50 protein-coding genes, 1 tRNA gene and 6 pseudogenes (1 of these 57 running past the window's edge) are annotated in these 57,671 nt (G+C 54.4%); 36 read left to right on the top strand and 21 right to left on the bottom strand.

Annotated features, from left to right (window positions below; genetic code table 11):
* Window positions 1–83, bottom strand: the start of a protein-coding gene (locus tag AC13QE_RS16070) for a hypothetical protein (protein WP_488484403.1). 208 nt of this gene lie to the left of the window's left edge; 83 of the gene's 291 nt are visible here — the first part of the coding sequence; its start codon is at window positions 81–83; the stop codon falls past the left edge of the window.
* 404 nt (window positions 84–487) lie between these two features.
* Here AC13QE_RS16070 and AC13QE_RS16065 point away from each other — a divergent pair, with 404 nt between their 5' ends.
* The 4 genes from AC13QE_RS16065 to traG all read left to right on the top strand — a co-directional run bounded on the left by AC13QE_RS16065 (window position 488) and on the right by traG (window position 5,461).
* Window positions 488–1,210 (top strand): winged helix-turn-helix transcriptional regulator, encoded by a 723-nt coding sequence (locus AC13QE_RS16065; protein ID WP_488484402.1) that lies wholly within the window; start codon window positions 488–490, stop codon window positions 1,208–1,210.
* 250 nt (window positions 1,211–1,460) lie between these two features.
* A complete protein-coding gene (locus tag AC13QE_RS16060) occupies window positions 1,461–2,720 on the top strand; it encodes an 8-amino-7-oxononanoate synthase family protein (RefSeq protein ID WP_488484568.1) in 1,260 nt (419 codons plus the stop codon).
* Window positions 2,717–3,250 carry an SMa0974 family conjugal transfer regulator gene (gene rctB, locus AC13QE_RS16055; RefSeq protein ID WP_488484401.1) on the top strand — a complete coding sequence of 178 codons (534 nt, stop codon included), beginning with the start codon at window positions 2,717–2,719 and terminating at the stop codon, window positions 3,248–3,250. Before AC13QE_RS16060 ends, rctB begins: the two co-directional genes overlap by 4 nt.
* A gap of 297 nt (window positions 3,251–3,547) precedes the next feature.
* Window positions 3,548–5,461, top strand: coding sequence for a Ti-type conjugative transfer system protein TraG (gene traG, locus AC13QE_RS16050; RefSeq protein WP_488484400.1), 1,914 nt, complete (start codon window positions 3,548–3,550; stop codon window positions 5,459–5,461).
* Between the two features lie 342 nt (window positions 5,462–5,803).
* Here traG and AC13QE_RS16045 read toward each other — a convergent pair whose 3' ends face one another.
* On the bottom strand, window positions 5,804–6,940 hold the full coding sequence (locus AC13QE_RS16045) for a glycosyltransferase (RefSeq protein WP_488484399.1): 1,137 nt from the start codon (window positions 6,938–6,940) through the stop codon (window positions 5,804–5,806).
* A 62-nt stretch (window positions 6,941–7,002) separates the two neighbouring features.
* Here AC13QE_RS16045 and AC13QE_RS16040 point away from each other — a divergent pair.
* A pseudogene (locus AC13QE_RS16040) lies at window positions 7,003–7,080 on the top strand (DUF6429 family protein); the annotation flags it as partial.
* Here AC13QE_RS16040 and AC13QE_RS16035 read toward each other — a convergent pair.
* Window positions 7,080–7,543: pseudogene (locus AC13QE_RS16035) on the bottom strand (IS630 family transposase); the annotation flags it as partial. The pseudogenes AC13QE_RS16040 and AC13QE_RS16035 overlap by 1 nt on opposite strands.
* Window positions 7,544–7,661: 118 nt before the next feature.
* On the opposite strand from AC13QE_RS16035, the gene AC13QE_RS16030 reads away from it, so the two are divergent.
* Window positions 7,662–9,572, top strand: coding sequence for a glycosyltransferase (locus tag AC13QE_RS16030; RefSeq protein ID WP_488484398.1), 1,911 nt, complete (start codon window positions 7,662–7,664; stop codon window positions 9,570–9,572).
* Between the two features lie 152 nt (window positions 9,573–9,724).
* On the opposite strand, the gene AC13QE_RS16025 is transcribed toward AC13QE_RS16030, so the two are convergent.
* Window positions 9,725–10,426, bottom strand: coding sequence for a class I SAM-dependent methyltransferase (locus tag AC13QE_RS16025; protein ID WP_168844089.1), 702 nt, complete (start codon window positions 10,424–10,426; stop codon window positions 9,725–9,727).
* 97 nt (window positions 10,427–10,523) lie between these two features.
* Complete coding sequence (locus AC13QE_RS16020) at window positions 10,524–11,357, bottom strand: glycosyltransferase family A protein (RefSeq protein WP_162700951.1); 834 nt, start codon at window positions 11,355–11,357, stop codon at window positions 10,524–10,526.
* 112 nt (window positions 11,358–11,469) lie between these two features.
* On the opposite strand from AC13QE_RS16020, the gene AC13QE_RS16015 reads away from it, so the two are divergent.
* Window positions 11,470–12,057: a histidine phosphatase family protein gene (locus AC13QE_RS16015; protein WP_488484397.1), complete on the top strand. Its 588-nt coding sequence runs from the start codon at window positions 11,470–11,472 to the stop codon at window positions 12,055–12,057.
* 14 nt (window positions 12,058–12,071) lie between these two features.
* On the opposite strand, the gene AC13QE_RS16010 is transcribed toward AC13QE_RS16015, so the two are convergent.
* Window positions 12,072–13,010: a glycosyltransferase family protein gene (locus AC13QE_RS16010; protein WP_488484396.1), complete on the bottom strand. Its 939-nt coding sequence runs from the start codon at window positions 13,008–13,010 to the stop codon at window positions 12,072–12,074.
* 329 nt (window positions 13,011–13,339) lie between these two features.
* Here AC13QE_RS16010 and rfbA point away from each other — a divergent pair, with 329 nt between their 5' ends.
* Window positions 13,340–14,224 carry a glucose-1-phosphate thymidylyltransferase RfbA gene (gene rfbA, locus AC13QE_RS16005; protein ID WP_112414021.1) on the top strand — a complete coding sequence of 295 codons (885 nt, stop codon included), beginning with the start codon at window positions 13,340–13,342 and terminating at the stop codon, window positions 14,222–14,224.
* 32 nt (window positions 14,225–14,256) lie between these two features.
* Here rfbA and rfbC read toward each other — a convergent pair whose 3' ends face one another.
* Window positions 14,257–14,808: a dTDP-4-dehydrorhamnose 3,5-epimerase gene (gene rfbC, locus AC13QE_RS16000; protein ID WP_112414022.1), complete on the bottom strand. Its 552-nt coding sequence runs from the start codon at window positions 14,806–14,808 to the stop codon at window positions 14,257–14,259.
* A 104-nt stretch (window positions 14,809–14,912) separates the two neighbouring features.
* On the opposite strand from rfbC, the gene rfbB reads away from it, so the two are divergent.
* From rfbB to AC13QE_RS15925, 15 genes are all read left to right on the top strand, one after another.
* Complete coding sequence (rfbB, locus tag AC13QE_RS15995; protein WP_168844084.1) at window positions 14,913–15,971, top strand: dTDP-glucose 4,6-dehydratase; 1,059 nt, start codon at window positions 14,913–14,915, stop codon at window positions 15,969–15,971.
* Window positions 15,968–16,855 carry a dTDP-4-dehydrorhamnose reductase gene (gene rfbD / locus AC13QE_RS15990; protein WP_488484395.1) on the top strand — a complete coding sequence of 296 codons (888 nt, stop codon included), beginning with the start codon at window positions 15,968–15,970 and terminating at the stop codon, window positions 16,853–16,855. Before rfbB ends, rfbD begins: the two co-directional genes overlap by 4 nt.
* 117 nt (window positions 16,856–16,972) lie before the next feature.
* A complete protein-coding gene (locus tag AC13QE_RS15985) occupies window positions 16,973–17,809 on the top strand; it encodes an ABC transporter permease (RefSeq protein ID WP_112420631.1) in 837 nt (278 codons plus the stop codon).
* Between the two features lie 3 nt (window positions 17,810–17,812).
* A complete protein-coding gene (locus AC13QE_RS15980) occupies window positions 17,813–18,559 on the top strand; it encodes an ABC transporter ATP-binding protein (protein ID WP_168844082.1) in 747 nt (248 codons plus the stop codon).
* A 32-nt stretch (window positions 18,560–18,591) separates the two neighbouring features.
* Window positions 18,592–19,668, top strand: coding sequence for a glycosyltransferase (locus tag AC13QE_RS15975; protein ID WP_488484394.1), 1,077 nt, complete (start codon window positions 18,592–18,594; stop codon window positions 19,666–19,668).
* A complete protein-coding gene (locus tag AC13QE_RS15970) occupies window positions 19,668–20,645 on the top strand; it encodes a glycosyltransferase (RefSeq protein WP_488484393.1) in 978 nt (325 codons plus the stop codon). Before AC13QE_RS15975 ends, AC13QE_RS15970 begins: the two co-directional genes overlap by 1 nt.
* A gap of 63 nt (window positions 20,646–20,708) precedes the next feature.
* Window positions 20,709–22,085, top strand: coding sequence for a phenylacetate--CoA ligase family protein (locus AC13QE_RS15965; RefSeq protein ID WP_488484392.1), 1,377 nt, complete (start codon window positions 20,709–20,711; stop codon window positions 22,083–22,085).
* Window positions 22,082–23,671, top strand: coding sequence for a hypothetical protein (locus tag AC13QE_RS15960; protein WP_488484391.1), 1,590 nt, complete (start codon window positions 22,082–22,084; stop codon window positions 23,669–23,671). The genes AC13QE_RS15965 and AC13QE_RS15960 overlap by 4 nt, the downstream gene beginning before the upstream one ends.
* Window positions 23,664–24,800: a non-hydrolyzing UDP-N-acetylglucosamine 2-epimerase gene (gene wecB / locus AC13QE_RS15955; RefSeq protein ID WP_488484390.1), complete on the top strand. Its 1,137-nt coding sequence runs from the start codon at window positions 23,664–23,666 to the stop codon at window positions 24,798–24,800. Before AC13QE_RS15960 ends, wecB begins: the two co-directional genes overlap by 8 nt.
* Entirely contained in the window at window positions 24,797–25,969 is a 1,173-nt protein-coding gene (locus AC13QE_RS15950) for a glycosyltransferase (protein ID WP_488484389.1), read from the top strand. The genes wecB and AC13QE_RS15950 overlap by 4 nt, the downstream gene beginning before the upstream one ends.
* 439 nt (window positions 25,970–26,408) lie before the next feature.
* Entirely contained in the window at window positions 26,409–26,792 is a 384-nt protein-coding gene (locus AC13QE_RS15945) for a hypothetical protein (RefSeq protein WP_488484388.1), read from the top strand.
* Window positions 26,793–26,981: 189 nt separating this feature from the next.
* Window positions 26,982–27,944, top strand: a complete 963-nt coding sequence (locus tag AC13QE_RS15940) for a glycosyltransferase family 4 protein (protein ID WP_488484387.1) — start codon at window positions 26,982–26,984, stop codon at window positions 27,942–27,944.
* 152 nt (window positions 27,945–28,096) lie between these two features.
* Window positions 28,097–30,286 carry a glycosyltransferase family 2 protein gene (locus AC13QE_RS15935; RefSeq protein ID WP_488484386.1) on the top strand — a complete coding sequence of 730 codons (2,190 nt, stop codon included), beginning with the start codon at window positions 28,097–28,099 and terminating at the stop codon, window positions 30,284–30,286.
* Entirely contained in the window at window positions 30,283–32,094 is a 1,812-nt protein-coding gene (locus AC13QE_RS15930) for an HAD family hydrolase (protein WP_488484385.1), read from the top strand. The genes AC13QE_RS15935 and AC13QE_RS15930 overlap by 4 nt, the downstream gene beginning before the upstream one ends.
* A 127-nt stretch (window positions 32,095–32,221) precedes the next feature.
* On the top strand, window positions 32,222–35,236 hold the full coding sequence (locus AC13QE_RS15925; protein ID WP_488484384.1) for a glycosyltransferase family 4 protein: 3,015 nt from the start codon (window positions 32,222–32,224) through the stop codon (window positions 35,234–35,236).
* Between the two features lie 124 nt (window positions 35,237–35,360).
* Here AC13QE_RS15925 and AC13QE_RS15920 read toward each other — a convergent pair.
* Window positions 35,361–35,573 (bottom strand): annotated as a pseudogene (locus AC13QE_RS15920) (ATP-binding protein); the annotation flags it as partial.
* 119 nt (window positions 35,574–35,692) lie between these two features.
* Between AC13QE_RS15920 and AC13QE_RS15915 the strand changes: the two are divergent.
* Window positions 35,693–35,787: pseudogene (locus AC13QE_RS15915) on the top strand (AAA family ATPase); the annotation flags it as partial.
* A 376-nt stretch (window positions 35,788–36,163) separates the two neighbouring features.
* Here the strand turns inward: AC13QE_RS15915 and AC13QE_RS15910 are convergent.
* The 8 genes and pseudogenes from AC13QE_RS15910 to AC13QE_RS15875 form a co-directional block, all read right to left on the bottom strand.
* Window positions 36,164–37,303, bottom strand: coding sequence for a rhamnan synthesis F family protein (locus tag AC13QE_RS15910; protein WP_488484383.1), 1,140 nt, complete (start codon window positions 37,301–37,303; stop codon window positions 36,164–36,166).
* A 667-nt stretch (window positions 37,304–37,970) separates the two neighbouring features.
* Window positions 37,971–38,257, bottom strand: a pseudogene (locus tag AC13QE_RS15905) (transposase); the annotation flags it as partial.
* Window positions 38,258–38,606: 349 nt separating this feature from the next.
* The gene (locus tag AC13QE_RS15900) at window positions 38,607–40,517 is read right to left on the bottom strand and encodes a M10 family metallopeptidase (RefSeq protein ID WP_488484382.1); all 1,911 of its coding nucleotides are present in this window, start codon (window positions 40,515–40,517) and stop codon (window positions 38,607–38,609) included.
* Window positions 40,518–40,659: 142 nt separating this feature from the next.
* Entirely contained in the window at window positions 40,660–41,970 is a 1,311-nt protein-coding gene (locus AC13QE_RS15895) for an HlyD family type I secretion periplasmic adaptor subunit (protein WP_488484381.1), read from the bottom strand.
* Window positions 41,967–43,679, bottom strand: a complete 1,713-nt coding sequence (locus AC13QE_RS15890; protein ID WP_488484567.1) for a type I secretion system permease/ATPase — start codon at window positions 43,677–43,679, stop codon at window positions 41,967–41,969. The genes AC13QE_RS15895 and AC13QE_RS15890 overlap by 4 nt, the downstream gene beginning before the upstream one ends.
* 1,625 nt (window positions 43,680–45,304) lie before the next feature.
* A tRNA-Gln gene (locus AC13QE_RS15885) sits at window positions 45,305–45,378 on the bottom strand.
* 161 nt (window positions 45,379–45,539) lie between these two features.
* Window positions 45,540–46,175, bottom strand: a complete 636-nt coding sequence (locus AC13QE_RS15880; RefSeq protein ID WP_488484380.1) for an NrsF family protein — start codon at window positions 46,173–46,175, stop codon at window positions 45,540–45,542.
* Window positions 46,162–46,728: a sigma-70 family RNA polymerase sigma factor gene (locus tag AC13QE_RS15875; protein WP_488484379.1), complete on the bottom strand. Its 567-nt coding sequence runs from the start codon at window positions 46,726–46,728 to the stop codon at window positions 46,162–46,164. Before AC13QE_RS15875 ends, AC13QE_RS15880 begins: the two co-directional genes overlap by 14 nt.
* 272 nt (window positions 46,729–47,000) lie before the next feature.
* On the opposite strand from AC13QE_RS15875, the gene AC13QE_RS15870 reads away from it, so the two are divergent.
* The 5 genes from AC13QE_RS15870 to AC13QE_RS15850 all read left to right on the top strand — a co-directional run bounded on the left by AC13QE_RS15870 (window position 47,001) and on the right by AC13QE_RS15850 (window position 49,831).
* Entirely contained in the window at window positions 47,001–47,267 is a 267-nt protein-coding gene (locus AC13QE_RS15870; protein WP_092718462.1) for a BufA1 family periplasmic bufferin-type metallophore, read from the top strand.
* A gap of 46 nt (window positions 47,268–47,313) precedes the next feature.
* Window positions 47,314–47,598 (top strand): BufA1 family periplasmic bufferin-type metallophore, encoded by a 285-nt coding sequence (locus AC13QE_RS15865; RefSeq protein ID WP_488484378.1) that lies wholly within the window; start codon window positions 47,314–47,316, stop codon window positions 47,596–47,598.
* A gap of 108 nt (window positions 47,599–47,706) precedes the next feature.
* Entirely contained in the window at window positions 47,707–48,561 is an 855-nt protein-coding gene (gene bufB, locus AC13QE_RS15860) for an MNIO family bufferin maturase (protein ID WP_488484377.1), read from the top strand.
* A 10-nt stretch (window positions 48,562–48,571) separates the two neighbouring features.
* Window positions 48,572–49,327 carry an HvfC/BufC N-terminal domain-containing protein gene (locus AC13QE_RS15855; RefSeq protein WP_488484376.1) on the top strand — a complete coding sequence of 252 codons (756 nt, stop codon included), beginning with the start codon at window positions 48,572–48,574 and terminating at the stop codon, window positions 49,325–49,327.
* Window positions 49,328–49,345: 18 nt separating this feature from the next.
* Entirely contained in the window at window positions 49,346–49,831 is a 486-nt protein-coding gene (locus AC13QE_RS15850; RefSeq protein WP_488484375.1) for a DoxX family protein, read from the top strand.
* A 117-nt stretch (window positions 49,832–49,948) separates the two neighbouring features.
* On the opposite strand, the gene AC13QE_RS15845 is transcribed toward AC13QE_RS15850, so the two are convergent.
* Window positions 49,949–50,905, bottom strand: a complete 957-nt coding sequence (locus tag AC13QE_RS15845; protein ID WP_488484374.1) for a phytanoyl-CoA dioxygenase family protein — start codon at window positions 50,903–50,905, stop codon at window positions 49,949–49,951.
* A 470-nt stretch (window positions 50,906–51,375) separates the two neighbouring features.
* On the opposite strand from AC13QE_RS15845, the gene AC13QE_RS15840 reads away from it, so the two are divergent.
* The 4 genes and pseudogenes from AC13QE_RS15840 to AC13QE_RS15825 form a co-directional block, all read left to right on the top strand.
* Entirely contained in the window at window positions 51,376–52,293 is a 918-nt protein-coding gene (locus AC13QE_RS15840; protein ID WP_488484373.1) for a DUF1003 domain-containing protein, read from the top strand.
* A 383-nt stretch (window positions 52,294–52,676) separates the two neighbouring features.
* Window positions 52,677–52,883: a hypothetical protein gene (locus AC13QE_RS15835; RefSeq protein WP_488484372.1), complete on the top strand. Its 207-nt coding sequence runs from the start codon at window positions 52,677–52,679 to the stop codon at window positions 52,881–52,883.
* A 209-nt stretch (window positions 52,884–53,092) separates the two neighbouring features.
* Window positions 53,093–53,359 (top strand): type II toxin-antitoxin system Phd/YefM family antitoxin, encoded by a 267-nt coding sequence (locus AC13QE_RS15830; protein WP_488484371.1) that lies wholly within the window; start codon window positions 53,093–53,095, stop codon window positions 53,357–53,359.
* Window positions 53,356–53,663 (top strand): annotated as a pseudogene (locus tag AC13QE_RS15825) (PIN domain-containing protein); the annotation flags it as partial. The gene AC13QE_RS15830 and the pseudogene AC13QE_RS15825, both read left to right, overlap by 4 nt.
* A 77-nt stretch (window positions 53,664–53,740) precedes the next feature.
* Here AC13QE_RS15825 and AC13QE_RS15820 read toward each other — a convergent pair.
* The gene (locus tag AC13QE_RS15820) at window positions 53,741–54,193 is read right to left on the bottom strand and encodes a helix-turn-helix domain-containing protein (RefSeq protein WP_488484370.1); all 453 of its coding nucleotides are present in this window, start codon (window positions 54,191–54,193) and stop codon (window positions 53,741–53,743) included.
* A gap of 234 nt (window positions 54,194–54,427) precedes the next feature.
* Between AC13QE_RS15820 and AC13QE_RS15815 the strand changes: the two genes are divergently transcribed.
* The gene (locus AC13QE_RS15815; RefSeq protein WP_488484369.1) at window positions 54,428–54,616 is read left to right on the top strand and encodes a hypothetical protein; all 189 of its coding nucleotides are present in this window, start codon (window positions 54,428–54,430) and stop codon (window positions 54,614–54,616) included.
* A 274-nt stretch (window positions 54,617–54,890) separates the two neighbouring features.
* Here AC13QE_RS15815 and AC13QE_RS15810 read toward each other — a convergent pair whose 3' ends face one another.
* From AC13QE_RS15810 to AC13QE_RS15800, 3 genes are all read right to left on the bottom strand, one after another.
* Window positions 54,891–55,559, bottom strand: a complete 669-nt coding sequence (locus AC13QE_RS15810) for a hypothetical protein (protein ID WP_488484368.1) — start codon at window positions 55,557–55,559, stop codon at window positions 54,891–54,893.
* Window positions 55,560–55,995: 436 nt separating this feature from the next.
* On the bottom strand, window positions 55,996–56,361 hold the full coding sequence (locus AC13QE_RS15805) for a hypothetical protein (RefSeq protein WP_488484367.1): 366 nt from the start codon (window positions 56,359–56,361) through the stop codon (window positions 55,996–55,998).
* Window positions 56,362–56,390: 29 nt separating this feature from the next.
* The gene (locus AC13QE_RS15800) at window positions 56,391–56,750 is read right to left on the bottom strand and encodes a hypothetical protein (RefSeq protein ID WP_488484366.1); all 360 of its coding nucleotides are present in this window, start codon (window positions 56,748–56,750) and stop codon (window positions 56,391–56,393) included.
* 318 nt (window positions 56,751–57,068) lie between these two features.
* On the opposite strand from AC13QE_RS15800, the gene tnpA reads away from it, so the two are divergent.
* Window positions 57,069–57,500, top strand: a complete 432-nt coding sequence (tnpA, locus tag AC13QE_RS15795) for an IS66-like element accessory protein TnpA (RefSeq protein WP_488484365.1) — start codon at window positions 57,069–57,071, stop codon at window positions 57,498–57,500.
* A partial coding sequence (tnpB, locus tag AC13QE_RS15790) for an IS66 family insertion sequence element accessory protein TnpB (RefSeq protein WP_488484364.1) occupies window positions 57,458–57,671 on the top strand: 214 nt, incomplete at its 3' end. The genes tnpA and tnpB, both read left to right, overlap by 43 nt.

The raw sequence follows: 57,671 nt of genomic DNA, 5'->3' as shown, positions 1-57,671 counted from the left end.
GCCATATCCCTGCCAGACCAAATAGAGACGTCCTCATCCGAGGAGGACGGCTGACTATATTTTGATGTATCCGCGAAAATCATAGGAAGCTCTCCCGTGAATGTCCGACACGGGTCGAAAGTTTGGCCGGACTTTATTCTCACAAGTGAGTCACGACCGCGAATGCCGCATGTGTCGTGTGATCCCTGGCCTACTTCCTATTTGATCTCAACATCCGTCAGCCTTTAATTCTGGGCGAGCCGCTTAAACTCCTCGCAAAAGCCCTCTATTTTGATGCAACAAAATTGTGATAGAACACATATCATTTTCCCTCTTTACGTGCAATATGAATTTATGACAGATAAATGATAGCGATTTTTGGTAGCGGAATGCAGAATCGCAATTGATCTCGGATATTTTTGTTGCATCAAAAAATCCGAGGAGCGCAGAGTCTCGAACTCGCTCATCGTCCGCGTGCTACCGCCCACTGATCGAAAGGTTATCATCGATGAAGCCACTCGTCCTCATTTGCTCAACGGATTACGAATTCTACCTTCTGCTCGCCCAGATCCTCAATATGGGAGGGCTTGAGTCTTCACTGGTGGAGGGAGCGGCGGAAACTCTAACTAGCGTTAAATCCGATGAGTTGATGGCCGTAATAATAGACTATCATAGCGACGCCTTCCGTATCGGCGATCTTGTGAGCCAAATCAGAGAAACGCTGGCCGACAAAGCGCTACCGATCGCGGTTTTCGTGAGAGCAGGCAATCAGCAACTTTATCTCGAAGTGCTCAAGACCGGAGGGTGCGAAATTTTCATGCGCCCGTTCAACCCAGAACGTTTTCTATCTTATTTGTCAGACTTATCACCAGACGGCAACGCCAGATCTAGCTCGGAAAGAACCTCCAGCAATTCGCTTGTTTATGCGGAAATTACGATGCGACTCGACAGCAGGCGCGTCGAGTGCAACGGCATGGACGTCCAACTCAGTCCTATCGAATTTCGCCTCCTTCAACATTTTCTACAAAAGCCAGGCTACGTCTTCACCCGAGACGCGCTCATCGAGGCTGCATGGCCGCCAGGTACCTTTGTGGAGCCCCGCACTGTCGACGTTCATGTCGGGCGCCTCCGGCGGAGCATGCGCCGCGTGTTAGGTCGCGATATTATCCGCACTGTGCGGGCTACCGGTTATGCGCTCGATGAGCGTCAGAACGCGGAGCGGGCTTCGTAAGCGCTGAGATCACGGAGAAACTCCGTTGAGCATCAATGTGACATTCCGCCTGCTGCATTTATCAAGCCTTTCACTTTCGAAGTATTGGCATCACAGAACCTTCAGGCAATATTACCAAAACGATCGTTGTTCGCAGACCCATTCCACGGCAATAAAATAGCATCGCGTCACCAATGAGATGCGATGCGCCGCGGCAGATGTCCATTTTCTGCCGTGTCGCTGTTCCGCTACCAACAATTTGGATATTCCCATGAGCGATGATCGTCATTCGCGCACCGCTACGGCTGTGTCGCGATCCTACCGCAATACACTCAGCGTGATCGCTTCCGCCGATCAAAATCTTGCCACTGCCGAGCAGGAGGAAGTCATGGCGCTTTACGCGGCCCCGGATGAAGATCGCTCCGTCCTGTTGCCCACGGTGCGTCAGAAGAGAAAAGTGATTGACTTCGTTCGCTGCTCTTATCTCGGCCTTGACAATCATCCGCTCATTCTCGAAGGCGCAATAGAGGCGGTACAGCGATATAAGGCGCTCCATTGGTCCTGCGCTAGGACGAGGCTTAATTTCAGCCTGCTAGGCGAACTGGAAGAAGCGCTCTCCGACTTGTTTGCGGCACGGGTTATAACCTACACGACGGTCCTCGCCGCCAATATGGGAGCCCTACCGCTCCTCGCCTCCGGATACCTCACTGACAACAAAAGACCGACGATCGTCTTCGACCGATTAGCGCATGCGACGCTTGCGTTTCACAAGCCGGTCGTCGCCAATGAAACATCGATCGAAACGATTGCTCATAACGATCTGAATGCACTTGAGGATATTTGTCGACGCAACGATCGCGTAGCCTATGTGTGCGATGGCGTCTATTCCATGGGCGGCAGCGCGCCGATTGCAGACCTCCTAGCACTCCAGGATAGGTACGGCCTGTTTCTTTATATCGACGATGCCCATGGCATTTCCCTGTTCGGGAAGTCTGGGGAGGGATTTGTACGATCCCAGGTCGGCACAGCCCTTGGCGAGCGTACAATCGTTGCCGCATCGCTCGGCAAAGGCTTTGGAGCATCGGGCGGCTTGCTGATGCTCGGCACTCCACAGCAGGAAGAATTGTTCCGGCGCTTCTCGATCGCCTACGCCTTTTCCGCGTCGCTCAATTTAGCGGCAATCGGCGCTGCTATGGCGTCTCAAGCGCTGCACCGCACCGATGAGCTCAAATTACTTCAGGATGCGCTTGCGGATCGGATAGCTGTTTTCGACAGGATGGTTGCCAGCGACCAAGCCGGCTCAAAGCTACCAATCCGCACCATAGAGTTCGGCGACGAAAGCCAATCCATTCGTGCCGCGGCCCGTATTCTCAACAAAGGTTACTACACCTCGGCGATCTTCTTTCCCACGGTCGCAAAGGGCAAGGCCGGCTTGCGGATCTGCCCTACCGCCAGGCACGGCATTCGAGAAATTGAAGGGTTGGGACGTGCGATCAACAAGGCGCTCGCCGAACGAGGAACAGATCCATGATCGACCCAATCAGCATCATTCTGAATGAGGTCTGGGAAATTAGCCCCAACGTCAAAGCAAAGGCAGATGGGATCGAAATGCTGAAATATCTCGCCCAAGCATACGTCACCTTACCTGATTCCGTTACACGGCTTGAGCAGATTTGCAGACACGCTGCCGAGCTATGCCCTTCTATAATCTCCGATGGGCGAGCAAAAAGGTTCGAATGCGACGGAGGAGACCCGATTATCAGCGCTACGGATATGATTGCTGAGAGGGCGTGCACGCAAATTTGGCATGGTAGCAGATCTGCAACCACCGACGGAGCCGACACGTTTCTGAACTTTGGCGACGGTTGCGTCATCATACGGCCAACCAACGGAGGTTTATTTGTTCGCATTTTCGCTCGAGACCTCGTCATTTTTTACGGAATTCGAACGCTTCTGGAAGGTAGTCTCTCGAAACTCGCGGCCATCTCCAATGAGGCGATCGAGTGGTTCCCTGCAGGTCACGAACCGCCTCACTTGCCGTCACACGGTAGGGAGCATTAGTCCATAGATATCGGTTGGAAGTTGGCAATTCGATTGGTGCCACAGCGGCCCTTAATGCTGCTCGCGACCTCGCCGCCTCCGTCGCGTGGGTGTGAACCAGTTGTATCAACTCCGCCAACACCGCCGTCGCAATGTTGCGCGCGTAGCGCCCGGCCCGGCCATGGAGCAGGAGATTTGAACCACGCAGACACCCGAACCGGTCCGGCGCAGTGAGCAGATTGCGAGCGGATTAGAAGGACGGTGTTCAAAAATGCCTTAACACGAACCGGAAACACCACCGCCCGAGAAGGCTTATTGATGGCGCTGAAGAATAGAATACATCCGAGCTTGCTTCTCATGCTGGTGCCGATCACAGCGACAACGCTGACACTCTGTGTCACTGGATGGCTGTGGCAGGATTTGGCGATCGGCATGCCAGCACGAATCGCCTATTGGTTCTTGCGAGCGTGTCCTCTTCCTAATCTCCTTCTCGGACCTATCGCCTCACTTCTGACGGTTTCGGCATTGCCGCTGCATCGCCGCCGGCCGATCGCTTTTGCGACCCTTCTTTGCTTTTCATGCGTGGCAGGCTTTTACACCCTGCGGGAATATGCCCGTCTAGTTCCATGGGTGGAGAACGGCGCCGTCATATGGAGCGAGGCACTCACTTATCTTGACGCCTTCGCGGTTGCCGGGACCATTCTCGGATTTGGTATTGTGGCAATCTCCGCGCGGATCTCGATCGTTGTTTCCGATCCGATCAAGCGCGCCAAGCGCGGCATTTTCGGCGATGCCGATTGGCTGCGCATGCCGGAAGTGGCTAAGCTCTTCCCCTCGGACGGAGAGATCGTTATCGGCGAGCGTTACCGCGTCGACCGTGATCGCGTGCATAAGTTGCCTTTTGATCCGAACGATCACGAGACTTGGGGGCAAGGTGGCAAGGCGCCACTTATGACCTTCAATCAGAATTTCGATTCCACCCATATGTTGTTCTTCGCAGGCTCCGGCGGCTTCAAGACAACCAGCAATGTCATTCCAACAGCGCTGCGCTACAAGGGGCCGCTGATCTGTCTCGATCCATCAACTGAGGTCGCGCCGATGGTTCTCGAACATCGCGCCCATGCGCTCGGTCGCGAAGTCATGGTACTCGACCCGACCAATCCAGTCATGGGCTTCAACGTTCTTGATGGGATCGAGAGATCGATGCGTAAGGAAGAGGACATCGTTGGGATCGCCCATATGCTCTTGTCGGAAAGCCTCCGCTTCGACACCTCGACTGGCTCCTATTTCCAGAACCAGGCGCATAATCTGTTAACTGGGCTTTTGGCGCATGTGATGCTATCGCCCGATTACGCCGGCCGCCGCAACCTGCGTAGCCTGCGCCTGATCGTTTCCGAGCCGGAACCGTCGGTGCTGGCCATGTTGCGCGACATTCAGGAAAATTCCGCGTCCGCTTTTATCCGCGAGACGCTCGGCGTCTTCACCAACATGACGGAGCAGACCTTCTCCGGGGTATATTCGACCGCATCCAAGGATACGCAATGGCTGTCGCTCGACAATTATGCCGCACTGGTCTGCGGTAATGTGTTCAAATCGAGCGACATCGCCTCCGGGCGGAAGGACGTCTTCCTCAACATCCCTGCGTCAATCCTGCGTTCGTATCCGGGCATTGGCCGGGTCATCAGCGGCTCACTGATCAATGCCATGATCCGGGCCGACGGCGACTTCCGCCACCGCGCGCTCTTCATGCTCGACGAGGTCGATCTGCTAGGTTACATGCGTATTCTTGAAGAAGCGCGCGACCGCGGGCGTAAGTATGGCATCACACTGATGTTGATGTACCAATCCGTCGGCCAGCTCGAGCGTCACTTCGGAAAAGATGGAGCGACCTCCTGGATCGAAGGCTGCGCCTTCACATCCTACGCCGCAATCAAGGCGCTCGATACAGCACGCAATGTCTCGGCCCAATGCGGAGACATGACGGTCGAAGTGCAGGGGCGTACGCGCGATACCGGCTGGAGCAAATCGAATAGCGGCGGCCGCAAGTCCGAAAGCATCAGTTTCCAGCGCCGGCCGCTGATCATGCCGCACGAAATCACCCAGTCGATGCGCAAGGACGAGCAGATCATCATTGTCCAGGGCCACAATCCCATTCGCTGCGGACGAGCGATCTATTTCCGCCGCAAGGAGCTGGATGAGGCGGCAAAGTTCAATCGCTTTGCGAAGTTCTAGGCTTGGCGACAATGCTGTGACGAATTCTGGTAAGTAGGGAAAATTCGACAACCGGCATTTGAGGTTGTCGGGTCAACTTGGCAATTGGCGATCACAAAGCATGATGTTTGCGACGGCAAACAACAGCAGGGCGATCGCGACGATGCTCAGACTATCCGCGGTATATTTGTCGTACACCAGTCGCACGACCTCCGCTTCTGCGGCGTCGATCTCCCAGGGTGCTGGCGCATCGCGGGTGTTGCGAATGTAACGATAGCCAGCCCTGCATCTCCCGCCCTGCGACGGCTGCTATGTGCGGGCCTATCCTGCGGCAGTATCAGAGTCTTGGGTGGACGGCCGTTTTCAAGGGGGATGCTGGCCGAAAACCACATCTTTGCGCTCCACTAACATTCGATAAAGCTCGGCATACCCCGATACCATTCGCTTCGCGGTAAACATCTGCAGATATCGGACTCTTGCCTTGGAGCCATATTCACTAGCAGTAACCGGATCGTTTGCCAGCCGTGTCATAGCCGCCGCCAACGCCGCGGGATTGGCAGGCGGAATAACCAAGCCGGTCTCGCCATCAAGATTGACATAGCTCGTGCCCGTTCCAATCTCACAAGAGATCATCGGCTTGCCGAACATGGCCGACTCCACCAACGTTAGGCCAAAGGCTTCTGAGCGTAGATGCGACGGAAAGACTACGCCGAGGCAGAGTTCCAGTAAGGCAGCCTTATCGATATCTGGTAAGGCGCCTAGAAAGAAAATGTTGCTAAGTGCTTGCTGACGAGCTGTCTCCTTGAGAGTGACCTCCATCGGGCCTTCGCCGACAATGACTACCGGCAAGCCAGAGATCCGCGACGCCTCCAATAGGATGTGCGCACCCTTATAATAGCGAAGCACACCGACGAACAGAAAGAATGTCGGCGGCAAATCGCGACGCCATCGGGCTAGGGCTTCGTTATTCGCAGCCGGGTAGCTCGTCTCATCCAGACCGAGCGGAATGACGCTAGTTTTGGACTTGAATCGCTGGAGAATGCCGCTCGATACCAAATAGTTGGGAGATGTCGTTACGATATGGTCGACGCTCTCGAGGAAGTGCTTCATCAGCGGTCGATAAAGCAGCAACAGGGTCTTCTGTTTGACGACATCGGAATGATATGTGACCAGCGTAGGCTTACCAGGGTCTACAAACGAGTGCACAACGTCCATCCAAGGCCAGGGAAAGTGATAATGTACAATATCGGCGGCTGCACTCAGATCACGAAAGCGACGGAATACGTCACGAGAAAATCCTGTCGATGCGAATTCGAGGTCAAGTTTGGCCTTGTAGGCCATGTGGTTCCCGAACTCACGATCCTTCGGTACCTTGCTCAGCGATAGCACACTGGATTTGATGCCGTGTTCACTACTTCCTTCGGCTAGAGCGTGAATCGTTCGCTCGATGCCGCCGAACGTATCGGGCCAATAAGTTTTGAAAAAATGTAGAACACGCATTCGTTGTATCTATCCGAGGTGGGCCGCGGGACTTAGGATCTCACGCGTGGTAGCATAGCAGAATAGAGATCGACGAGGACAAAATCGATGATGCGGTCCTGGCACTCTTATGGCTGACGCTCCCCAACGAGCGTTGCGCCTAGTGTCCTGTCCCGCAAATAGCTTTACATAATCGTTCAACCTTTTCGAGGATTGCCTCGCATGTGGCGGTCCAGACAAATGGCTTCGCCTTGCGTTGTAGGCCTGAACGAAGGAGTTGATTTTCTAGATGAGGAGCTTGGCGCTGACGAAAGAAGCGCGACGGATCTGGCGTTCGGTGGGGAGCGCGAACCAACGCTCTACCTGGTTGAGCCAGGACGCGTAAGTCGGCGTGTAATGGATATGGAAACGCGGTCGCGCGGCAAGCCAGGCGCGGACGTTGGGATGCTTGTGGGCGGCATAGTTGTCGGCCACCAGTTGAGCGTTGAGGTCTGGCGGAACATTCGCCTCGATGTGCTTGAGGAAACCCAGGAATTCCTGGTGCCGGTGACGAGCGCGGCACCGGGTGAGAACTTGGCCGTTCGCGATATCGAGGGCGGCGAATAAGGTCGTGGTGCCGTGCCGGGGTGAAGCAGGTGGGCGGCTGACGTTCCCTCAGATAAAAAGTAAGTGCAATGGGGTGGGTGTAGTGGCAAAAGACTCGCGGCGCGGCATGAACGTCGTTGAGGCTGAAAGATGCGTGATGACAAACCTTGATAGAGATACTCCGACGAGTTCAACTGCAGATGATCGTGGGCTTCAGTGGACATCGGTGCGCCGGGATCTCGCTAGGCGAAATGATCGCTTGGTGTCGATTATAATGTGTGTCTACGGACAAATAGATCTGACAGACACCTGCCTAACATCAATATTTCGGCACGAGGCAGGAGAGGATTTCGAACTCATCATCGTTGACAACGGAAACGATTCCGAAACGAGGCGACGCCTTGAGCAATGGGCTGCGCGACACACCGCGATAAAATTGATTCACAATGCTACAAACTTAAATTTTGCGCTCGGTAACAACATTGGTTTCGCCGCATCGCGTGGTTCGCGGGTCGTGTTCCTTAACAACGATACCGAGGTCTGTCCCGAGTGGTTGCGGTCTCTGACACGGCCCTTGAACGACCCGAACGTGAAGGGCGTACAACCCAAGCTTATCTATCCCGATGGTTCAATTCAGGCCATCGGAATCGTGTTCTCTGATCGCACTCCGATGGGCTATCCAATTTATGCGGGCAAGCCAGGAGACTATGAGCCATCACAAAAGCCAAAGCGATTCCGCGCGCTAACGGCCGCATGTGTCGCGTTTCGCGCGAGCGATTTTGCATCCGTTGAGGGATTTGACACGATATTTATCAACGGTCAGGAAGATGTTGACCTATGTTTGCGTCTCGGAGGGGGTGAACACTTGTTTGCCTATTCACCGGAGGTCACGATAATCCACCATGAAAGCAAAACAGTCGGCCGCCGCGACCACATTGAATACAACCGGCAAATTTTCTCCGAAAGATGGAAGAACGCCAATCTAGCAGACGACGTCATGCATTATTCCAAGGATGGAATTGAAGTAGGCAAATATGTCCCGGATTACGCTCCATGGATTGACACAGGGTACGCGGTCTGGCGGCCCGGTGAAGTGGGCGGGCGAGAGACAGCCAGGAATTACGCTGAGCGTTTGCCCGCGGATACAACGATTGCCATTAAAATCGGTTGCCCAAACAGTACTCTCAAAGATCATTGGGGCGACTACCACTTCGCAGTCGCATTGGCTGCCGCATTCCTTCGTAAGGGTTTGCGCGCGCGGATAGATTTCCTAGACTGCTGGCATGCCAACGCAACGCCAAACGACATCAATCTCGTCTTGCGTGGTATTTCACAGTTCCCGGCTGACGCCGATGCCGTCAACCTGATTTGGGTGATCAGTCATCCGGACAAAATCTCAACCGACGAGCTTTTGCAATTCGACCGTATTTTTGCTGCTTCGAACATTTGGTCTCCCCATGATGATCCTTCCAGACCTGTTAAGATTGAACCCCTGCTGCAATGCACAGATACTTGCCGGTTTTACCCTAGGGAGAAGGATAGTAGCGTCGCATTTCCCCGTCTGTATGTTGCCAATTCCAGGCTGGTGGAAAGAGCCGTCGTAAAACAGGCTATTGAGGGTGACATCACTCTCGACATCTTCGGTGAGATGTGGGACGGCATTGCACCCGAACGTTGGATTAAAGGGATCAAAATCGACAATGTAGACCTTCCGCGATACTATTCAAACGCAGAAATTATACTGAACGATCACTGGGATGCCATGCGCGAAGAGGGGTTTATTTCCAACCGTATCTTTGATGTGTTGGCTTGTGGGGGCAACGTGGTGACCGATGACGTGGGGGGGTTGCCGTCCGAACTCGCACGGTTTTGTACCATGTTTTCTTCCGCTAAGCCGATTGGAGAGGCTATCGAGGAGGCTCGCCAAGCACACCGAAGACATCCGGGCAGATCTTCGGCTGCTGCGCACTATATTCATCAAAATCATAGCTTTGACGATAGAGCGGGCACCATCCTAAATGCAATGATTGAAGTGGTGGCCGAAAAGCGTGGTGCCGACCGCACCTGACCACGTCACATCTTAAGCAACGACAAGATATTGATTTCCGCCGAGGTCCGACCCGTTCCGCATATGTGTCAGATGGAACTCTCAATGAAAATATCCATCAATCCCGGATCAGGTCTCCATGCGACAGCCAAGAAACATTGGTGGCATCGGCGTCACTGAAGGAGGTAGTCCGTCTTTCGGGCAACAAAAATCGTGCTACCATTAAACCCCGATCGCTCTGAAGGTGGTATGTTACAGGAGTCCATTTCCGCTTCACTAGCATACTTAGAAAGCGAGTACTGCGGTTCTAGCCTCATTATCAACCCCAGGTGGCGGTCAAGATCGTCGATACCAAAACGTCGAACATGGTCACCCTGACCAAAGCGCCTCAAAGCCTCCTCTTCGGTCAACGGACCGAAATCTTCCTCATAGTGGCCGGCGATTAGGGGTAGACAGAAAATGTGATATCCGTCTGGCTTAAGTGACCTCGACAGGTGAAAGAACATGTATGCGAGCGTACAAGGTATATGCTCTGCTACATGTGAATGTATTATCAAATCGTAGTTGTTTTCGACGAGGTTTGAACTGTCCGTAATAATATTGAACCGACGAACTTTCTTAGACGGGAAATTGTCAGGATTATAATCCACCGCCTCATATCCCTCAGGCGATACGCTCGAAAGATAATTCAGAAGTCCAATTTCAGGTGCCAGATGAAGTATCTTGCTTGTTGCCGAAGGTATGCGCAATTTGTCGATAATGAGCTTAATTGCGCGAGCCCTTTCTAACGACCCGCAAGATTCGCATTTCACCGCGATGCGACCATTCATATCGCCCCAGTTGGCTGAGCCGCAGATATTACAAGTCATCGTCATGCTTCGTCTCGCCATCCAGCTAAATTGCCCGTTCATCAAAATGCAAAGCTTGCTGAATGCTCTGTCGTGCTCGTTCACCAAATGGCCGTTGGGAGCCTTAGTTAATAGCGAGCGAATGGTCTAGCATCAAGCTGAGCAATATTTCCCGATAGTAGCGATCCCACGCTGGCTGCACGAGAGTGGCATGCCTGTGGGGGTGGCCGGATAGGATCAGCTTATGCAAGTCGAGCTGAGCAATTTCGGCAAGGTTTTTCGAGATAATCTGGTGCATCGCACGTTTCATGTCTTCAATGTTGGAGATGCGACCTGATCCGGGCCTGCCAACATAGTATTCGCACAGCGTCTCCGCCACTACCATCGGTGCCGTGTCTTTGGTGTATCGGAGAATAAGATCCCAGTCGACGAGCCTCGCAAGCTTGGTATCGAAGACACCATATCTTTCAACGCACTCCCGGCGATGGACGAAGACATTCATATCAATGAAGTTTTGATATAGAATAGACTTCCTTTCGAAAGGAAAGAAGAGGGTTGCCGACGGTTGTTCGACTTCGTCAAGAAAAAGAAGCCTAGAATAAGCCGTCTTCTGCTCGCTATTGTCGGAAAATGCTTTTACGACTGTCGACGCAAAGTTCGGCTTCCACGTATTGTCACTGTCCAGATATGCGATAAGCTCGCCAGTAGACATTTGCAGACCCACATTTCGAGCCGCACTAACGCCGCCATGCGTAGTTTTCTTGTATCGTAACTGTACCTTGTTGGCAAAGCTTGATAAAAATGCTTTCGCTACGTCTCCGGTGCCATCGGTGCTTCCATCATCTACCAAACATAACTCTAGTTGGCCGATATCCTGCTCGACAAGTGAACTGAGCGCGCGAGTTATCACACTGGCACGATTCCAGGCTGGCATGATTACTGATAGCAGGTGGCTCACTTCAAAGATTCACAGCAAAAATACTTCCTAAACGGGAACCATAATGATACGGAAGGCGCGATACAAGTCGATCGGCTGCCGAAAAAATTGGCACTTGAAGAAAATTGTGGTTATGGCTGCATTGAAGCTTGTGCTGGTCAGGCACGCGGAATCGAAAGGCAACATCGCTGGTTCGCTCACCGGCACGGACGCGGATGTGCTTAGCGAGGAGGGTGAAAGACAAGCCATTGCGTTGTCGGATTCACTAAAGCCGTTTGGTATATTCGATACGGTTTATGTAAGTGACACCGAGCGCGCAATTCAGACGGCGCGACTGGCCGGCTTTGATGCAATGTTACTTACGAGCCTCTTAAAGGAAACGAATGGCGGAACCTGGGGCGGGCGGCCACGGTCAGAATTTGACGCAGAATTTCCGAACTTTTTCAATCCTCTCGATCTTGAAAGGGCGTATCCTGACGGAGAAAGCCATTTCGAAATGGGACAGCGTGTCCTGAGTTTCATCAGCTCGGAAGTGATGCCCAAGCACGATCAAAAAGTATTACTTTTTACTCACCTCGGGCCTATCAACATCATATTGCACAAATTGTTCGATATTGAACTAAGCCGATTCCCAATGTTCAAATTGCGAAACTGCGCGATTGTAGAGCTCGATATTTGTTTGGTAGACGGGAGCATGTTATTGAAAAAGGCGAGCTTCTGAGTTTTTCCGTCACTCTATCGCAGCATCAAAGCTAGGGCTGAAGCCGCATACTTGATATGGAGTGCGCCTTCCACTCGCAAAGCCGCATTTTCAACCAGCTTCCGCCGCGCGTCAGGATTATCGACGAACCTCGCGATGGCGTTTATCCATGCATCACGCTGGTTCTCAACCAGACGCCCGTGGACACCGTCGTCTATTACGGTTTCGTAAACCGGCACTCTTGAATAAACACCTGCAATTCCGGCAGCCCCGAATTCAATAAACTTGAAGGGATTTTTACAAAGATTGAACTCGTAACTTCCCTCATCCTCCTTCCCCCCCAAGGGAACCAGGCCGATATCAAAGATACCTTTAAAGAGCGAGCGACGATAGGTCTCGAAATCAACACTTCCAAGCCATTGCCAGTCGTGCAGCCCCAGTTCATCTGGAGGAAAATCTCCATAGTACGTGAACTCGATATCAGGATACCTATCCCTGACAGCATCGATTGCTTGGAGCCATTCGTGTTTGAAATTTACGATCTTCAAAAAATCCGCGTTGACCATGCCGATACGGAGCTTACTGTCTTCGCGTACCGTGGGAGGTGTCGATGCATATCTCTCGGTATATATCCCGTTCGGCAGAAGTTGAATATTTGAGCAGAGAGGCTTGTAGATTTTTAAGAGTCGAGGATTTGCAACGCTTACGATATCGCTAAGTGAAAGAAATCTGAGGATAATATCGATATTCGCCTGTGTGGGCTTTGCGCCGCTATAAGCCGGATAGGCAAGCACATGATCATCAACATCGTATAGAATGCGAGCGCCCTGCATCTTGGCTTCAATCGCGTACTCAAGGGAATCGCTGTCAATTGCCTTATTGAAAAATACCCAGTCAGGCGTGTATCTCTTTCGAAGTTCGCTCGGAAAATCGACTAAAAAATCCGCCGTTCCTGCATCGCGCAGATAGTGCAACGGTTCCAATAGTCGAGCCGATATTGATCGAGACACATAGGAAGAGGCGACGTTCGAAGGACGGTTAGCGACCAAAACTCGGAGAACGCTCATAGCTATCGATCTTGCTCCAGCGTTTGCGTTGAACGATCCAAATAAAACTGCTGCTGGTAGCCGCATTTGAAGCGAACCCAGTTACACTCTTGGTAACTGAATGGCAAGTTTCCAACTTTCCCCGCCGGCACGATATCGTCGGCCCATAGATGTTGAAAAGATTTGCAAGTTGATCTATGCGGGTTTGCTATAACTGAATTCTCCGCGGCCTTGAGGCCGAAAAGTGGTTAACGTAAATGCTTCAGCCGAAATACAAAGGCATCATCCTCGCCGGCGGCAAGGGAACACGGCTTTACCCAGCGACGATCCCAATCAGCAAGCAGTTGCTGCCAGTATATGACAAGCCGATGATCTACTATCCGCTTAGTACGCTAATGATCGCCGGAATCACAGAGGTGTTGATCATCTCAACACCAAGTGCGTTGCCCCTCTATCAGGAATTGCTGGGATCCGGCGAAACGCTGGGTATGCGTTTCGAGTATGCGATACAAGCGGAAGCACGCGGTCTTGCCGAGGCTTTCATCATTGGAGAGCGCTTTATCGGCGGTGCGTGCGCGGCCCTCGCGCTTGGAGATAATATCTTCTACGGCACCGGCGTTGGCACGAGCGTGCGGCAAGCGAGCGAGCGCGATTCCGGTGCGACCGTTTTTGCCTATTCGGTAAGCGACCCGGAGCGTTACGGGATCGTCGAGTTTGCCGAAGATAAGACAACCCCAATCTCCATCGTCGAAAAGCCTAAGAATCCGAGAAGTCACTTCGCCGTTACCGGGCTTTATTTCTACGACAATGACGTCATCGAGATATCGAAAGGCATCAAGCCCTCTTCCCGCGGCGAGCTTGAGATCACAACAGTCAACGACGTCTATCTGCAGAGCGGAAAGCTATTCGTCGAGAAACTCGGTCGCGGGAACGCATGGTTCGACACCGGGACCCATGATAGTCTTCTTGAATCAAGCCAATTCGTACACACGATCGAAAAGCGCCAGGGCCAGAAGATCGCGTGCATTGAGGAAATCGCCTGGCGCATGGGCTTCATCGATGACGAGCAGCTCGCACAACTGGCTCATCCACTTGTGTCGAGCGGCTATGGAAAGTACCTGCTGAGCCTAATTCCGCGATAGTTTCTATACGCGGAATTGGACTGGTCTGCCGTCTAGTAGCGGAAATTGTGTTCAACGTCAGCAAAGCGCGTGGCGGTAGCATCCTTTGGCGAAAGCAACACGGCAAGTTGGGGCCAATCTATCGCGACGTCAGGATCATTCCATAGGAGCGATCGCTCGGACGCGGCATCCCAGTATCCCGTCTGCCGGTAGGAAACGAGGGTATCATCCTCCAGCGCCATGAAGCCATGTGCGAAGCCCTCTGGAACGTAAAACATGTGGTTGTCTGTGCCGGCAAGCTCCGTACCCGCCCATTTACCATAGGTCGGCGATCCCAGCCGCAGATCCACGGCAACGTCGAATATCCGCCCGTGAACGCAGCGGACCAATTTTCCCACGGCGTGAGGATTGACTTGGAAGTGCAGGCCGCGGACGACTCCTTTTGAGGACCGTGATTGATTATCCTGCACAAATTGCGGCAATCCAAGTTCCTGGAACGCGGAGGCGCGAAACGTCTCAGTAAAGGAGCCGCGATCGTCTCCGAATTCCCTATGTTCCAATAGCAGGACATCGGGGATAGCCTGAGGAATAGCCTTGAAGTTCATTTTTTTCCTTTCCTGGAGATGGCGATCACGCTAGCAGCTTTGACGTCGATAAAGATCCGATATAGGGACACTCCCTTGAGTACAAGGTAGTGCGGAGAGCTTTCATGCGCAAAACAGCAATGGTCACTGGTGGAGCGGGCTTTATAGGATCAGCAGTCTGTCGATATCTCATTGGCGAAACAGACTACGATGTGGTCAATCTGGATCTGTTGACGTACGCTGGTGATCTTCGCTCGCTCGACTCCATCAAATCCAGTCCGCGCTTCTCGACCATACAAGGTGACATCGGTAACAGCGAGCTGGTGGGTGAAATCCTGCACCGTCACCGCCCGTCGGTCATTCTGCATCTCGCGGCGGAGTCTCACGTCGATCGCTCTATCGATGGGGCGGCGCCGTTCATCGAGACCAATATCGTCGGCACCTTCCGGCTTTTGGAAGCCGTTCGCAGCTATTGGTCGGCACTCCCAGCGGCCGAGCAGAGAGAATTTCGTTTCCTGCATGTCTCGACAGACGAGGTGTATGGTACTTTGGGCGACGAGGGACTTTTCTCGGAAACGACGCCCTATTCGCCAAACTCGCCTTATTCTGCATCGAAGGCTGCATCGGACCATTTGGTCAATGCCTGGCATCACACCTACGACCTGCCGATTGTTATTTCGAATTGTTCAAACAATTATGGTCCGTTCCAATTTCCGGAAAAGCTCATCCCGCGCATGATTACAACTGCGCTGGAGCATGGCTCGTTACCGGTATACGGCGCCGGAAACAATGTCCGTGACTGGTTGCACGTGGACGATCATGCTTCCGCTCTGTGGCTTGTGGCGACGAAGGGACGGCTTGGTGAAAAATACAATATCGGTGGGCGCAACGAGCGCCGCAACGTCGATGTCGTTCGCACCATTTGCTCCCTGTTGGACGAGTTGGGGCCTCCTGCGCCGCAAGGAGGATATGAGAGCCTTATCACCTACGTAACCGACCGCCTCGGTCACGATCATCGCTATGCGATAGATGCAACGAAGATCGAAACCGAACTCGGCTGGAAAGCGAAATATGACTTCGACCACGGTCTGCATGCCACCATCTTGTGGTATCTTTCCAACGAGTGGTGGTGGCGGCCTCACAAGGAGGCTGCCGAGGCCCTCTATAAGGCAAAAGCCAAATGACACTCTTAATCTTGGGTAAGAATGGACAGGTTGCAACAGCCCTTGCGGAATTGGCCGAGGAACGCGGCCTCGAATGGGTTGCCTGGGGTCGGGGCGAGCTCGATCTTTCGGATATCGACCAAACATATACAGCAATCATGAAGTCAGGAGCGTCAGCCATTGTAAACGCTGCGGCTTATACCGCTGTGGATAAAGCGGAGAGCGACGCTGCCTCGGCGATGCGTCTGAACGCGGATGCCCCAGCGATCATCGCACAGGCCGCAAGGGAGCTCGATGTCCCCTTTGTGCATATCTCCACAGATTACGTCTTTTCGGGCGATAAAACGACACCCTACACCGAAGACGATGCTATATCGCCAATCAGCACTTATGGTCTGAGCAAGGCTGAAGGCGAGAAGCGAGTGCGTGAGGTCTATTCGGCAACCACCATCCTGCGCACCGCCTGGGTTTTTCACGAGAGCGGAAGCAACTTCGTCAAGACCATGCTTCGCCTCGGCGGGGAGCGCAAGGAACTGCGCGTAGTCGCCGATCAGCATGGCAATCCTACCTATGCCGGCGATATTGCCTCAGCCTGCTTGAAGATTGTTGAGATAGCAAAGGCTCGCTCGCGCAACGTCGCGGGGACATTCCATTTCGCCGGTCGGGGATATACGACATGGCACGGGTTTGCCGAGGCAATTTTCGCCGAAGCGGCAGCGCAGGGATGGGCAGTGCCTGACCGTGTGATGGCAATCTCGACCGCCGAATATCCCACGCCGGCGAGACGGCCAGCCAATTCACGTTTTGATTGCAATCGGATCGCTAGCGTGCTGGAAATTGAAGCTCCGCACTGGCGCGACTCTTTAGCCCACTGCCTGCAGCGGTTGGCGGTGACCGGGGGGTGATCGCTGCTGCATCAAGGCAGAAAAGCCTAGGCCTTCTTTTGCTCCCATTTGCTTATTAGTTGGAGCTTGTGGGATAGATGACCGGACGCTTTTGATCTCGAGAAGAGGATTATTAATATGTTAGTTGAGACACAGGCGACGAGCCCGTTGAATCCGTCGTGGTCTGAACCGACTGAGTCCTTGCGGATACAGAAATCGCCACCTGGGGTGTATAACAACATCAAATTGGCCTATTTCCTGGCTTGGTACGATGTGCGGCACCGCTATGCCCGATCGGTGATCGGACCTTTTTGGATCACGCTACAGACGGCAATTTTCGCTGGCTGCATTGGCTTTGTCTTTAGCGCTATATCGAACGTCTCCGTTCCCGACTTCCTACCGTATTTTGCAGTTAGTTTCGTTATGTGGAACTTTTTGTCCGGCGCGACCAACAATGCGACGACGACGCTGCTGGGTGCGGGTGGATTCATCAAGGATCGGGGGCTGCCTGCCTATGTCTTCTATGTCCAGTGCTTTTTCCGGCATCTACTGTTTCTCGCCCATAACATCCTCGTTCCGATTATTCTTTTCATCTTTCTGGGAGGGGCTACGTTCCTCGGTCTCGTCATGGCTATTCCAGGGCTGATCATCTTCATGGCGGTGACGCTCTGCCTATCGCTCGTGGCGGGAACGCTCGCTACGCGCTATCGAGACGTGCAGCCGCTGGTGGAGTCATTTATGAACTTGGCCTTCCTTGCCTCACCGATCATGTGGAAACCTCATGTGGTCGCGGGTCGCGACTATCTGCTGCACTATAACCCCGTGGTGCATTTGCTTGCGATCTGGCGAGAGCCATTGTTGAACGACGCCATGCCTTGGGATAGTTTTATCGTCTCGCTGGGACTCCTCGCAATTCTTGCCCTGCTGAGCTGGTTTGCGCTAACGCGCCTGCGCAACGCGGCTTTCTGGATCTGAACAATGGCTACGATCACGCTTAAGAAAGTCACGCTTGACTATCCGATCTACGATCTGAACGACAAGTCTTTGAAGAGGCTTTTGTTGTCCGCCGCGGGCGGATCTGCGGAGAAAACAACAGTCATTCGCGCCCTTCACGAGATCGACTTTGAGGTTAAAGCTGGGGAACGCATCGGGCTGTACGGACCAAACGGTTCCGGCAAGACGACGCTGTTGCGGACAATCGCGGGTATTTTTCCAATATCCGGCGGCAACATCTCCGTCACCGGTCAGATGACGCCTTTGCTCGGGCTCGCGATCGGCGCGAATATGGAAATTTCTGCCGAGGACAACATCAGGCTCTTGCTCCGCGTGGATGGTATCAAACCAACGAAAGAGCTTGTGGATTCGATCTGGGAGTTTACGGACCTAGAGGACAAAATGCGCCGCATGCCCTTGCGCACGTTCTCTTCGGGCATGCTGATGCGCGTACTTTTCTCAGTCTCGACGGCGTTCTCACCGGAGATCCTTCTTCTGGATGAATGGCTGAGCGTCGTTGATGAAACCTTTTCCAAGAAGGCCGAGCGGCGCATGGAGGATTTGGTTTCCCGTTCGAAGATCCTCATCATTGCATCGCACAACATGAAGATGCTTGAACGTGTTTGCACACGCATCGTGCGGCTGGAGCAGGGGCATATCAAATCCGATGAAGCTGTCGTGCGGGTGCAGAACATTGATGGTGCGGAAACGCCTGCAACCGCGTTTAGCTGACCCATAATACAGAAAGAACAGCATTGAGCACAGTGCACATTCATGCCCGGGATATCGTTTTAAACGATGCTGTCGGCAGCTTCGCGCGGCAGATCGCCATTCTAGCGGAGAAAGCAGGGCACGATGTTCGGCTTTGGGCTGAACATACAGACGTTCAAGAGCCTCACCCTGTTGAAAGCCGCTCGGCATTCTGGACGACGGTCCAACCGCAGGATGTCATCTTTTTCAATCATTCGATCTTCGATCCTGCACTTGAGGATGTTATTGCTCTACCGAATCCTAAGATTGTCTATTTTCACAATATCACACCGCCTGATCTGATTGATCGTGCGGACGAGCGAACAATCGAAAATTGCCGGATGGGCCTCCAGCAGCGTCCACTTCTCGCTAAGTTCGATGTCATCATGGTCAATTCGGAAGCGACGGCGAAGTGTCTGCTCGAGGCGTTTGATGCGGATGCTTTGACGCATCATAAGGACCGGATCGTCATCTGCCCGCCGCTCATCGGCGCGGACCGGTGGAATGCTGTTCACGCCGAAGATCTCCAAGCTGCGTCGGATAAGCGAAATATCCTCTACGTCGGGCGCATCGTTGCACATAAGGGCGTCCTCGACATTGTCGATATCGCCGGAGAGCTAGCGGCGCTGAAGATGCCGATTGCACTCGATATCGTCGGTGGTCCCACAAACGGCCCCTACGTCGATCTTGTCAAGGCGCTCGCAAAGACAATCGAGGAAACTCACGGCGTGCCTGTCACATTCCATCATGGGATATCGGATCGCCAATTGAAGGCGCTCTATGAAATGACGACGGCCTGCATCGCGCACTCGTCTCACGAAGGGTTTTGCGTGCCCGCCCTCGATGCGCTGGCCTTTGATAAACCGATGTTCGTCACTCCCGTCCCCGCAATATTGGAAGTATTGGGGTCTGCGGCATTGCTAATTCCGGAAGATGACAGGGCTGCGGCCGCCGCGACGATCGCGGCTTTTCTTATAAATGGCGACCACGCTGGCCACGCCTCCTTGAGGAAGAAACGCCTTGAGGAACTGCGGATAAAGGCTGACGGTAGGCTCATCCTGGCAGCTATCGAAGGTTTGGGAGCGGCCTGATGCAGATCGTCTATGCCACTTATCCTTGGGCATTTGAAACGCCGGGCGGTGGCGAAATCCAGCTGCTGAAATATGAACAATATCTGCTCAACGCCGGCGCGGATGTGGTGCGGTACGATCCCTGGCGTGGCGGCCTCGACAAGGCAGACGTATTCCATTTTTTCTCGTGTATGGGCGGCTCCGTACATCTGTGCAACTACGCGAAGGCGCGGGGTATTCCTCTCGTCATTTCCGCCAGCCTCTGGCTGACGGAAGAAACCATGCATCTCTACCCGATCGCCGAAATCGCCGCGCAGCTTTCCTTAGCTGATGCGATCGTTACAAATGGCGATGTAGAAAGCGACCGTATCTCGACCATACTCGGTCTATCGCGCGAACGCTTCCATACGGTGCGCAATGCCTGCGATCCGTGGTTCGGAGAGCCGGTTGACCCTGGACTTTTCCGCTCCACCTACCAGGTTCATGGGCCGTTTGTGCTCAATGTCGGGAATATCGAGCCACGCAAGAACCAGTTGGCTTTGATCCGCGCAGCAAAGCAGGCCGGCAAGCCATTGATACTCCTTGGGCATATCCGAGACGCAGAATATGGTAAGGCTTGTCTCGCTGAAACCGGTCCGAATGTTCGCCATTTGGGCGCACTTGATCACGATAGTCCGCTGCTGCGGTCTGCATATGCTGCTTGCGAGGTTTTCTGTCTGCCTTCAACGTTGGAAACGCCAGGCCTTGCTGCTTTGGAGGCATCGGCTGCAGGTGCGCGGCTCGTGATCACAGGTGAAGGCTCCACCCGCGAGTATTTTGGAGATCATGCCCTATATGTCGACAGCGACGATGTAGAGGGGATTGCCGTCGCGTTGAGAAAAGCAGGAGAAACGCTGCCATCGGAGCAGCTGCGGCACTATGTGAACAAGAATTTTACATGGAATCGCGCCGTCGAGCCGTTGCTAGAACTCTATCGCGGGCTTGCGGCTGCGCGTTGACAGGCGAGTCTATTTGCCCTTACCAAAGCGCATTTCACGCGGAATTTCAAAGGCTGAAAGACAATGATTTTTAGCGCTCTTCGGAACGGCATTCGCGGGGCCTTGGCAACGACCATCGTCTACCCCCTCACCGAGCGCTATGAGGCTCGCGATATTCGCAGCAAAACGAGATGGATCAGAGAAGAGATAGACCGCCCGTTTTCAGAGCGACGTGCGCGTGCGATGGCGCGCCTTGCCGAAACAGTCGTCTTTGCCGGCGCCAAGGTGCCGTACTATCGTGATCTGTTCAGTTCGATCGGCTTCGATCCGGTGAAGGTGGCTGCGGACCCCCGATATATCGAGGATTTACCATACCTAACGAAGGATATCATTCGCGAACAGGGTCAAAGGCTGCTGCGCGAGGACCGGGACGGCATGCGGATTCATGTGGCCAAGACCGGCGGCTCGACTGGACCGTCCGCTCATATCTATTATGATCAGGAGGCGGCCGACTGGTCTTCGGCCATCACCCAGGAAAGCCGCCGTCGCGTCGGGAACACGCACTGGCGTAGCGAGCTGCATTTCGCCTCGAAATTTCCGGAGGTATTTCCGTGGCGGGACCGCATGCGTGAGCATGTGAAGTGCTTTGCCATGAATCGCGACAATATCTTCTTCGCAACATTCGCAAGCGAGGAACTCGAACAGATATGGCGCAGAATAAAGTCGATCCGGCCACATTTGGCGCATGCCCATCCGTCTACCGCCGATCAGCTCGCAGCCCACGTCGAGGCGACCCGTGGCAAGGATAAAGGGTTCCAGATCTTCGAATCTTCCGGCGAGTTGCTCGAGGCGCGGCAGCGAGAGCGCATCGAAAGAGTGCTGCAATGCCAGGTGATTGATCGCTATGGCTTGGCGGAAGCCGGCGTGATCGCCTACCAGATCGATCCAAAGAATTCCGATATGCGATTTTACGAGTTTTTCGCATGGCCGGAGTTGCGGACGGAAGAGGAAACGGGGTTGGCGGATGTCCCTGAAGGTGCACGCAGTGGTGAGTTGGTGATAACTCCACTTTTCAACAGGATGATGCCGCTGTTGCGTTATCGCACTGGCGACAACGCCATCCTAGCGCAGCAGCCGAATGGTATTGTCATTCCCCGTATGGTTGGCCGCGTTCACGACGTGATCATGTTGGGCGGCACGCCACTCCCCACCCACTTTATCCAGGACGTGCTTGATCGCGTCGGTGGCATTCGCGAATTCCAGATTCAGATGCTCCATGGCAAACCGGTGTTTCGGCTCGTGCCAGAGGATACCGCCGACACAAATGCAATCCGGGAACGCATTGCCTCGTGGTGGTCCGACAATGTCGAGGTCGAGTTCATCACGCCAGCTGACCTAAAGCTGGTCGGCCGGCGTCAGAAATTCAGGCATTTCGTACCAGAAGAGGCATCGGGGCAATGATCACCGTATTTGCAGGTAGACCCGATGATTCCACCACCGAGATCGTCGCAGAAGCATTCCGCCGGTCGGTAACCCGGGGTCTGGTAACGGTGGCATCCGACGATCCCGTGCCGACAATTGGGGACGGCAACGTTTATGTCTTCATCTCGCCCCGGATGGATCAAGCGCCCCTTGTCGATGCGGCTTCTAGGTCAAACGCCAAGGTTCTTCTATTTGGTCACTTGCCCGACAAAGTCGCGTCCTTGGCGGGGCTGGCTGCGCCAGGCCCCTTGGCTTCCGGATGGGCCGATGCAGCGGCATGCCCGCCGACGCCAATCTATACGACGACGCGATCATCGGCGGAGGTCAGTTGGAACAAGCATCCCCTGGCGAATGCATCACCATTTTCGTCACGACCTTTCTTGCGGTTTGACTATGCCGACGAATGGAACAACCTAGGATACGGACGGATTACGGCCGATGGCGGGTCGTGGTCTATTGCGATGACGAGTGAAGCCCTCGGCGCAACGATGCTCGCGGTCGCTTCTGCACCGGGTATTGCAAAAGACGTGCCGTTCGTCACCTTACTGGAAAACGAGACGGCGTCCATCCTCTGGTGGAACCGCCCAGTGGGTCCAGTCGACAGCGCCGAATGGGCCGTGATCGAGGCATTCCTCGCGGATTGGCGGCACGAGGACAGGCCGTGCATCCCCGTCATTGGGGAAATTCCGCACGGATATGACGCGGCGGTGACGATGCGCCTGGATTGTGATGAGGACATTGCGTCGGCGCGGCCATTGTTCGAACTCTATCGTTCGCGCGGCTTGCCTTTCTCGGTGGCGATCAAGACTGCTCAGGAAGACAAGGACGAGCACGTCGCGCTGATGAAGGAGGTTCTGGATGCCGGCGGCGCCGTTCTCTCGCACTCTGTGACGCATGCACCCCGCTGGGGAGGCTCCGGAGAAGCCTGCGAGATAGAAGCTCGAACCTCTTCAGACTGGATCGAGCAGCGCCTGCCTGGCTTGACCGTGCGCTATGCCGTATCGCCCTTCCATCAGAATCCCGCCTACGTGCCGGAAGCTCTCAAGCACGCAGGTCTGCAGGGTTTTGTTGGTGGTATCATCGCCAACGATCCGGAAATGCTGATGGCCAAGGGGGGAACGATACCCGGTGACGGGTCGGGAATTGTTACGCACAGCCAACAGTGTATGTTGCATGGTGATTGTATTCTGAGGGAAGGGGATCCATTGGCGATCAACAAGCAGGCCTTCATGGTGGCGGTTGCTGCCGGAAGCCTGTTCGGCTATCTCGATCATCCATTCTCGCCGCGCTATGACTACGGCTGGGGATCTGAGGAGCATCGCCTGTCGCGGCATCGTGAGTTTATCGACCATATCGAATTGGAAATGGCGGGTCGTCCGATTCTTTGGCTCAATGAAGAGGATACCTTGGACTGGGTCGCGGCTAAGATGCGCCTAACAATGCGAGAAACGGCTAATGGCTTCCAGCTGACGGAAGGTACCGCGGTTGGAACCCGATTAGGTCTCGCATTCTCTGTCCGTTGGCGCGGCGCCACCCTGGCATTGGCGGATTTTGTCGATGGCTGAAATCGGTGTGCGTCATGTCATGATCATCGTAGGCACGCGCCCCGAAGCAGTTAAGATGGCGCCGGTCATCAAGGCGCTCTACGCGCGGCCGGAGGCTTTTCGCTGTACTGTGGTCTCAACGGGACAACATCGTGAGATGTTGCGCCAAACATTGACCAGCTTCGGGCTTTCCGTGGATGTCGATCTAGACATCATGCAGCCCGATCAAACGCTTGCTTCGTTGACAGGAGCTGCGATCGGCGCATGCGAAAAGATCTTTCAAGCTGCAAGACCGGACGTCGTCCTTGTGCAGGGGGATACGACGACGGTTCTTTCGGCGTCATTGGCTGCACATTACGCCCAGATTCCAATTGCTCATGTGGAAGCGGGCCTGCGGACCTATGAGCGCTACAACCCATTTCCAGAGGAAATGAACCGCAAGCTCGTTACGTCGTTGGCTACCCTGCATTTTGCGCCGACAGAACGGTCGGCACGACAATTGCGGAAAGAAGGCGTCCCTCCATCAAAGATCTTCGTTACCGGCAACACCGTCGTCGATGCGCTGGAAGAGCTTCGAGGCAAAGTGACCACCGATGATATCTCGCCGGCCGTCAGGGAGATGGTAGCGCGAAGCCAAGGACGGTTCGTGCTCGTGACGTGCCACCGCCGGGAAAGCTTTGCGCATGACCTCAATGTCATTGTCGACGCGATCGCCACGCTGGCCAACCGCTTCCCCGATCGCACGTTCTTTTTTCCCGTGCACCTAAATCCAAATGTCCGCGCACTGGTGATGCCAAGGCTGAATGAGATTGAGAATGTCGTGCTGGCGGATCCGGTTCCCTATGCAGATATTCTATTTTGTCTCTCGTCTGCGGAGCTGGTGATGACGGATTCGGGAGGCTTGCAGGAAGAGGCTCCCTCATTCGGTGTGCCGGTCATCGTGTTGCGCAGGACGACGGAGAGGCCAGAGGGGGTACGCGCCGGCTTCTCTCGCCTAGTGCCGATCGCGCGGAAAAATATTGTCTCCCTGGCCGGTTCCTGGTTGCGGTCTGGTCGCAAGACAATGCTGGCTGGAAGACCCAATCCTTACGGACACGGCAATGCTGCGGCGCGGATCGTCGACATACTGTCGAAGGAACCGTTGCCGTGACCGGTAGCAATAAACGAATGACATTCGTCATGTTTTCGACAGCTGATTGGGCAGCACCTTACTGGACGAACAAGCAGCATGTCGCCGACCGCTTGGCCAAGCGAGGTCATCAAGTCCTCTATATCGAGTCACCCGGAATCCGTGCCCCTAGAGCCAATGCGCGCGATCTGTTCCGCATATGGGACCGCCTGAAGAGAGCGTTCATTCCCCCAAAGAAAGTTGACCAAACGCTCTGGGTCTATGCGCCGCTGACGATTCCATTCGGTCATAAGAGCAGGTTTGTCCGAGCTTTCAATCGATGGCTGCTTGGCTTGGCGATCCGCAAATGGCTGAAACGCAACCGCGATGATGATGATGTTATTGTATGGACATATCACCCCTATATTGACGGCATCATGTATGGTTTGCCGGTGCGGTCTACTATTTACCACTGCGTCGATGACCTTGCCGCCATTCCTGGCGTGGACGCCGATACGTTTCGAAAAGCGGAAGTGACGCTTCTCAAAAGAGCGGATCGTGTCTTTACGACAAGCCCTTATCTTCAGTCTCACTGTGCGGCCGTGGCTGGAGAGCGGAGTGTCTACGAGCGCAACGTCGCCGATATCGAGCATTTTTCGCAGGCGAGGCATGCTGGAACAATCCCTGCCGAGTTGGCCAAAATTAGTGGACCGAAGCTTTGCTACACAGGGGTTTTGTCCGACTACAAGCTCGATTTCTCGCTCGTTGAACAATGCGCCATTGCTCGACCCGGCTGGAATTGGATCTTCATCGGAGACGAGCCAGAGGGCCAAAAGAGTCCAGCTGTTGTCCGCCTGAAAGAACTACCCAACGTTTATTTTTTTGGGTACCGGTCCTATGACACTCTACCGAACTATTTGCGTGGGACAGATATTGCAGTTCTTCCTAATCTAACAACAGGTTACATGTCGGGCGTTTTCCCGATGAAGTTATATGAGTATATGGCGGCAGGGAGACCCATCATCTCTACAGCCATAGACGCGCTTGCTGATATCAAGGATCAAGTTGCCATAGCGAGCGATCCAACGGAGTGGATTTATAACACCGAAAAATTGTTGGCCTCACCACCTGAGGCTATCGGACTGCATGACCCCAGGCTTCTAAATTTTAGCTGGGAAGCGCGACTCGATCGAATGCTTGCGCTGATATGAAGAAAATGCCTCGTTGTCGCTTTCACCGCAAGCGCGCGTTTTGCGGCACCTTTTGGCGTTAAATGATGCGGGGCATGAGATGTGCACCAGAAACGAGGTGGACACAATATTATGGCCAACGAGGATGAGAAACTTCGTGTGAAGCTCGTAGGTCGGGACGGGCGGCGGAGCTTTGATCAACTGTCGAAGGCACGTTTGATCGAAAGTTGTTTGCAGCCAGGTACGTCGGTCGCGCAACTTGCATTGGACGATGGTATCCCTCCGGCGTGAACCGCCTTGCGAGCTTTGGCGAAATCGTGATTTTGCGCTCTTGAGAGTGGATTTAAGAGCGCATTGAGGGTCAGCTGCGACCAAGCAGCACGACATCGCCATTCCGATGTTCGGCTACAAGAACCATGCCGGCATCGACCGGGCGCATGGGTTCATCCGGTAATGGGCGGTGACGAGCGCGGCCGCCCATGACGGCGCTCCACTCAGGAACGTCGTTGCCAAGGACAACACCGCCTCGACCGTCTGGGCCGACAGTGCCGATCGTTCGAAGACCAACGAGGAATGGCTGAAGGACAATGGCCTGAAGTCGGACATCCACCAACGAAAGCCGAAGGGCAAGCCAATGCCGGAAACGGCGTCGCAGGCAAACGGGCGACGATCAAAGATCAGGTCAGCCGTCGAGCATGTCTTCGCCAGGCAAAAGGACCAGATGAAGCTCTTCATCCGCACGATTGGCGTCAGCAGGGCGACGGTGAAGATCGGTATGGCCAATATCGCCTACAAGCCGGCAACAGCCATCGGGCCGCGCCGCCGATCACCAATTCAGCGGTAATTCGAGGTCTCCAATTTATCAATCAACCCCATCTCCCAGGATGTTGGCACCCGCAGTCAAGCTCAGCGTAAGACGTCCTGCCGATCGATTTTCTGTTGTCTTCTACACTGGCGCCGGCGCAGGGAAACCTGTAAGTTCCACGGGAATAGATGCGTCACCTCTGTAAGCGTAGCGTTAAAGGATCAACGTTTGCGACTCTTGCTAACCACCTACCACCAAGCATTCCTGTCGCCTGGCGGCGGGGAAACGGAACTGCATCAGCTAGCGGAATATATCAACGATGTCGGTGTTCGCGCAGACCTTTATGGGCCGAACTCCAGGCGCCTAAGCGCCTATGACGCGGTCATTCATTTTTCCGCTCACGGCGGCGGCGAAGGTCTGCTGCAGGATATAAAAGCTGCGGGAAAGCCGATTGTCTTGATTCCGAATTTCAATTTCTTTGATCAGCAGCACAAGGCAAATGACGTCGTTCAGCGTCACCTCGACCTCGCCGATCTGGTCATCTTACGCACGAATGTCGAGAAAGACCTCTGCCAAAAGAATTTTGTCATCGCCAAAGACAATATTGCCGTCGTGCCACCGGGCATTGCGCCCGGTTTCGGCAAGCCGGCCGAAGAGGGCCTCTTCCAATCCGCTTATGGCCTCGACAGATACATCCTCTGGGTTGGGCAAATCGCTGAACACAAGCGGCAGCTCGAGACGATCGAGGCGCTCCAGGGTATCAATATTCCGCTGGTTTTCGTCGGCGGATATGCCGACAAGCGCTATTACGATCAATGCCGCGCCGCCGCAGGCGATTACGTCCGCTTCCTGCCGTATATGCAGCCAGCGTCGGAGATCCTTCGCTCGGCCATGCAGAGCTGCTCCGTCTACCTCGAGCTTGGCGATGATGCCCCCGGATTTTCATCTCTGGAAGCAGCGCTGGCGGGAAGTCCAATGGTTCTGAACGATCATCCGTGGTCGAGGGAAATGTTTGGATCATTGCCAATCTACGTTGAGGCGAACAATCCGACAGCCATACGGGCCGCAGTCACTACTGCACTGGACACTCGAACCCGGAATCAACTGACGGAAGAGATGCGCAGCCGTCATCTTCAACCCGGTCCGACAAGGCACCTCTTGGAGCTGTTGAAATTGAAAGTAGGGCGTTGACTCTTGGGGCACCCGTTCGCCAATAGGCTCGGTTGTCTGCGTTCCCCACTATGTCATGCGACGCTGGCTTTGGCTCGACCGGAAAACATAGATCGTGGTATGCACTTGCTAAAGCGCTGCTGTTGGCGGTCTGACGGCTGCAAAAGAATAGAGTGAAAGGATTTCTCGTGTTCAGTTCCTTCGTCCCTGGAAAGATGGACCTTCGAGCTGGGAACGATCTGACCCTGCTGGGCTCCGCAGAAGAAATCTCCGTCTATGACATGACTGGAGGCGACCCCAATTTCCAAATGGAATGGCCGGGTGGAGGGTTGTCTGCCGGTTTGTACGAGCTCATGATTGATTTTCCCGACGGAATTCAGTCGTTGATGCAGCCCACGCTTTATGTCGATAGCGGCAGCGGTTACAATGAGCGAGAATGTGTCGCCCTGAGTTTTTACGCTCAGCAAGACAGATACGCAGCTGCAATCCTCCTGGAAAAAGGAGCGAAGGCATTGCGGTTCGACCCGAGTTGCCAACCTGGAAGGCTGACGATCGGTTCGGTTTACCTAGGTTACGTTTCCACGATCGATAATCTGGGCGATCTGCCTGTGTCCCGGCCGCATATGTCCCAGGCGATCAACCAGCAGAGATCGCTTGCGGCTCTCTCTCTCGAAAACGGGATCTACAAGATCGCCGAGGATAAGTGCGAATACGTGTTCGTCCCTCCGCAAGAGCCTGCGGATATCGGTCATCGTCTTGCATCTCTTTCCACGAAGCCGACATTTTCCATCGTCGTCCCCTCATACAATACGCCCGAACCACTCATGCAAAAGCTGCTGAGCTCGGTTACCGGCCAGTGGTACCCCCATTGGGAACTCATCATCGTTGACGATGCCAGTCCGAATCCGCAGGCAAAGGATTTGCTCGATCGACTCACGGACCCGCGCATCAAAGTTTATTGGCAGAGCGAAAATCGTGGCATCGCCGGCGCGACGAATGCCGGCATCGAGGTGGCATCAGGCGAATATGTCGTTCTTCTCGATCATGACGACGAGCTGACGCTGGATTGTCTCTTCGAACTGGCGCTCTGCGTCGATGCATATGATGCGGATTACATCTACAGCGACGAAGACAAGATCGATCTCGATGGGCGCTTCAGCATGCCCCATTTCAAGCCGGATTGGTCGCCGGACACCATGATGAGCACTATGTACGTGTGCCATGTATCGTGCATCAGACGCCAGCTCCTTCTGGATATCGGTGGCTTGCGGAGCAAGTATGATGGTTGTCAGGATTGGGATCTCATCCTGAGATTGACGGAAAAAACCCAAAACATCCGTCATATTCCCAAGGTTCTATATCACTGGCGTATCATTCCGGGTTCGGTAGCTGGCGCCCTTACGGAAAAGCCGTATGTTCTGGATGCAAGTCGCCGGGTTAGGGAAGACGCACTACAGCGGCGAGGTTTGGCTGGGACGGTTGAGCCCTTGGATGCCTTGCCGGGCTATTTTTCGGTCAACTATCACGTAAGGGGCGAGCCCCTTGTATCGATCATCATTCCAACGCGCGATAATGTGAATGTTCTGAAACGCTGCGTGAATTCTTTAGTCGAAAAGGCTACCTATCCTCATAAGCAGATCGTCATCGTTGACAACGGATCCGTGGACAAAACGACGGTCGACTACCTACGCGTTCTTTCCGAGAGCAAGGTCGCCGTTGTCGTCAGAAGCCATACGCCATTCAACTTTTCGGCCCTTTGCAATATCGGCGCCTCACATTCCGACGGCGATTTTCTTCTCTTCCTGAATGACGATACGGAGGTTATCACTCCGGATTTCCTGGAGCGTATGATCGGCTACGCCCAATTGCCACATATCGGAGCCGCTGGTGCAAAGCTTCTTTATCCGAACAGTAACCGCGTACAGCATTCCGGCGTGCTGAATCTTGCAAAGGGTCCCGTACACGCCTTTCTGGGCAGCGCCCCCGACATGCCCGGCTACTTCGTTCGGAATCTCCTTGAATATAACTGGCTGGCGGTAACCGGCGCCTGTTTAATGGTACAAAAGACGAAATTCGAGCGCGTGGGCGGTTTCGACGAAAATTTCCCCATCGCTTATAATGACGTCGACTTATGCTTCAGGCTGCATGAAGCAGGGCTCTACAATGTCATGTGCCAGAAGGCGGTATTATATCATCATGAATCCGTGAGCCGCGGACTTGATCGCGAGGATGTGGAAAAAACGCTACGCCTCAAGAGAGAGATGCGCGCGCTTTATGTGAAGCACCCTAAGTACTTCCGGCATGATCCATTTTATAATCCCAACCTTCACCCGAACGGCATCAATTTCGATTACGCGATATGACCGACAAAATTCAGGCTGGTGGCAATATGCTCGATACCGATGTTCTCTCGCATTTGATCGCATCTGCGCAAAATGCGGACATCATATCCTTCGACTTCTTTGACACGCTCTTTGTGAGAACGGTGATCGATCCTGAGGATGTCTTCGACCTCGTGGGACAGCGCGCGGGAATCGAGGGCTTTCGTGAGATCAGACGAAAAGCACAGAGCGACGCCTTCGCGCAGATGCATTCCGATGGTCGAAAAGAAATTACGATGCGCGGAATTTATGAGAAGTTTTCTCATGACGATATGAACTCCGATCAGATCATGTCGCTAGAATATGAGATGGAGCTTCTCGTCGCTCTGCCGAATACGGAAGTCGTAGCAGCCTTCGAAAAATTTATATCCTCTGGGAAAAAGGTCATCATCACATCGGATATGTATCTTCCGAAAAGCTATTTCGCAGATGTCTTGCGAGCCTTCAATATTCCGGTAGTCGATATTTTCGTTTCCTCGGAAGTGAACTGCACCAAGAGGGATACAGGAGAGCTTTTCAGCTATATTGCGCAGGAAACCGGCGTCCCCCTGGGTCGCATCCTTCATATTGGAGATAATCCGATCTCCGATGTGGAACGTGCAGCAGAAAAAGGTCTGCAGGTGTTCCATTATCGAAACGACCGGGTTCCGCCCGTCCTGCCCACAGTAAAATCGACGGAATATTCGGTCGCGAGAGGTCTATCGAAAAAGCATCTGGAGGACATTCATTCTGGCACTTATCAGGCACTGGGCTATCATTATGCCGGACCTGCGGCGATTGCCTTCTATGAATGGCTGAAGAAGGAGGCTGTCGCAGATGGGGTCAGTCATGTGCTTCTCATGGCGCGCGATGGATATATCATAGATCAGATACGTCAATTTGATCCGAATCCGATCGATGCCACCTTTACGTATTTCAAGGGCTCCAGAACCGTCTTTACGCTTGCATCGATAAACGAGAATAATTTCCTCACGTTCCTGCCATTCCTGACGTCAGGCGCATTTGGCCTTACCCCGGCGGAGCTGTTCACTAGAATAAACGTACCCGTACCTGAACAGAAGTTGCTGGATGATCTTGGATTGGGTGGCGATGTCACGATTACGGCAGATATTCTGCCAAGGATTCACGATCTTCTCATCGCATTGCGCTGGCACATCCTAAGAACATGTCAGGAAAATAGCCGGGGCGTATTTTCCACTTTGGTTAATATTGGCATACGTCCGAATGACAAAGTTGCCATCGTTGACGTCGGCTGGAACGGAACGACACAATCGGCATTTGAGACGGCCATTGCCGACTGTTTTCCGCTCGACGTGAAGGGCTATTATCTTGCTCTGACAGAAAGCGAAGAATGCCTAGCTCGTCAAAAGAAGAGCTACATGAAAGCAATGTTTGCCGGCCCGGACTACCTTTCGAGCGATATCAAGGCCATGTACAATAATCGTGTGGTCGTGGAGTTTCTGTTTTCGGCCCCCCATCACTCCATAATATCTCTCCAGGTTTCAGAAACGGGAGATGTCCTATCGATGGCCGACTCCCGTCGGCATGGCGATAGCCATCTATTGCTGGCGGTGGAGCAGGTCATCGATGGAGCCAGGAAATTCGCGAGCGATTTTTACAGTGCGATGTCGGATATGAAACTGCCCTTCAATCCGAAGTCGTTGCTCGCACCGCTTCATTCCCTTATTCTAGACAACCATTGGAAAAAAGACGTTCTGTTTGAAGGTATCACCGATTTTGACGACTGGGCTCTCGCCCGGAAGAAGCCGCGGAAGTTGACGCACTACTAAATTGCGGCACGCTTTGACCGCCAGTCATCGGTGCTTCGCGCGTAGGACGAGATCTGATATGGATACCAGTTCGATCGGAACCTAGCGGTCTAGCGTAGGCCACCAGACAAGCAATATCAGGATAATCATGACTGCCGAAATTCAATCTCCTATTTTGCGATCGGCTCCTTCGCATATCGGCGATTTGCTGCGGCAAGGCTATCGACGCGTCTGTTTTGGCTATTGCGTGCCGACGGGAGTTATTTCCTCCTGGGTCTCATGCGGGCCATCCTTTCAGTTACAATATGATATCGAGACCGATATTGGGCTGGATAAATTGGTATATTGGTGGCTTCGCCACGGGCGGCATACCTTCGAGGGCCTGTCCGCAGCCATAGATCCGCATTTTCTTTTTGAAACTCATTTATCAATCCTAGCGGAAGATAAGAATTTCGCATCAAACTCTCCGCTGTTTCAGATCATTCAGCGCCATCGTGAGGATATACGGGATCTACACGATATCAGCACACAGGAGGGCATCCTGGCCTTCTGGAATTGGTGGCTGCAATCCGGGCGAGCGGAGTATTTCGGAGACCTTGACTGGTTTCAAACCCAGGAAATTGTCAATGTCCTCAGCGGGGCGCTAAATGACGGCGAGAATGCTCCCGATCTCGTCGTCGACGGAATTCGCTACCTTCAGCTCGTCTATTTAAAGACCTGGATATTGGACGAAACCGGTCCGGTCAGCGATCTCGTGGACAGACTCCATTTCGCATTTCTACACAACGGATTTGTCTCGCCGACACCGTTGCAATGGATAATTTACCGAAACAGAGCTGACCTGCGCGCGACCATGGACCTGAATACGCATGAGGGCGTATTTGCGTTCTGGACGTGGTGGCTCTCACATGGGCATGACGAGTATCTCGGCGGAGCCGTTTGGATTAAGCAGAAACAGGCTTTTTTTCTGCTGGATAGCCTCGAACATGAGGCCGACACATGGGATGTTCTTCGTTATGAGGCTTTATCGCAGATAAAGTCGTTGAGATTGATCGACCGTGATTCGGACAGGCAAACGTTTGATTCGATTCATTGCAAATCTCTACGTGTACACCATGGAGATGATGGTCATCTTACGCCATTAATGTTGCTTGTTCATCGCAACAGAGCGGATCTCAGGCAAACATTCAGTCTCCAAACCGATGACGGCCTGATACACTACTGGCAGTGGTGGCTTACCTCTGGATCGAAAGAGTATTTCGAAGGAATGCCATCGCTGCTGAGAGCGGAAATATCGGAGTTTCTCAGCGGGTTGCGGCCAGGGAATAGTGCGATAGTCAGCGCATTCGACGGGATGCGATATGACCTCTTATCGCAGATCAAGACTATCCTGACCAATGACGACTGCTCTCCACGCAATCTCGTCAATGCCATTCACTTTGACCATGTGCTCGATGCTGACGGCAAGATCTCCCATACCCCCACCCCTCTGATGTCGCTCATCTATCGTAACAGGCCCGACCTCCAGGCCGCGTTCGATCTCGATACGGCTGGTGGCCTGACGGGATTGTGGTCGTGGTGGTTTGCCGACGGAAAGGACGAATATCTCGGCAGCTCGGATTGGATTGCGGCCCAACATGCCACTGCCCTTCTCCGCGGACTGCAGCAGGGCGATGCAGAGGCAAGCCCATACGATGCCATCCGCTACGGCGCCATCTCGCAGCTTGAACCTGTCCTGGCCAACGGCAGTCACGCACTGGACGACCTCATCAACGCGATTCACTTCAACCATGTGCGCGACGCAGGCGGCAAGCTCTCCCATACCCCTACGCCTCTGATGTCGCTCATCTATCGCAACAGGCCAGACCTCCAGAGTGCATTCGATCTTAACAAGCCACAAGCAGTTCCTGCCTTTTGGGACTGGTGGTTCAATTATGGACAAAGCGAATATTTCGGGAAAACGGCGGGGCGGATCTCAGGAACCGACAACACGGTTGCCGCTTCAGGTCACGATGTCGCAGCAGCAATTACATTCACCAAGTCTGGAGAAGCCCCCGCATCGGAAGCGCCTGCACCCAACATTTCACTCGTCGGTTACCCGAAGGGCGAATTCGGGCTTGGAGAGGATATTCGTCTGCTCCGGGCTTCACTAAATGAAGTCGGGATCAAGCCGACAGTGGTCAAAGCCCCATGGGCCATCATGGCGCGGCAGGCGATCGATGAACCCTCTGTCGAGGCCAGCATGGCCGCATTCGATGGCGACGTCATGATCTACGTCATGCCGGCCTTCGATACGATGACCCTTTTGAACAAGGTCGGTCCCCGTGCTTTCACGGCACGTCGAAAGATCGGCTTCTGGCAATGGGAACTGGAGCGATTTCCTCCACCGGCAAAGATCGCGATGGAGTTGGTCGATGAAATCTGGTGCCACTCGGAACATTCCGCACGTGCCTTTAGGGGTGCGACGGATAAGCCGGTCATCAAGGTGCCATTGCCGGTGCTCGTGCCCGATGTCCGCGTGGTGCCGCGCTCGAAATTCGACCTGGAAAGCGACAGCTTCGTTGTTTTCACCAGCTTCGACGGCGCGTCTTCCATCTCACGCAAGAATCCACTCGGTGCAATCCAGGCGTTTCAAAAGGCGTTCCCTGCCGCAGCGCACAGCAAGGCACGGCTGATCGTCAAGGCGATGAACACGCTCGACGATTCACTCTGGCGTGAATGCATGCGCAAGGCTGTCATCGATGATCGGATCCTCATTCGAGACAAGGTCATGGATCGTCTCGAATACTATGAACTGCTACAATGTTGTGACGCGGTATTGTCCCTTCACCGGGCAGAAGGCTTCGGCCGCCTTATGGCCGAGGCAATGGCGATGGGGATTCCTGTTATCGCCTCCGGCTGTTCCGGTAACCTCGATTTTATGGACGATAGCAATAGCTGGCTCGTTAAAGGCGTGCAGATCCCTGTTTTTCCCGGAGACTATGCATTTTTCCAGGATCAAATGTGGTTTGAACCCGATATCGACTCCGCGGCGGTAGCGCTTCGCGAATGTGCGGAGGACCACGAAAAATGCCGACGGCTGGCAAGCGCTGCCAAGGAAACAATGGAGCGCTACAGTCCTCAGATTTGTGGGGCAAGATATCTCGACATCTTGAGGTCCTGAATTGACGGGCCTGACGTTCGCCCCGCAATTGCCAGGCCGGATCACTTAACGGCGGCGGGGCGACAGATGTCTCGATAGAGTGTTAATCAGCAGGGAACATTCACCCCTTTTACTTATCCAATTTTCACCTCTGTAGGTGATCAGCGCTTGGCCTGCCCGGCGCTGGCAGGGGTTGCAGAGGGTAGGCCAAGTGCGGCTGATGGGTATCTTCGGCTTTTGCTTTGAGAGCGGCTTTAAAGCGCCAGGACTCGTTGCCGGTTTCCACGATCTCACAGTGGTGGGTCAGCCGGTCGAGGAGTGCTGTCGTCATCTTGGCGTCGCCGAACACCGTCGGCCAGATTTGTCGGTAACCGGTGTTCCATTCCCACGTTGTCCTCCCCGCCCTGATCTGTGATCGCCTATCCATGGAAGAGCAACGGGAGTTTCTCCATGGAGAGTACATTGGAGGTTCTCACGGCCCTCATCGCGCCTCCGACGTTCACTCCACCACAAAATCACGCGGTCGGCCGCCAAAAAATACCCAATTCTCCCTGGCGTCCACGTCGGCATAAGTGAGGATGTCCTTCTGAGGCTCGTAAGCCATACTTCATGAAGGATCACTTTTCAGGAGGCAGGCCACTGCCTATTACAGATGAGCAATGGTGCGATCTCGTTATCAACCAGGGCCGACGGAAGTTCATCGATGGCAACGTAGTAGAGTATGATCCGCCCGTTGTAGTTGTTGTGCCTGCGTCCGTCTCCTCCCGCCAGTTCAAACTACAGCTTCTTGCGACTGGTCTCCTCGACCAGGTGGACGCATGGGTTTCCAGCCAGTCGAAGGCGGTTCAAATCGCTTATGAATATTCCGGCTCGTTCGGCCGGACGGAACCCATGGTGGCGCTGGCTTTGCGGCCACGGGCTTTATCGATCAGCAGATCGACGACTTCTTTACGGCTGCGTCGAAGCTGTAAGGCTAAAAAAATTGCGGGCCATGACCTCCCGAAGTTCCATGGGTGAGTGCACCGTATGGATGATGTTGCCGCCAAAATACGAGCGAGGGGTGGCGACTTTTATCCAATTGTAGCCTGCATACTCACAGACCAGAAGATAAAGTCGTTCAACTGCATGCGCTATCGTCGCATCAATTTGTCCAGATTCATCCGGAAAATCCCCGATCGTGAGGCCCGCCCGAAGCAGCGGGCGCAATGCCGCTGAACGAGCCCAAAACATGGAGCCCGATATGAAATCGATTGCCTCAATATGATCGATAGAGAAACCAATCCGGCTAGCCAGTTCTTGGCTTTTTTCCTTATTATCACCCCAGTTGATCCATTCTCGGATGAAGTCCACATGCTGCGGCCCAACAATCCCTAGCTTAAGATCCTGCTGAAAACATTCGAGTGTACCAGCCACTATTTCTGGAGATCCAAGCAGGCATTCGAAAAGCATCCTTCGCCAATTGCGGACCTTACCATGGTGGGGAGATACCTTTGAGTGGATGTGAAGGATGAGTTCGTATCGCTCATACGCCTCTGGAAAGGCAAGAAGCTTTGGTGCTATGTCGCGCCCTCTATTTGGGGTTACCTTGATTGATACTACACCCTTCCGCCAATCCTGAAACACCTGGGCCACAATATTTCTTTTTTCTTCAGTATCTGTGGTCAAGAATAAATCTGCTGAATTGGGGATATTTAAAAGATACTCAAATATCTCCGACGCGAGGTCCGGGTAGAAAATATGGCAGAATACGCCGACAGTCCCGGTGTAAGCCGCAGGTGTATAGCCAAGAGGCAAAGCGATCGAATGCTCCTGCGGCACGCTTGACCAAGCCTTATGGGATCGACCTTCCTTCAGCCCTGTGGTCAGAAAGTGCTCCGCCGGATCGATACCGGCTTCAAGAACATCTGGATACGATAAGAGATAAGCTTCTCCGTCGAAGTCTTCCGGGAGAATTAAACCTGAAGTATTGTCAATATCATCTTGGAGAGCATTAGATAATTTATGTATACTCATAGCCAATGCTTTACTCCAGATTAATAAGTCAGGCTGACTATACGCACAGAACGGTAAGAAATAGCCGTTGTGCATCTACGCCGACTCGATATATCCTTCGGTAATATTCCCGTAAGCTTAAACCAAACTGAAATACGTCCCGCCTTCGTATCGTCACCACGCAGAATTGGGCCTTCGCATCGCCTGCCAAGTTCTCACTGAAGCTGCCAAGCGTCAGGCTGCAGACGAGCTCGCACAGCAGGCAACGGATGCCAAAGCCGATGTTGCAATCGCTGATTATGAAAAGAGGTACGTTACTGCGTATCCATACGAGGTGGGCATAAGGACAGTTGCGCAGACGGAGATTATTGAAGGGGACAGCGAGTCTCGAGTGGTGAGCGATGGGGTGGACGCTCTTCTCGTAATGGTTCCAACACAACCATTCTGGCACGAAGATGCCGTTGAGTGGGAGCGTCCACCCCATCGCTCACATCGAGTGAGCCGTCTTGAGGTGATCTTCACTGGTCGGCGTCGTCGATTTACGAAAGAAAAGAAACTGCGGATTGTCGCGGAAAGCTTTGCGGGGAGGCCGGGCATCGGCCATAGCCCGTCAATACGGCATTAGCCGCTCTCTTTTGAACCGTTGGCGCAAATCTGTTCGATAGGGTTTGCACGGCCAGAAACAATGCGATGGTTTTGCAGGCACCTACGTCGTGCTGGAAACTTTTGCGGCGGTGGCGTGTGGGTCTGACCGGTTGTGGTGGTCTCGCTTGCGAGTAGGCCTTACAACTTTCGCCGGATGACATCCTGCAATATCTCGCGGTCCAGCGTCGGATCTGCGGCGATCTTCTTCAATCGCGAATTCTCGTCCTCGAGCTGCTTCAGCCTCTTCATCTCAGGCGGCAGCATCACAGCGTACTTCTTTTTCCAATTGAAGTAAGTCGCCTGACTGATCCTTGTCTTGCGGCAGATCTCCGCCACCGTCACCCCTTCATCATCCTGCTTCAGAATGAACGCCTTCTGGGCGTCCGAAAACTGCGATGCCTTCATCGTCTTCCGTTCCTTTCCCAGACAGAAAACTGCACCGGAAAGCTCTAACCAAAAACGGTCCAGTTTGAAGGGTTCACATCACAGGTCAGTCGATGCCCAAAATTGAAATCGTCATGGATCGGCTCCTCTCCTTCAATGACGGGTCATCGTACTCGATGTCCTCCGAAGGGCGGGTCATCCCATAATCAACACTTCGACCGGGCAACGACGGATCGCCAGTCAATTCCGGACAGTAATAGGAAACCTGTGCCGACATATCGTAACCCACCACAGTGTAGCGTCGCGACCTGAGCGCACGGCACCTGCTACTGCTCCGCACAAGTACCGGATTGCGCGCCCTGTGTACAGCTTATCCGAGCACCCCATCGTTTACATAGGTCCTACCCTCAAAGATGCCAAACTCCAAGTAATGCACAAGAGGGTTGGTGCCGGAAGCCGCGACATCCGGGTAAAGTTTCAAATACCCTGCAGTATCAAACTTTGCGGAGGGATCTCGCCCCTCATGCCAGCCAAATTCCAGGTAATGCTGGAACGGATTGATTCCAGCAGCCGCTACGTCTTTGTACCTGGCCAAATATGCTGAGGTGTCAAAAAATGCGTCGGGATCTCGCCCCTCATGCCAGCCGTACTGGTTATAGTGCTGCTGTGGATCGAGATGGGCGGCCGCTACATCCGCGTTATTCTGGTAGTAGAATTGTCCATTAATTAGCAGATCATTCGCCGTGACAGCACGACCCTCATACATACCGAAATGCAAATAATGCTCAAGCGGATCAATCTTTGCTGCGGCGACATCTGGATTGATCCGCAGATATTCCTTCGTATGGAACCGGTCAGAGGGATCTCGCCCTTCCTTCCATCCGAATTGATCATAATGCTGAAGGGGGTCGATTCCGGAAGCCGCAACATCATGATATTTCGCCAAATATTCGGACGTACTAAAGAAACTGTTCGGATCACGCCCCTCCTTCCAACCATGTTGATCATAGTGCTGGTCCGCATCAGCGCCGGCGTTGAGAACATCACGATTGTGGGTGTAATAGAACATATCATCGACTAGGCTGTCACTTTGAACAACCGCTCTATCGGAAAACTGTAGCTTCTCAATTGAAACCAAGCTTTCCACCGCTCCGCCGCCCTTGACTATCATTGTGCGGTAACCGTAGTCGACCGTCGCCTGTACTAGCCTAAAGTCAAAGATAGCCGTGTCAAAACCAGCTCCGCCGTCTAGCCAATCGTTACCGGTGCCACCCTTTAGTGTATTGTTTGCGGCATTGCCGATAATCGTATCATTGCCGGATCCGCCAATTGCGTTTTCAATTAATGAGCGGCTATCGCCATGATACTGCAGGGCATTGTAGACGTTGCCATGTGCGAAGTTGCCATCCCCAAGGTAGGCGCTTTGTGTAGCGGACATCAATGACCAACTGCCCGGTCGCAAATCTATAGACAGATTTGTTGTGTAGTTTGAGAAATCATAGGTATCGTTGCCGCCACCATCCCAAATGGTGAGAAAAATGCGATTGTCGCCGGGCTTTCCTTGTCCTACACCATCAATGAACATTTCACCGGTCGTGGGTGAAAAAGTGTAAGTCGTGTCTCCGGAATGCGTCGTGAAATTAGCACCGTACAGTTTCTGGATGGCCGCGATGTCATACATCATCAGCGACTGCGCAAAGCCGAAATCTTCGTTTGTATAACCAAAGCTCGGGAATGCCGCAAAATAGGACCTGTAGCTCATGACAGTGAATTCCATGCTGTCATGCCAAATACTCATCGTCCACGGATTATAAAATGAAGACTCAAAAGAATGCTTGAGGCCAAGTGCGTGTCCGATTTCGTGTAGAGTGGAGATCCAGGCATAATTGCCTTTGATCGGATCGGTCATCGCACTTGCGTCGGTCTGCGTACCAAACCAGACGTCACCACCCCGGTCAGAGTTCGATGGCATATATGTATGAGCGGTATCTTGCGCCTCATCCGACATGCCAAACCGTATAGTAGCACTTCCCGCATCGGCGTTTTCGATGAAGGAAAGATTCGAGACGGAGGCATATTGTGCCAACGCGGATTTTACCGCAGTCTGCATGGTGACATTGAGTGGCTGAAACGTTACCTGTTCCCCGGTGCTATAGGCGCCATACTGCGCGCCACTCGTCGGGAACGAAAAATCGAGTGAAGTTTGCGCCCAATATCGCCCGTAGATCAAGTCATCGGCATCGTCTCCAAACACCGAGACGGGATAGGTGATAGTAAGCATTCAACAAATCTCCCGGTGCATGGCGAGTCTAAAAGCCCTTTTTCACTGAACTGAATAAACGAGGAAAGGAAAGTCTGCAAGTATGGGTAGCATCATCTTTGGCACAATCCTTGATTTCCGAGCGCCATCCATTTCGATATCGTTACTGTTCTTTAAACGCGCGAACCACCTGATCGGACAGCGGTTTTGCCAAATAGGCTAACATCGTTCGCTGATCCGTCTGGATGAATGCCTCCACCGGCATGCCTGCCATTGGTGCCATATTACCCAACCGCGCCCATTCGACCGAAGGTATAGCAACTCTGATATCATAATAGCTTTGCCCAGTGCGCTGATCGGTGGTCAGGTCGGCCCCGATGCTCGTTATTCGGCCTGCTAATCCCGGCGTGGTGCGTTGATTGAAAGCCGAAAACCGAACCATCACCTCCTGCCCGACAGCCACTTGATCGATATCTCGTGGTGACAGTTTGAGTTCCGGCGTCAATGGATCCTTGTCGGGCACGATCTGCATAATCGCCTCGCCAGGCGTGACGACCGTTCCGGTAGCATGGACGACAAGCTGATGAACGATCCCCTCCTGGGGTGCGCGAATATCAACATGCGTCAGCTCATCTTCGGCAGCAACGAGCCGCTCAGAATATTCGCCGATATCACTTTCGGCCTGCCGCAATTGGTCCGATATCTCGGTTCTTTGATCGTCATCGACTTGAATAATCTGCAACTGAGTTTCGGCAATTTTTCCATTAGTTTGAGCCGCGGAGGCGACCAGGCTGCCAAGCTGGCCGGTGAGATCAGCAGCATCACGCCGTAAGCTATAGACTCGCGTCGCGGGAATGATACCCTGCTCAAGCAGTGGCTGAAGACTGGCGAGTTCGGTATTTATGATATCGATCGCCTGTCGTTTACCTTCCTGCTGAGCGCCCAACCCATCCGCCTCCTTCGAGAGCTGACGAACCCGTTCGGCTAATTGCGCCTTGCGGCCTACTCTGGATGAGCGCCGGTCTTCAAACAGCCGCCGTTCTCCATCAAGTATGGCCGCTACTTCGGCTATATCTTGCTCGTTTAGAAGGCCCTTTGGAAAAGTGATTGTTTCTTTCGCATCTCGCTCTGCCGAGAGCCGAGCTACACGCGCCGAAAGTTCCTTCAGACGCTTTAAGATGATGGCACGATTGGCACGGGCCTGCGTATCGTCAAGATGCACGAGTATTTGGTCGGCTGCAACGAGATCGCCGTTTTTGACGAACACCTGGCCAACAGTACCACCCTTTTGGTGCTGGACGGGCTTGACATAGCTGTCAACAACCAGCGTCCCTGTGGCGATAACGGCACCCTGAAGACGAATGGTGGCAGCCAATCCTCCCAGGACGCCGACGAGAAGGACAACGGCGGCGAGCGCAACCAGCGTCAGGCGGCGCACGGCGCGTTCGGCAAGCGGTGTAAGAGCGCCGTTCATTGTGCCATCTCCTCACCGCCGACAATCAGCCGAACGGGTTGAGGCCCCGTGGAGCCGGGCTGCGTTGTCCTCCTGAGAACCTCATCCTTCGGCCCGAAAGCCTGCATTTGGCCATTTGTCAACACGAGAACCTTGTCGACCGCAGCAAGCGCGCTGGGACGATGCGCAACAACGACGACAATACCTCCACGGGCCTTGACGCTCAGTATAGCTCGCGATAGCGCCAGCTCTCCATCAGCGTCGAGATTCGAATTCGGCTCGTCGAGAATGATCAGGAACGGCTCGCCATAGAGCGCGCGGGCCAGCGCAATGCGTTGTCGCTGTCCGCCCGACAACGCGGACCCTTGCTCGCCAATCTTCGTTTCAAAGCCTTTAGGAAATTGCAGGATCATGTCGTACACGCCCGCCGTCTTCGCAGCAGCAATGATCTTGTCCGAGGTCGCATCCGGATCAAACCGGGCAATGTTTTCGGCGATGGATCCGCTAAACAGTGCCACATCCTGCGGCAGATATCCGATATGTTTGCCAAGTGCATGCGGATCCCATTGCGACAGTGCTGCTCCGTCCAAGCGAACCGCTCCTGCAACCGGTGGCCAAAGGCCGACGAGCCCCCGCGCGAGTGTGGATTTGCCGGATGCGCTTGGGCCGATCACACCAACAGAATCCCCCGCCTGGAGCTCCATGGATATATTTCGTACGATCGAGTTCTTGGACTTCGGCGCTGCAAGATGCAGATTTTCAACTTTTAAGGTTTTTTCCGGCTTGGGCAAAGCGACCTCTCGCCCATTGACACATAGCAGGTCGGCGAGCCTTACCAGGCGCGACCAACTATCTCTGGCGGCAACAAAGCCCTTCCACTGGCTAATTGCCAATTCGACCGGAGCCAATGCTCGGCTGAGGAGAATGGAACTCGCGATCATGATGCCACCCGAAGCTTCCTGACGAATGACGAGGATCGAGCCAACGGCGAGCACGGCTGATTGCAGCGTCACGCGCAAGATCTTCGAAATTGTCCCGAGGGTGATGGTTAGATTTGACAAGCGTAAATGATTGCCTAGATAGCGGCTATTGATCTCATCCCACTTCGCGCCAAGCATATGACCGAAGCCCATTGCAAGCACGGCTTCGGAGTTTCTACGTGTTTCTTCCGCCAGCGCCATGCGCTCTGAAATGATCTTGGCTGCCTCTTTTGCCGGTTCGCGAGACGTCCGTTCGGTCAGGATTGTAAGTCCAACAAGTATCAACGCGCCGGCAAGCGCTGTGACTCCGATCCAGACGTGAAAAAGGAAACACAAACCAAGATAAAAAGGCATCCAGGGAATATCAAATAGAGCAGTTGGCCCCGGCCCGGAAAGAAACGAGCGTACAACGTCAAGATCCCGTACGGGCTGGAGACCATCTCCTTGCATCTGCATGCGCGCGGGAAACAGGACAAGAGAATCGTACACTGTTGTTCCAAAGCGCTCATCGACCGAGAGTCCTAAGCGCACCAGGAGCATGGAACGGACCACCTCTAGAAATCCTTGGAAAGCATAGAGCGTCGCCGCAATGATACTAAGGCCGACGAGAGTCGGTAGACTACGCGCCGGGATCACCCGGTCGTAGACCTGCAACATGAAAAACGAGCCGGTTAGTGCGAGGATATTAACAAGCGCGCTGGTCGCTCCGATCCCCAGGAAGGCCATCTTCAGTGACGATAGCACCGCCATCAGAAATGATCGGGGCGGCTTAATTGCGTTATCGAACACGTCTAAATTCCCCGCGCACTGTTGCAGACAGAACGTAAGCCACCGGACCGAAAAATTGCTGCAGCCAAACGGTCGAATAAAAACGAATTATTCGCGTCCTTGAACATAAAGGATACGTGCCCTCTCTCGTCACTCATATATTTCGGCCTCGCCCAAACTTACTTCAGCAATTGACGTGCGGAGCGTCGTGCGGTCAATCGCCTCAGAGGAAAACGAGTCACCGGGATGATCGACGAATGTGCTGTAAAACGCTGTACCGGCAGCGTCATGCTGCATCAAAGGCTGATCGTTATTCTACAATGCCCCAGAGGTTGGCGCCGAGAATCGACCGCCCTTAGGTATTGGGCGTGTCGGTTGTCCTGGTCAAGTTCTTTCGCCGTTCTCTCCTCGTTCTGGGTTAATGCGCTGTGATGTTCTTAGCGAAAGCTGTCGCTTTCGGTCTCAAGGATATGGCAGTGGTAGGTTCCACATCCCGGCAACGGAGCGCTGGCACATTCACCGAAGCTCAGATTGGTGCTGATGATATCCTAGCCTTTTGGAATGAATTAATCATTGAGGCCAGATCATTGTGCTTGCGAGCTTTATGAAGTTGAGGAAACCGGGACGATTTTGTCTTATCGGGAGATATCATATCTGGACGGCGGCGCGTCTCTCGCCTCCTGAATGAAATAGCATAGCGCTTCTTTCGCCTTACCGACCGAGGGAGCATTTCATAACTAGAGAAGGAATATGGCGAGAGAGCAGATTCGCGTTGCGGGCTAAACGGCCGATAGAGGGTGATTGCTGGATTTACCGAGGATCACATCGCACAGGAGTTCAAAGCTATGTATGCAGCTGCCCTTTTCGGGGTGATTTTCACAACGCGTACCATCACTCACCGTAACGGATGCTCATGGCAAGCATAGAACTTACTCAAAGTTGCAATCCACTGCAGCAATTTGCGAGACTGCACATTTTGAGATTAAAGCCAAAAAGCAGCGACAATCAGGATTATGCACGTAAGCACCACAGCGGCAACTGCCAGGGCGCTTTTCCATTCCTGTTCGATATATGGAAGATCCTCGTCCATCGCGTCCATCTCTGCCTGAGCGCTGGTAGACAGTATGTCCTCAAATTCGCGCGAGTCGAGTAAATAATTCGCCTAATAGTCCCCATCGGGTTTTCGCGCTCTTCGGGCATTTAGCTCAGATCGGCTCATGCACCGCCACCAACAAGGGCGCGATGTTTGCCGTGAAGGTCTGCAATGTCTTCATAGAATAAGCAAAGCACGTCGCTTGCGGGGTGCCGGCAGCTTCAGCCTCAGCCTGGAGATCGAGCGCGACACTGCCAAGCACTTTTCGGATGAACCCCCCACGTCGCACGTGATTGATGCTAGACCACCGAGCAAATGGGCCATTAGCAGGTCGTGTATCACGCAACGACCGTCTAGCTCGGCTACTCGCTTTCCATCGTGGTTTGATATGACCGCTAACCCTGATGTTTAGGGCAGGAACTCATCCTTGTCACAGGCATCAGGCCGCCTTTGATGCACAATCAACCTCTGAGATGACTGGCAAATCAATAAATTGACGAGATCGATAAAAAACTGGCTGGGGAACCTGGACTCGAACCAAGATTAACGGAGTCAGAGTCCGTCGTTCTACCATTGAACTATTCCCCAACGACCGCCAAGCGATAAAACCCTTCGCGGTGAAGGCTGGGCCTCTATAATAGAATTCGTCGCAGATGCAAATACTTTAACGCAGGCAAATGCATTTTTTTGGCGGAGCACCGTCGATACTCAAGACGGTGGCGCCTGGTGGAAGTTTAGCATTGATTATTTCACCAGCGCAACAGGCGCCTGCCGAGGACATATCCGACCGCCGTCACCATGGCGATCGCGATCGGGTACCAGAGCAGGACGAAAAGCGGGCTATCGTCCGTGCAGTTGGAAGCATAGAAGGTTGCGGCGATGCCGCTGGCGGCAAGGCCGGCAACGGCCCCAGCTGCACCTGGTTTTTCCGGCGCGCCATGGCGCAGGGCGAATAGGAAGCAAGCAAGCGGCCCAATCGACAAAAGCGGGATGAGCGTCAGGCAGAAGCGAGCATTGTGCCCGATCATCCGCGCGCTCCAGCTGTCAGCCGGCATGACGGCCATTTCGGCGGCAACGGCGGCAAGCAGCAGGATAGGCGCGGCCAGCAGCGTCCAGCCCCAGAGGCGCAGCGATGCGTCCGGCCGCCCGATGCGGAAGACGACGGCGCAGGCTGTTGCGGCAAGCGCGATGGTCACGACGAACTTAAACAGGAAACGGACCGTCTCCATCGCTGTATCGATATCGGCACGAAAGCCGATCATGGCGAAGAAGATGCCACCGCTGATCAAGATCCCCCCGACGACCGCCAGGGTCAGGACCTTGCCGATCCGCGTGCGGACCGGCGCGTCCTGCGCCAGAAGATTGATGAGGTCATCGGTTTTCACTGGTCTCACTCCGATAGAGCGCCGCTAGCGCCTTCAACGCGCGGTGCAGCGCCACGCGCACCGCCCCTTCCGTCATCTTCAGCCGGGCCGCCGTTTCCCGCACACTTGTTCCCTCGACAGAAATCGAGCGCACGATCGTCTTCCCCGGATCCTTTAACTGTTCCAGCATACGATCGACATCCAGCCGGTCCAGGGAGTCGGTGTGCTCTTCCGCCTCCAGGAAATCGATCACGTCGTCGATCGGTACGCTCACATGGCGCCCGCGCCTTCGCAGGCTGTCGATCAGCTTGTTGCGTACAATCGTCGACAGCCAGGGGCCGATCGGACGCGATGAATCCCATGTGCCGCGCTTCAGATGGACGGCCAGCAGCACCTCCTGAACCACATCCTCGGCCTCGCTTACCGGCGCGCCCAGCTGATCGCAGCGTCTTTTCGCCATGGCACGCAGACGCGGCGTCACTGCGATAAGGAAACGGTGGTAGGCCTGCGCATCACCGTCAATGGCGGCACGCATCCAGACTGCCCATTCCTCTTCGCGCGCCGAATGATTCACTCGACATCTCCTCTACGCGGGACCGCAGGCTTTCGTTACCGGCAACGGCACTTATTTTTCAAGTCCTTTCGTCTCAACGATTGGTTCTCCGCCAGATGGTGCTCATTCACATCACACACCTACCCGGCTTGGCCACCGCAGCAGATAGCCGGCGCAGTATAATCGGACACTGTCGCAAAAAAATTCCGATGCGGCTGTAACATCCGGTCAAGACGCTCCGTAGACCTCGATGCAAGCCAATGACGGCTCGCATCCATCTAGGAGACAGATCCATGAAGAACAGCATCCTCACCCTGGCCATCGCCGGCTCGATCGCATCGGCACTTGCATCCGTCGCCGTCCCGGCTTCGGCCGCCGATACCAAGGAAAAATGCTACGGCGTCGCCCTCAAGGGTCAGAACGACTGCGCCGCCGGCAAGCACGATTGCGCCGGCAAGTCGACCATGAGCTACGACAAGATGTCCTTCAAGCTTGTTCCGACGGGCACCTGCACCTCGATGAAAACCCCGAAGGGTCATGGCTCGCTGACCCCGGCCTGATCCGAAACCGGATCGATTGTCAACCATCGCTCGTAAGGAGTTTGCCATGAACAAGATGTCCGCACTCGCCCTGGCCGCCTCGGTCGCGGCAGCGGTGACGTTAGTTGCCGGCGCAACGACCGCATCGGCCGCCGATGCCAAGGAAAAATGCTACGGCGTCGCCCTCAAGGGTCAGAACGATTGCGCCGCCGGCCCCGGCACGACCTGTGCCGGCACGTCGAAAGTCGACTACCAGCGGAACTCGTGGAAGCTGGTTCCCGCCGGGACCTGCGAGACGATCAAGACGCCGAGCGGTCACGGTACCCTGGCACAGGGTCCAGCCCCGGTCTGACAAGGCAGCGCAAACGCGTGGGCGGCGCAGCCTTTCATGAGCGCCGCCCGCCTTCCGAACGCAAACCGCGTCAACTTTGCTGGAATTGCCCGAACCTGGAGGCCCGCAATGAAACCGTCAGAACTTCCCCGCCGTGCCGGCGCCGGCTTCAAGCCGGAACATTTTGCCGCGATCAATGGCGCCGCGCAGCCGATCGGCTTCTTCGAAGTCCATGCCGAAAACTATATGGGCGACGGCGGTCCGCCGCATGCGCAGCTTCGCAAGCTACGTGAGGATTATGCTCTGTCCATCCATGGCGTTGGCCTTTCAATCGGCTCGATGCAACCGCTGGACAAGGAGCATCTTGCCCGCCTGAAGATCGTCTGCGATCGCTACGAGCCTGAAAGCTTTTCGGAGCACCTCGCCTGGTCGACGCACGATACGACCTTTCTCAACGATCTCCTGCCCCTGCCCTATACCGAAGCGACGCTCTCGCAGGTCTGCACCCATATCGATCAGGTGCAGACAATACTTGGTCGCCAAATGCTGCTGGAGAATCCGGCTACCTACCTCCTCTTCGAGGAAAGCACGATCGAGGAAACGGAGTTTCTGGCTGAAGTCGCCCAGCGCACGGGCTGCGGCCTGCTGCTCGACGTCAACAATGTCTTCGTCGCCGCTACCAACCACCATATGGACGCACGGTCCTATCTCAAGCGCTTTCCGGTGCAATGGGTGCGCGAGATTCATTTGAGCGGTCATTCGGAAACCATCGACGATGCCGGTGCGCCGCTTCTGATCGACAGCCACGATACACCGGTGAAGGATCCCGTCTGGGCACTTTATGAGGAACTCATCGGGCGTACCGGGCCGATCCCCAGCCTGGTCGAATGGGATAATGACGTGCCCGAATGGCCGGTCTTGAGGGCCGAGGCAGAAGCGGCCGACGCCATCCTGAAGCGTGCCGCCGCACGCCGGGCAGCCTGAGGAGGGATCGATGTCTCTCGCCACGCAAAACGAATTCGCCGCAGCGCTCGTGGATCCCACTCTCGCGGTGCCCGATGGACTGACGGCCTGGAACGGCTCACGGCCCGCACGGCGTTTCGGCGTTTATCGCAACAATGTCGCCACTGGCCTGATCGGCGCGCTCGCCTCGCGCTTTCCGGCTGCGGAAAAAATCGTCGGTGAGGAATTCTTCGCTGCCATGGCGCACGAGTTCATCCGCCTGCATCCGCCGCGCTCACCGCTGCTGCTGACCTATGGCGACGATTTTCCCGATTTCGTCGAGAGTTTCGAACCCGTGCAGGACGTCCCCTATCTGCCCGATGTCATGCGATTGGAAGCGCTGCGGGGACGGGCCTATCACGCGGCCGACACTGTGCCGCTTGATGCGGCTCTCGTGGCGACCATCGAACCGGCCGGCCTAGCGGAGCTGACTTTGGTGCCGCATCCTTCCGCCTCGTTGGCGCGTTCCGCCTATCCGGCCATCACCATCTGGGCGATGAACACCGGCGAAATCGAGCTTGCCGATATCGACGATTGGACGGGCGAGGATGCTCTCGTCATCCGCCCGCAGATGATTGTCGAAGTACATCGCCTGCCGCGGGGTGGCGCGACCTTTCTGGAGCAGCTGTTTTCGGGCGCCGCCCTTGGCCAGGCCTATGAGACGGCTCTTGCTGAAGTCGCCAATTTCGATCTTTCCGCCAACCTCGCCGGTGCGTTCACGGCAGGCGCTTTCATGGCCATTGGCTGAACGCCGAGAGGAATGAAGATGCAGAACCAGTTGATGACGACCGCCCCGGCCGAACGCGAGACCATGCCGAAAAGGCTCTACAGCGCCCTGAAACTTCTCGACCGCATCCCTCACGATCTGATCGCGCTTATTGCGCGTTTGTCGATCGCCGCGGTCTTCTGGCAATCCGGCCAGACGAAGGTGGATGGGTGGCATGTGACCGACAATGCCGTCTATCTCTTTCAGACGGAATACAAGCTGCCACTGGTCGATCCCTGGATCGCCGCGCATATTGCCGCCTTCAGCGAGCATTTCTTCCCCTTCCTGCTGGTCATCGGATTGGCAAGCCGGCTCTCGGCACTGGCGCTGCTCGGCATGACCTTGGTCATCGAGATCTTCGTCTATCCCGATGCCTGGCCGACGCATGGCACATGGGCAACCTGCTTTCTGGTAATCATTGCGGGCGGGCCGGGACGCATCGCGCTCGACCACCTGATTGCCAGACGGTTCAGCCGTTCGGCCTGAGATCGGTCAGACGGGAGCGCCAATTATAAATGGCGCTCCATGATGCCAGCTAAATGCGCGTTTTGATTTTGCGCCTGTCGTTGTTGCGAAACCGCAGTGGACTTCGCGCGGCTTGCTCTAGCGCAGGACGGGTTCGCCGTGGAAACGGCGGTGCGACGGCTTCGAGACCCCGAAACCCACCTCCATCATCAGCCGCGGCTTCTGCGTCGGCACGGTGCCCATATGGAAACCGAAGGGATCTTCAACAAAGCCGGAGCCAGCCTTGCCTGTCAGCGTCAGCGCGTTCGCCTCGCCGTAATAATCGAGCACCTCGTTGGCCGGATGCCCGACAAGCAAGGTCAGCTGATGCCGGACACGTCGGCGCCTGTGGCTTCCCTTGACGAAGACATGTGGGCCGGTGCCCTCATCCACATCGACGAGATTGAAGAAGAACTTCAGCATCCGCCAATCATCGAGATCGAAGTGGTATTTGTCGAGCGAGGCGAGGCTTCTGTCGGCCTCGGAAGCCTGCGTCGGGAAGCTCCACCAGATGCGAGTGGTGATTACCTTGGCCTGCCCGCCGAGATATTGGCGGGCGACATCGATCAGCAGCGGATCGCGCTGGACCGCCATGACGGCCTCGCAGTCGAGCGAACGCTCGAAGAAGTGTCCGCTCAGAAGCGGCCGTCCGAAACGACCCTCCGCTTCCTTATGTTCGCTTGCGACGAATTCGAGCTTCCTGTTGAAATTGCCGAAGCAGGCGGTATGGGCGGCGAATTCGGCGATCTCCCGATGAATATGGTCCGGCAGCATCAGGCTCGGATAAATGCCGTCATTCCGCAGGGCGTTGACGATGGCGCTGCGATCGGCGCCGGCAAACATCGAGGTGCCGGAAACCGGAAGCCTGACGGGCTGCTTGGTGGCCAGCCAATGGATACGCCGAAACGGGAGGGTCCTGGCCAACAGGAACATAGGCAGCCAGGCCGGGTTCTCTTTGAGATCGGTCAGGTAAGTCGGTATTCTCACAGCCATTCGCCTGAAGCGGCTACCCTGTCGGGCGATGGACTCCATGTCTTCTGCCGGGGGATTGTGCATCGCGATCCTTTCCACGCCTTTAAAAGATCCACGCCAACAAGCCCCCAACCCGCTGACGACAATTCATTGAAACCTTAACATTTATTCGCGCTCGCGAACGTCTGCTGCACTGCGGCAAATAGAAGTGGGGCGGCTCTGGTCAAGAGGTGAGAAATCAAAACCTGATTGAATCGGTAGGAATTCCTGCAGAAACACGTAACGCTTTTGAAAACGTTTAAGAAATCGCGCGGCGCGGTTGTTTTTAGAGGTCTCGGCAAAATTCAGCGCAAGGGATCGCAAGGACGGCGCGCGGTGTTTGCCGTTGCTTAGGATAATGGTGCTAGAATTTTGCTAGGAGCAAATGGAAGAGTAAAGTTGCAGATGGGAGATAGCGGCCTGTATCGGTCGCAATATCCCTGTCTTCGAACAGTCATATTCCTGTTCGCATTATTGGCTAAATGAGCGAGAAAACGTCAAAGAAGGCCCCTTAGATGACAGAAACGAAGACCTTTGAGCCGGCGGAAGGTATCGTCGATTTCGACGCGGGCGAGGGCGAGAGCCCAACCGTTGTGGAGATGGACGATTATACCAAAAGTCTCGCGCAGGCGAAGGCCAAATCCGTCAAGCTGATCGACGCCATCACCGGTCAGGTGCTGAAGAAAAAAGATGCCGTCCATGTCGATGATCTCCGCCCCTCGCTGGCGGATTTCATGCGGCTGAAGCATCCCGAGCTTCGTGCCGACGACTATATCAGCCGCAAGGTGATGGACGATTATCGCGCCCAATATATCGCCGAGCTGCTAACGGTGGAGCGCGGCGAGCTTTCCAACCTCGAGGACGAGGTCGTCGAAAGCCTGAAGACACATGATACGCTGGCCGAAAACATCGAAGAGGATTACGAGGACCACCGCTCGATCGGCGACCGCATGGCGGATGGCGTCGCGTCCTTCGGCGGCAGTTGGACATTCATCATCTCCTTCTGTCTGTTTCTCGCCGTCTGGATGATGATCAATCTCGTCATGGGCGAAAAGCAGGCCTTCGACGCCTATCCGTTCATCCTGCTGAACCTCGTTCTTTCGACGATTGCAGCCCTCCAGGCGCCGATCATCATGATGAGCCAGCGCCGCCAGGAAGAGAAGGATCGCCTGCGCGCCCTCAACGACTACAAGGTCAATCTGAAGGCCGAACTGGAAATCCGCCACCTGCATGAAAAGGTCGATCACCTTCTCAATCGCCAATGGGAGCGCCTGACCGAAATCCAACAGATCCAGATCGAGATGATGCTGGAACAGGCCAAGGCGGCGACCCGGGCGATCAAGGCCAATAAGGCAGCGAAGGCGAAGACGAGTGCGCTGAAGAGCCTCTTCACCAAGGTTAAGGACGCCGATCCGGACGATTCCGTCAACTGACCAGGCGGCTAGCGCTTACGCGCCGAGTTAAAAAACCTATATTCACGAATAATGCGCCGCCGGCCGAATGCCAAGAATGTTAATCTGCTCCGAACGCAACGGTGAAATTTGCCTTGAAAACCTCAAGATGCTTCCTTCCAATAAGTATTGGACTGGTTCAGGCATGCCTCGATGTGTGAGCGTACCGAGCCGCGATCACGATCGATCGCCGCAATAAGCGAACGTGCATCGCAATAGTTCTTCGCAACATGCTGCTTGCCTTTGGGCCTCCGCTCTCGACAATGGTTCTTGCGGAAATGAGGAAGGGACGCCACCAGGTTCCTTACTGTGCGCAGCTTGCGCATTGAGAAACATGAAGCTGACATTACGCGAAGGCAACAACGATGGAATTAAATTTTGCTCCGGCCTCTCAATCAGAGGACGCTGACGATTTAGCCAGAGAATGCCAGCGTCGCTTGCTGCCCATCATCAACGAAGTCGTTCGAAGTGCGGTTGCAGCTGGATGGAGCGAAAGTGATGTTCTTCTGGCGACGGTTGATGTTGCCTGGGCGCTCTATGAAGGATGCCGAAGCGAATCCGGTAGCCATTGACAGCAGACGACGAGTTTCTCAACGCTTTAGTCCGCGTTTTCATTCGAGGCTGATCCATTCAGTCGCGAGGAACTCCTATATCGGATCAGGGTCACGACGAAATGTAAAGCTGGGTGAAGTCGCGACGCAAATGAACAGCCGTTCCCACAAGCGACTTGGGGGCCATCGCGAGGTGGGCTATATGGTCATTATAGTTAAAGAGAACTACAATGCAGCGATCGCCATACGACGATAAAAGTTGGACCGTTGCCAATGCAAAGGCCAAACTTTCCGAAGTCATGGAGCGGGCCCAATCCGCGCCCCAGACAATTACGCGAAACGGCAAGCCCAGCGTCGTTGTCGTCTCTGCCGAAGAGTGGCAGAAGAAGACATCACGCAAGGGTTCGCTCGCACAGTTTCTAATGGAATCGCCACTACGCGGTGCGGACCTCGACCTTGAGCGTCAACGCGACGAACCGCGTGACCTGCCGCTGTGAGGCTTTTGCGCGACACCAATGTTTTGTCAGAAGTAACAAGGCAAGTCCCCGAAGCCCGTGTTCTGGAATGGCTGGATGGACTCGATGAGGATCGTACATTCATCAGCATAATATCAATTGCGGAAATTCGGCGAGGCGTCGCGTTGATGGACGCTGAGCGAAAGCGTGATGCGCTTACTGAATGGTTGGCGACAGACCTCCCCCCGCACGCTTCGAAAATCGGGGGATCACTGTGAATGAACCGATCGCCTTGGCGTGGGGCGATCTTATGGGCCTTGCGAAGCGCAGTGGCCGAGGGCTGACACAAGGGCTCATGCGTCAGCGACCGGGCGTAAAAGCCATATCAGACAATCCGCTGGCCGAACCATCTTTTTCTTGCCGTCACGTTTCGGGAACTGGCGGCACGTCGGATGGCTCATCGGCCAGAATACCGGCGATCGCAATGACCCGGGTTCGGAGCCGTGGCGAAAGGCGCAGCATATTCTCGATCAGTTGCCGCCCATCGGTCGTTGCGAGGTAGGCAAGACGCTCGTCGAGCTCAGCCGCCGCCGCGTGGACATCTTTGGCGCCGGGTTCCGGCAGACCATCAAAAAAGCGTGCTGGCGAAATCCGCAGGAAGCGTGCAATCTCATAGAGCATCGAGGCGCTGACACGGTTCTGGCCGGTCTCGTATTTATGCATCTGCTGATAGCTAATACCGATCCTGTTTCCCAAATCCCCTAGCGACAGATTCCATTGAATGCGGAGAAGCCGGATCTGGCGTCCGACGTGACGATTGACGGGGTGGATGTCAGCATGCGGCGGGACAACGATCCGTCGTGGACTGGCTCTCATCTTCGATAACCTCAAGGTTGCAAAGAGGCGATGCTAGCGTGACTTGGCTATTGGGACTTTCAAAATTCGGGCGTTCTTTCAAAATCCTGGCATTTTCGTAATATCCCGCAATTTTGATCGAGGACCTGTCTGCAACCGATTGGCGATCTTTTCCGCGCGCGCTACTATCCTCCCCCATATATAGCGAGGGCGCGCCTGATGCCAAAATACAAGAGGTTGTCGGATGATGATCTATTGCTGGCGATCGATCGAACACGCGCCGAGATCGAGGGGCAGAAGCAGATTGTCGCCAGACTCGTGGCTGCTGTGGAATTCCCGGATGGGGCCAGCTATCAGGGGCTAATGGACACACATATCCTGATGCGCGCCCTGCTGGAATCCGATCTCGCGAAAATGATCGCCGAATGGCAGCGCCGGAAATAAGGTGCTCAGCTCGAGCAGCCGACCGGAAAGTGTTTTATTTCCTGTCTGTCTGCTCCGACATCTACGGAGCTGAATAGCGCCTCCCTGACCAGACTGACAGGAGGACAACAAGCACCAGTTGGCGCTTACTATATGGGAACGGAGAATAAGTTTCTCCGCCCCTCCAAAGCAAGCAAGCCGGTAGCCGAATGCGGAGGGACCGGAATCCTTCTCCGACTGTTTCGCTTACAGCCGCCAAGGCGATCGCGGGATGCCGACAGAACCGATTAAGCGCTCACAAGCCAAATTTCGTAAAGGTAATCGACGGATAGACATCCGGCATCACGCTCTTCATGAGGTCACGCTCGGCGGGCGTGGCTTCCGATCCCACTACACGCGGGTCGCTGCGTGTTCCTGCCAGCCGAATATATCCCGCGTCAACAATCTGCCCCTGGCCAATCGTGATCGTACTTTCACCCCCGAATGGGCGGACATAGCTGAATGTTCTACCGAAGAGGCCGTCCTGGTCACCTCCCGCTTCAATGGTAGTATTTCCATAACGGCACGACGCGTAAGTAATGGAGTAGCGACCAGGGGCAACGGGTACGAACCATCTCTCATATTTTTGCGCAGTCGCGGAGAACAATTGGCCGAGGGACAGTTTATTTGGATTTTGCAGACGATACGCGGCTGCGGAACCAACCGACAGAGGCGGTTCCGTCTCGTCTGGCTTTCCTGCATTCATTCGACGCAGAGTGATATAACCATCGCAATTCACATCACCTAAGAACGGTGAATCCACCATTCGCACGAGAAGGAGCGAGCCCTTCTCCTTCTGCTTTGCGAAAATCTGGGCTGACCCTTCATGCTGCTGAGCAGCGACCTTGGCCGGGTCTGGCGTCCCGGCGCAGCTAGCCAAAAGGCATACCGTCAGGCCGATAGCAGCGAAGAATTTTGCGTACATTCTGAAATCCTATTCGATGTAAAACGCGCCTTCGTAAAGGAACATCAGCAAAGGTGAGGAAATATTCGAGAACTCGTTGGGTTTCATTCTCATCGCGTCAGGGATCTTTCGACCGCTCGCCTCGACGCTCTTTTCAAGGTATTGAATAACGTCGTTAAGGGCGAGCTCGAATTGGTCGTTGACGACAGCGCCACGGAGATGCCTCGCCAAGCTCTAGGCATCCTCCTCCAACACGAATTGCACGTCACTCGAGTCGTACCTTCCCGCCCATTCGCCCGGACCATGCCATTCCTTCGGCGCTACAGTACCCGCCGGCTGCCAGCCAAATGTCTCTGCAAGGGTAAGCATGACGGCCCAATGACGATTGGTTAACTTGATCGTCTCGCCTGCGTCGTTACGAAGATCCACACCCATAGAAAGTCCTTTAAAGCTGAGGTCACTCTTCCTCGTCCCAGAAGGAGCCAACTGGGCCATATTCTCCATCAATAATGATCGGGCACCATCCAACATCATGATTGAAGAACGCTAAGTCTACAATTTTATAGTTACCTTCGCCAATTTTCGCGAGAGTTACCTTCCCAAAGCAATTATGGGTATACATCCCTCCGCCATACGCGGGCACGCGTTCGTCAATCTTCTTGGCGCTCCAGTCACTGACTTTGCTATGCGCTGAAGGAAGGGGCTCGATGAAACTTAGCTCGAAATTGAGTCCGCGAATTCGACACAGGCACGGTATATCTTTCTGCTCAAGCAATGTCCGGGTCACTAAATTTCTTGCGATGGTAAGCTCAATCTCTATCATCGGCTCCTCGAAACAACTAGGTCTCCTGTCTACTCTTCCTCGTCCCAGAAAGAGCCAACCGGTCCATAATCTCCGTCGATGATGATCGGACACCATCCCACAGTGCGATTAAAAAAAGACAGACTGAGAACACGATATTTGTCGCCCTCAATGGGGGCGAGGCTTAATTTGCCAAAGCAATAGTGCGTATATTTTCCACCTGCGCCAGCTGGAGCACGTTCGTCTAATTTCGTTCGATCCCAATTGCTAACCACACCATGGGCATCAGGAAGCGGTGAAGCAAAATCAATTTCGAATTCACCGGCAACGCGGCAAATGCACGGAATATCTTGCTGCTCCAAGAGAGAGGAAGTAACGAGGTTCATCGCAATTCTGAGTTCGATTTCCATCATGGGTTCCTTGGAACGACGACTTAACGAGAGAAGTATTGTTTGAACGTTGCCGTTGGACTGAAATACTGGGCTCCGTTGGGATCTCTAATTGCCACGACTTCGATGCCATTTTTTTTCGTCACTCCATCAACAACGACGAAATGAGAAAAGCCCGTCGTTTATCCTCTAGGCGAACAATGACTGGCGTACCATCGGCCGTGTAGCAAGCGAGATCATCGACATTTCTAAAGTTATAAGGTAAGCCCACGGTGAAGGCCGTCTTGCGATAGAGGGCTGCTGACTGCCAGTCCTAGTGGTAACACTAGGAGTAGTCATATGACGAAGCATCCAATTGAGGTTATCACGTCCGTAGAGCGCCGTCGTCGCTGGTCACGCGAAGACAAAGAGCGCCTCGTCGCGGCCTGCTTTGAGACGGACGCGGTTATCTCTGAGATTGCTCGCGCGGCCGGTATCCATGTCAGCCAGTTGTTCCGTTGGCGCAAGGAGCTGTGCCGGATCGAGGAGCCGAAGACCGAGACGGCAACCACGTTGGTGCCGGTGATCGTGTCCGAGACCGCGCCAGCAGTCTCTCCGGTTCAACCGGAACCGCCCACCACATCCCATGCTCGTCGGAAGCGTAGCGATGTAACGATTGAGCTTGGTCGGGGCAGACGGGTCCGCGTGGATAGTGATATCGACACGGAAGCGCTTGGCCGCATTCTTGATTGTGTGCTGGGTCGTCGAAGATCCCGGTCCCTGCTGGTGTAAAGGTCTGGCTGGCGACAGGCCATACGGACATGCGAAAGGGTTTTCCGGGTCTGTCGTTGATGGTGCAGGAGGCGCTGAAGCGTGACCCGATGTGTTGGCACCTGTTCGTATTCCGCGGCCGCGGTGGCGGCCTGATCAAGGTGATCTGGCATGACGGCCAGGGAGCCTGTT

The organism is Martinezella sp. CNPSo 3957 (assembly GCF_057784395.1).
Note: the sequence above shows the minus strand (reverse complement) of the source record. Positions and strands in the feature narration are given on the sequence as shown.

Bases quoted from the DNA above. Each gene is read 5' to 3' on its own strand.
- AC13QE_RS16065 (WP_488484402.1), top strand. From the start codon at position 488: ATGAAGCCACTCGTCCTCATTTGCTCAACGGATTACGAATTCTACCTT.
- AC13QE_RS16060 (WP_488484568.1), top strand. From the start codon at position 1,461: ATGAGCGATGATCGTCATTCGCGCACCGCTACGGCTGTGTCGCGATCC.
- rctB (WP_488484401.1), top strand. From the start codon at position 2,717: ATGATCGACCCAATCAGCATCATTCTGAATGAGGTCTGGGAAATTAGC.
- traG (WP_488484400.1), top strand. From the start codon at position 3,548: ATGGCGCTGAAGAATAGAATACATCCGAGCTTGCTTCTCATGCTGGTG.
- AC13QE_RS16045 (WP_488484399.1), bottom strand. From the start codon at position 6,940: ATGCGTGTTCTACATTTTTTCAAAACTTATTGGCCCGATACGTTCGGC.
- AC13QE_RS16030 (WP_488484398.1), top strand. From the start codon at position 7,662: ATGACAAACCTTGATAGAGATACTCCGACGAGTTCAACTGCAGATGAT.
- AC13QE_RS16025 (WP_168844089.1), bottom strand. From the start codon at position 10,426: ATGACGATGACTTGTAATATCTGCGGCTCAGCCAACTGGGGCGATATG.
- AC13QE_RS16015 (WP_488484397.1), top strand. From the start codon at position 11,470: ATGGCTGCATTGAAGCTTGTGCTGGTCAGGCACGCGGAATCGAAAGGC.
- rfbA (WP_112414021.1), top strand. From the start codon at position 13,340: ATGCTTCAGCCGAAATACAAAGGCATCATCCTCGCCGGCGGCAAGGGA.
- rfbC (WP_112414022.1), bottom strand. From the start codon at position 14,808: ATGAACTTCAAGGCTATTCCTCAGGCTATCCCCGATGTCCTGCTATTG.
- rfbB (WP_168844084.1), top strand. From the start codon at position 14,913: ATGCGCAAAACAGCAATGGTCACTGGTGGAGCGGGCTTTATAGGATCA.
- rfbD (WP_488484395.1), top strand. From the start codon at position 15,968: ATGACACTCTTAATCTTGGGTAAGAATGGACAGGTTGCAACAGCCCTT.
- AC13QE_RS15985 (WP_112420631.1), top strand. From the start codon at position 16,973: ATGTTAGTTGAGACACAGGCGACGAGCCCGTTGAATCCGTCGTGGTCT.
- AC13QE_RS15980 (WP_168844082.1), top strand. From the start codon at position 17,813: ATGGCTACGATCACGCTTAAGAAAGTCACGCTTGACTATCCGATCTAC.
- AC13QE_RS15970 (WP_488484393.1), top strand. From the start codon at position 19,668: ATGCAGATCGTCTATGCCACTTATCCTTGGGCATTTGAAACGCCGGGC.
- AC13QE_RS15965 (WP_488484392.1), top strand. From the start codon at position 20,709: ATGATTTTTAGCGCTCTTCGGAACGGCATTCGCGGGGCCTTGGCAACG.
- AC13QE_RS15960 (WP_488484391.1), top strand. From the start codon at position 22,082: ATGATCACCGTATTTGCAGGTAGACCCGATGATTCCACCACCGAGATC.
- wecB (WP_488484390.1), top strand. From the start codon at position 23,664: ATGGCTGAAATCGGTGTGCGTCATGTCATGATCATCGTAGGCACGCGC.
- AC13QE_RS15930 (WP_488484385.1), top strand. From the start codon at position 30,283: ATGACCGACAAAATTCAGGCTGGTGGCAATATGCTCGATACCGATGTT.
- AC13QE_RS15925 (WP_488484384.1), top strand. From the start codon at position 32,222: ATGACTGCCGAAATTCAATCTCCTATTTTGCGATCGGCTCCTTCGCAT.
- AC13QE_RS15910 (WP_488484383.1), bottom strand. From the start codon at position 37,303: ATGCACAACGGCTATTTCTTACCGTTCTGTGCGTATAGTCAGCCTGAC.
- AC13QE_RS15900 (WP_488484382.1), bottom strand. From the start codon at position 40,517: ATGCTTACTATCACCTATCCCGTCTCGGTGTTTGGAGACGATGCCGAT.
- AC13QE_RS15895 (WP_488484381.1), bottom strand. From the start codon at position 41,970: ATGAACGGCGCTCTTACACCGCTTGCCGAACGCGCCGTGCGCCGCCTG.
- AC13QE_RS15890 (WP_488484567.1), bottom strand. From the start codon at position 43,679: ATGGCGGTGCTATCGTCACTGAAGATGGCCTTCCTGGGGATCGGAGCG.
- AC13QE_RS15870 (WP_092718462.1), top strand. From the start codon at position 47,001: ATGAAGAACAGCATCCTCACCCTGGCCATCGCCGGCTCGATCGCATCG.
- AC13QE_RS15865 (WP_488484378.1), top strand. From the start codon at position 47,314: ATGAACAAGATGTCCGCACTCGCCCTGGCCGCCTCGGTCGCGGCAGCG.
- bufB (WP_488484377.1), top strand. From the start codon at position 47,707: ATGAAACCGTCAGAACTTCCCCGCCGTGCCGGCGCCGGCTTCAAGCCG.
- AC13QE_RS15855 (WP_488484376.1), top strand. From the start codon at position 48,572: ATGTCTCTCGCCACGCAAAACGAATTCGCCGCAGCGCTCGTGGATCCC.
- AC13QE_RS15850 (WP_488484375.1), top strand. From the start codon at position 49,346: ATGCAGAACCAGTTGATGACGACCGCCCCGGCCGAACGCGAGACCATG.
- AC13QE_RS15845 (WP_488484374.1), bottom strand. From the start codon at position 50,905: ATGCACAATCCCCCGGCAGAAGACATGGAGTCCATCGCCCGACAGGGT.
- AC13QE_RS15840 (WP_488484373.1), top strand. From the start codon at position 51,376: ATGACAGAAACGAAGACCTTTGAGCCGGCGGAAGGTATCGTCGATTTC.
- AC13QE_RS15835 (WP_488484372.1), top strand. From the start codon at position 52,677: ATGGAATTAAATTTTGCTCCGGCCTCTCAATCAGAGGACGCTGACGAT.
- AC13QE_RS15830 (WP_488484371.1), top strand. From the start codon at position 53,093: ATGCAGCGATCGCCATACGACGATAAAAGTTGGACCGTTGCCAATGCA.
- AC13QE_RS15820 (WP_488484370.1), bottom strand. From the start codon at position 54,193: ATGAGAGCCAGTCCACGACGGATCGTTGTCCCGCCGCATGCTGACATC.
- AC13QE_RS15810 (WP_488484368.1), bottom strand. From the start codon at position 55,559: ATGTACGCAAAATTCTTCGCTGCTATCGGCCTGACGGTATGCCTTTTG.
- AC13QE_RS15805 (WP_488484367.1), bottom strand. From the start codon at position 56,361: ATGATAGAGATTGAGCTTACCATCGCAAGAAATTTAGTGACCCGGACA.
- AC13QE_RS15800 (WP_488484366.1), bottom strand. From the start codon at position 56,750: ATGGAAATCGAACTCAGAATTGCGATGAACCTCGTTACTTCCTCTCTC.
- tnpA (WP_488484365.1), top strand. From the start codon at position 57,069: ATGACGAAGCATCCAATTGAGGTTATCACGTCCGTAGAGCGCCGTCGT.